Genomic DNA, 56135 nt, shown 5'->3' with positions numbered 1-56135 from the left:
TTGGCCTTTTCCGCCAGCTCCTTGATATCGAAACCACGGTACGTCAGGCCCGAGCCTGTCTTGCCCACGGTGCAAAGTGCGGTGGTGCCGGCGCTCTGGCCGCGCAGGCCTGCTCCATTGACGGGTTTATCTGCCATGTCGTGTCTCCTCGTGATACGGCGTCTTGAAACGCTTATTTGTCGTTTTAACGTGGCTGGTCGGGCAATGGCGTATTGCCGTCATATCCGTTATTGCATGCGCGAACGCAATCAGGACTCGCCCTTCTCGAACAGGGCGTCCAGCTTCTGCTCGAAGTCGTGATAGTTGAGGAAGTCGTAGAGTTCGTCACGGGTCTGCATCAGGTCGACGACTTCCTTCTGGTGGCCGTTGTCATGGATGCTCTGGTACACCTTCAACGCCGCCGCATTCATGGCGCGGAAGGCAGACAACGGGTAGAGCACCATGCGGCAACCGACCTCGCCCAGCTCCTGCTGGCTGAACAACGGCGTAGCGCCGAATTCAGTGATGTTGGCCAGGATCGGGGCGTCGACTCGCTCGCAGAAGGCGCGATAGTCGTCCAGGGTATGCACCGCTTCGGCGAAGATGGCATCCGCTCCCGCTTCGATACAGGCGTTGGCGCGGTCGATGGCGGCATCCAGGCCCTCTTTCTGGAAGGCGTCGGTGCGTGCGATCAGGTAGAAGTCGGGATCGATCTTGGCATCCGCCGCCGCCTTGATGCGGTCCACCATCTCCTGCTTGGTGACGATTTCCTTGTTGGGACGATGACCGCAACGTTTCTGCGCCACCTGGTCTTCCAGGTGAACCGCCGCCACGCCGGCACGCTGCATCTCCTTGACGGTACGGGCGATATTGAAGGCACCGCCCCAGCCGGTGTCGATATCCACAAGCAGTGGCAGGTCGGTGGCGCCGCAGATGCGATGAGCGTCTTGCACCACGTCGTTCATGGTGGTCATGCCCAGGTCCGGCAGGCCGAAGGAGGCATTGGCCACGCCGCCGCCGGAGAGGTAGATCGCTTGATGGCCCACTCGCTCGGCCATCATGGCAGTGTAGGCATTAATGGTCCCGACGATGGGAAGCGGCCGTTTTGCTTCTAGTGCGGCACGAAAGCGGGCACCTGGCGTCTGTTGGGTCATGGCAATCTCCTGGTAGTGGCTGGCGTCAAAGCGACGCAGGCTGTTGTTCGAGAATGGCGGCGTAGCGGTCGGCAACGTTGGCCCGCGAGGCGCTGACATGGCGACGCATGAGCAGTTCGGCGAGTTCGGCGTCTCCCGCCTCGATGGCGTCGACGATGCGGTGATGCTCGACGAAGGCGCGCTGCGGGCGTGAGCCACTGGCGCTGAACTGGGTCCGGTAAAGCCTGACGAGGTAGTACAGGTCGTCGCAGAGCAGGTTCATCAACATCTTGTTGTGGCTGCCCTGCACGATGCGGTAATGGAAATCGAGGTCCCCTTCGCGCTGAAAGTAGGCCTCGCCCCGGCGTAGATCCGACTGGCGTTCGTGTACCGCCAGGACTTCGCGCAGACCGGCGATCTCCTCGGGCTGCATGTGCTCCGCCGCCAGGCGGGCGGCCATGCTCTCGAGCGCTTCGCGCACATCGAAGAGTTCCAGCAACTCCTTCATCGAAAGCTGCACCACGCGCGCCCCCACATGCGGTACGCGCTCGATCAAGCGATGCGCTTCCAGACGTCGCATGGCTTCGCGCAACGGGCCGCGGGATATTCCGTAAGTCTTGGAAAGCCCGGGTTCGGTAATCTTGCTTCCCGGCGCCAGCTCACCGCGTACTATGGCGTCCTGCAACTGGTGGAAAACGCGCTCGGCCAGGGTGCGTACTTCAGGTGAAGCGGTCTCGGTGCTGAGAACGGAAGGCTCGGGAGACGAAGCAAGTGAAGTCATGGTAATTGTCGACAATTAAAATATGCATGGACTTTAGCCTTCCCGCCCCCCCCTCGTCAACAAGCGCAAAGCCGCCAGGTTATACATCTTTCGTTGCATTGCCGGAGATGCTCACTGCCTGGAGTGTCAACAATCCCGGCGAGCAATTTACCTTTCCGTGGAGCAACCGCCAACGTGAAAAAGGCGTTCTAAAGCTCGGCTGGTGTCGCGGTTAGCCTCCCTCTAGAATGTGTCGCCCATCCGGCCAGGCCTATGCAGCATGACGATGCCCTTGTTGATCACCGCCCTGCCCTACTCCCACTCACCCCTGAAGTGGTTCGCCAGCCTGCGCCGCCGTCCGGGTGCCGTCCTGCTGGATAGCGGCAGACCCCAGGCGAACGGGCATTACGACATCATGAGCAGCGACCCGCTTACTCTGATGGAAGTCAGTGTCGAGGGAGAGGTGTCCTGTACGCCCCCCGTGCCGGAAGTCGCGGCAATGACGCGACGGCCATTTCAGGCTCAGCAATACCTGCTGGAGCAACTACCTGTTCCAGAAGCGGAATCCGACTTGCCCTTTCTGGGAGGCTTGATCGGCTACTGGAGTTACGATCTAGGCCGCGAGGCGCAGCAGGTGCCAGCGCGATCCGCTCGCGCCACTTCGCTTCCCGCCAGCCGCTTAGGGCTATACGACTGGGCGCTGATCCAGGACCATCAGCGGCAACAGGCCTGGCTGGTGGCAAGCGAGCCTCGGCGGCGTGAGGTACTGCAGTGGCTGGACAACCCGGCTCCTGAAAGCTCGACGTTTTCACTTCAGGATGACTTTACCGCCGCCATGGATCGCCAGGGCTATCAGCAGCGCTTTGCCGCCGTGCAGCGCTACATCCGCGCCGGCGACTGCTACCAGATCAACCTGGCCCAGCGTTTCCACGCCCCCTATGAGGGCGACCTGTGGAGCGCTTACCTGCGGCTGCGCGAGGCCACGCCCACGCCGTTTTCGGGTTATATGGCCTGGGAGGACAAGGGCGTGCTGTCGCTCTCCCCCGAGCGCTTCATCCGTTGCCGGCAAAAGCACGTCGAGACGCGACCGATCAAGGGCACCCGGCCACGCGGGGCAACGTCGCAGGAGGATGCGCGGCTGGCGCAGGCCCTGCTGAACAGCACCAAGGACCGGGCGGAAAACGTCATGATCGTCGACCTGCTGCGCAATGACCTGGGGCGTGTATGCCAACCAGGCAGCATTCGCGTACCACAACTTTGCGCCCTGGAAAGCTATCCCAACGTTCATCACCTGGTCAGCGTGGTGCAGGGTATGTTGAAGGAGAACAGCAAGCCGCTTGAGCTACTGGCGGCCGCGTTTCCCGGCGGCTCCATCACCGGCGCCCCCAAGATCCGTGCCATGCAGATCATCGACGAGCTGGAACCCAGCCAGCGCGGTGTCTACTGCGGCAGCCTTGGCTACGTGGATGTGCGCGGCAACATGGATACCTCCATCGCCATACGCAGCGTGATCGCCGATGCAGGAACACTGCATGTCTGGGGCGGTGGCGGACTGGTCGCCGATTCCGTGGAGGAGGAAGAGTACACCGAGACACTGGACAAGATTCGCCATCTGATCGATGCATTGCGATAACGAATCCAGGAATTAAAAAGGCAGGACTTAAAACATAAAGGAATATAAAACCCTAACTAAACGGTATTGGGGCGAGGTAACGGGGGTTTGGTAGCCTAACAGCCCGAATTCGAGACTCACTATTACCGGAGGCCGCCATGTCGTTGGACCTTGATGCCATCAATCGTGACCTGGGCCACGATCCCCAAGCCCTCACCCAATGGGCATTGGGGCTGGGCAAGCACGCGATCTGCACCACCAACTTCCGCCCTTTCGAGGCGGTCATCCTGCACATGGTCACGCGAGTGCAACCGGATATCCCCGTGGTATGGATGGATAACGGCTATAACACCCCGGCGACCTACCAGTTCGCCGACGAGATCGCCAAACGCCTGAACCTCAACCTGATCACCTATCTTCCCCGCCGTTCACGCGCCCACCGCGAGGCACTCGAAGGGCAAGCACCGGGTATCGATGACCCGGGACACGATGCCTTTACCCAAGAGGTCAAACTCGAGCCTTTCGAACGCGCTCTGCGTGAGATGAATCCCGATGTCTGGATCACAGCACTGCGCGCCGAGGACACGCCGGAGCGCTCACGCATGCAGCCGGTGTCGCGCAACGCCGATGGCCTGTTGAAAGTCGCCCCGGTACTGCACTGGAACGCTCGCGACATGTACCAGTATCTGCAAGCCCATGATCTGCCCAATAACTTCGACTACTTCGACCCCACCAAGGTAGAAGACAAACGTGAGTGCGGCCTGCACCTTCAGCATTGAGCCGCTGCGCCCGCCGGCGAGGCTCTCCCGGTGGGCCGGTCAGTATTCCGGCAGCATCTTCTCGTCGAACAACGACTGCTCGTGGCGTGGCCCCGCCGTCAGCGCGGCATCGACCAGGTCGCGGTCGAGATGCGGCGCAAAGCGCTCGAGAAATTCATACATGTAGCCGCGCATGAATGTCCCGCGACGGATGCCTATCTTGGTCGTGGAGCTGGCAAACAGATGCCTGGCGTCGATTACCACGAGATCAGTATCCAGCTCGGGGTCCACCGCCATCTGGGCCACGATGCCGACGCCCATGCCTAGGCGCACGTAGGTCTTGATGACGTCGGCATCCGCGGCAGTCAACACCACGTTGGGCTCGAGATCCTTGGCTCTGAAAGCATCGTCCAGCTGCGAGCGCCCGGTAAAGCCGAAGACATAGGTCACCAGGGGATATTTCGCCAAGGCTTCCAGCGTCAACTGTCCCTCAAGCTTCGCCAACGGATGATCCTTGGGCACCAGTATGCACCGGTTCCAGCGGTAGCAGGGCAACAATACCAGATCGGTGAACAGCTCCAGCGACTCCGTGGCGATGGCGAAATCCGCCTGTCCTTCGCTTACCATCTGAGCGATCTGCTTGGGCGTGCCTTGCTGCATGTGCAGCGCCACGTCGGGGTACTTACGCGTGAACTCGGTTATGACGGGTGGCAACGCGTAACGTGCCTGTGTATGCGTGGTGGCGATAGCCAGGCTACCCCGCCGTTCGTCGCTGTGCTCCTGGGAGACTTGCTTGATATTCTCGGTCAGCCGCAGGACCTGGCCCGCCAACTCGATGATGGCGTTTCCCGCCGGAGTGACCCGCGTCAGATGCTTGCCGCTGCGAGCGAATATCTCCACGCCCAACTCATCTTCCAACAGGCGAATCTGCTTGGATATGCCGGGCTGAGAGGTATACAGGCTTTGCGCCGTCGCCGAAACATTCAAGTTATGGCGACTCACTTCCCAGATATAGCGCAACTGTTGTAATTTCATGCGTGTCTCCCCTCGCGATAGCGCAGTTGGACAGAGCTCGGCAAAGCGCTCCCCGCAGGTAATTTTGCCCTTGCTTTATCTCTAGTTAGAATAAACAGAATAACCATAATTACTTTATAGCATATACAAGACAAGATGACAGCCTTGTGCCATTGCCCGGGCTAGCGGCCCTCTAGAACACAGGAAATTTGCCAGTGACTCCCATGCCCGCTAACATTTGCCGACTTGGCGCAGTAAAAGCGTCAACGAACGCTGCGTGATGATAGTTGCTCGCTTTGAGTCAACGTAACCGCAAGAGCAACGCAAACGGGAGAAGCATATGGCCAATAATATCGATGTCACCAACGCCAATTTCGAGCAGGAAGTCCTCAATGCGGAGCAGCCTGTCCTGTTGAAGTTCTGGGCCCCCTGGTGCGGCCCGTGCAAGGTAATGGCTCCGGTGGTCGATGAAGTTGCACAAGAGCGTCAGGACGGCCTGAAAGTCGTCAGCATCAATGTCGATGATGCGCCGGAAATCGCCGCGGAACAGGGGGTGCGTGGAGTGCCGACCGTCATGCTGTTCAAGTCCGGCACCAAGGTCGCTTCACTGGTCGGGGCGCAATCGAAATCCCAGCTCGCGCAGTTCATCGACCAAAACGCCTGATCCAATTCAGGCGTGCCGGTTCGAGCCAATACGCGCTGACCACGCCGATGATAGCCGCCGGGTCGATCCGGCGGCGTCACGAGTCGCTCAAGGCAAGCGATTTCTTTCTCGCTTCCATGGCGGTTTGGCCGCCTCCCTCAATGCCCTCGGTTTCCCATCGCCCTTTGCCGCACCCAACAGGTGGGCTATCCAGCGCGTTTGCGGATGACTGTCCAGGGCAATCTTCAAGGTCATGGTCAGCAATACCGAAAGCAGCATCCCCACCGCACCGAACACCCATCCCCATACCACCAGGGAAAGAAACGCCACGAACGTGGACAGCCCCAACGCCTGCCCCATGACCCTTGGCTCGACGAGATTCCCCAGAATGAAATTGATCACGAGATAGGCCGAGGCCAGGACCAGCGCCTCGAACACCCCACCATCTTGCGAGACCAGCAGAAGCAGAACGGGAGGAATGGCGGCAATGGCCGAACCGATATTGGGAATGAAGTTCAAGGCGAAAGCGAGCACTCCCCACAGCAAGGGGAATTCGACCCCCACCAGGACACACGCCAGCCACACCAATACCCCCGTCACCAGGCTTATCATGGTCTTGACGGCAAGGTAGCGCTTCAGCGTCAGGCTGAACTCACCGAAACGCTTCAGACTCGGTGCAGGATTCACCAGGGCATGGGAGACCTTGGCACGAAAATTCAGGGTCTCGAAGAGCATGAATATCACCAGCAATGAGACCACGACGCTCTGCATGAAAAAGTTGCCGATTTCCCCCAGCAACTTGGGAACCCAGGAGTTCTCCTCATCATCCATGTTGAAGAGCGAGCTCAACTGCTCCGGGTTTATCGCCAGACCCTTGGCCGCCAGAGCGTTAAGCAGATTCCAGTAATGTTCATAAAGACGTGCTTCAATATCCGGCAGCGCCTCCACGAAGGTACCGAAGCTGTTGACCACGAGTATTCCGATCAGCGAAATGAAGGCCAGCAGCACGAGAAGTGTCAACCATACAGCTGCCCGCAGGCTCAGCCCCAGCTGGTGCAGCCACTGCACGGGCGCCGTACATACCACGGCAATGAAAATCGCCAGCAGCAGCGGAACCAGTAGATCGGCACCCAATTTCATTCCGGCAATGATCACCACCAGCGCGGCCAGCGCCAAGGTGGCATTCATCGGCATACTTCGGTAATCCTCGTCAGATAATCTTGGCATATCCGTTACCCTTACCTAAATCTGTTCCATCATGGCGGCATCGTATTGTTTGCACAAACTTTTAACTGCATTTACCCAGCGTTTGATAAACCGTACATCGCATAAACCACTACCGTGCAGCCCTCAGCCGCACAAAACTCAGGTCCGACGAAATGAACTTTACGACTTTCTAAACTTCCAAGCCAGACGACACGAGGCATCCGTTTCCTGCAGATAATATCTTTCGATCAATTACCCGTTTCAAGAGGCTTGCCATGATCTCTTTTACTACTCGCGCCTTGCGCTCCTCAATGTTGGCTTCGGCGGCCGCGTCGCTTCTCGCCACCGGACTGTTAGTATCGGCACCATCCGCCATGGCCTCAAACGCCCCGCCCCCATCCTTGAGCATTCAAGCCCAAGCGTCGGTGGAAGTCGAGCCGGACAAGGCCACGCTGAATGCCCGCTTGTGGGAGCGCACCCCCGCCATAGCGCAGCATGAAGATCAGCAACAGGACAGCAGCGCGCTCGCCGAAGCCCGGGAGCGGCTGGAAGAGCGGACCGGCAACCTGATTCGCCAGATGGAAGACGCTGGCCTGGCGCGTGATGCCATCAATGCGGGATCGCTCAACATCCAGCCCGAACACATATCCGGCCCGCGAAACGCAGATGAGGAGCGCAAGACCCTGGTGCGGACCCGCCTGGAACGCCCCGTCGAGGTCGAGTTGAATGATCTGGATCAGCTGGGAGAGATACTCGACGCCCTGGTCAGCGCCGGTGTGAACTCGCTGGACGGCGTCCAGTTCGACCTGCAGGACCGCGAAGCCGCCACCGACGAGGCCTTGGTCAAAGCGCTGGAAAAGGCACGCCACAAAGCCGAGTTGATGGCCAAGACACTGGATATCACCCTCGGCGAAATCACCCAGGTGCAAGAGACCCAGTCGCCCATCTTCTCCCCACGCATGATGTCGATGCGTGCCGACAGCGCGGAAAGCGCCGGCGGCCAGAGCGAATACCGCCCCGGCACCATCAGCATCGATGCCGGGGTCAACGTGCAGTGGTCGCTTACAGCTGAAGGCGCTCCGCGCCCTTCAGATAGGGACGCAACGGCTCAGGAACAGTAACCGAGCCATCCGCCTGCTGGTGGTTTTCCATTACCGCCAGCAGGCACCGCCCCACGGCCAGGCCAGAGCCGTTCAAGGTGTGCAGCAGCTGCGGCTTCTTCGATTCGGGGTGGCGGAAACGCGCCTGCATGCGCCGCGCCTGGAAATCCTCGCAGTTGGATACCGAGGAAATCTCCCGATAGGTATCTTGGCTGGGCAGCCACACTTCCAGATCGTAGGTCTTGGCCGCGCCGAAGCCCATGTCGCCGGTACACAGCGTGACCACGCGATACGGCAATTCCAGCGCCTGCAGGATCGCCTCGGCGTGGCCGCGCATCTCTTCCAGCGCGTCGTAGCTCGTTTCCGGCTCGACGATCTGCACCATTTCGACCTTGTCGAACTGGTGCTGGCGAATCATGCCGCGGGTATCGCGCCCGTGGGAACCCGCCTCACTGCGGAAGCACGGCGTGTGCGCCGTCAGCTTCATCGGCAGCGCCGCCTGCTCGACGATTTCATCGCGCACGAAGTTGGTCAACGGCACTTCCGACGTCGGAATCAAGTGATACTCGCGCTCGTCATCCAGTTTGAACAGGTCTTCGCCGAATTTCGGCAACTGGCCGGTCCCCATCAGCGAATCGCGGTTGACCATGTACGGCACGTAGCACTCTTCGTAGCCGTGCTGCTCGGTTTGCGTATCCAGCATGAATTGCGCCAGGGCCCGGTGCAGTTTCGCAATAGGACCACGCATGACCGCAAAGCGCGCCCCAGTCAGCTTCGAGGCGAGATCGAAATCGAGATAGCCCGATTTCTTACCCAGGTCGACATGATCCAGCACCTCGAAATCGAACTCGCGCGGCGTGCCCCAGCGGTGCAGCTCGACGTTGTCGTCTTCGCTCTTGCCTTCGGGAACGCTTTCGTGGGGCAGGTTGGGAATACCGCTAATGGCATCGTCCCACTCCTCCTGTACCTCGGCCAGCTCACGCTTGGCCCGGTCCAGGCGGTCGCCCAGGTCGCTGACTTCATCCAGCAGCGGTTGAATATCCTCGCCGTTGGCCTTCGCCTTGCCGATGGCTTTGGAGCGCGTATTACGCTCGTTCTGCAGCTGTTCGGTCTGGGTTTGCAGCTCACGACGCCGAGACTCCAACGCTTGCAGCTGCTCGGTATCGAGCACATAGCCCCGCCGGGCCAATTGTTGGGCGACATTATCGAGATCACCACGCAGCAGTTTCGGATCGAGCATAAGGTCCTGTCTCTTGGCCGGAAATCGGAAAGTCAATGCCCCGGAAGGCACGTCGAGAAAGCCATCTATTGTAGGCAAAAGCGCAGCGCGGAGCCATGGGGGCAAGGTTTCTTGCGGGCACGCATGGTCAGGGCGAGTAGACGGTCATGCTGGGGGAGCCATGCGCATTCTCATCCCTCGATCAGGATTTGCCCCATGACGCCCAGCAAGAACCCCGCCACGGCGCCCAAGGGAGGCGCCCAGTGTTTCTTCAATCTGGCCTGAGGCGCAATGTCCTGAAAAATCAAGTACAGGATGCCACCGGCGGCAAACAGCATGATAGCGGACACCACTTTCGGGTAGCCCGAAAGCACGAAATACCCGGACAAGCCAGCCGCCGGACCCAGCATGGCCATCAGGATAAAAGCGCCGATGATCTGTAGCCGACGATAATGGGTCGATGATTTGAGTTCCCGGTAGGCATTGAAGCCTTCAGGAAAATTCTGCAAGGCAATGACACCCGCCAGCAGCAGCCCGGCATCCCGCGACAAGGCAAAGGTCGCCCCAAGCGCCAGCGCCTCCGGTATGAAATCGGCCAGCATGGCGATCAGCTGGCTAACCGGCGCGTCGTTCGCTGCCAAACGCCTATCGAGGATCATGAACGTGACGCCGCCACCGGCAAAGCAAACGAAGATCGCCAACGGCGATAGCGTGCGTATGCCCTCGGGAACGAGCACCAGCGCCACCGCCGCGAGAAGCGCGCCGCCACCGAAGGCGATGACACTGTGGCGCAATTCGTTTTCCAGCCAGTTCGGACGAATTCGCTCGACCGCCGCAATCGACGCCCCGATGGGCATGGCAAGCCCCGCGATCAACGTCAAGACCGTAATTTGAAGCAGGTTACTCATGAGGTACTCGAAAGTTCCAGGAGTTAACGCCTAGTGTTGCGGCAATCTTGCTGCCGCGCGGGTGCGTTCGCCACAGCCACTGGTCATGCTTTACCGGTCGGTATTCACCGCTAACACTATTGCGTCACCTATCTCGGCAATCGCCTCGTTCCTCTCGGAGAAAGAAGCTTTCGTCTGCGTCAAATATAGAGCTACCACGATAGGCTTGCGCTCCGGTGGCCAAATCATGGCGGTTATAGATCGCGATCCAAAACCGCCAGCCCCAGTACGATCTGCCATAATCCAGCCTTCCGGTACAGCAGCGCGAAAAAGCTCATCCGCAACCTGGTTTCTCTCAAGCCAGTCCCGTAGTTGATCCCTGGAAGTTACGGATAACGCGTCGCCCAACAGCAAACGCTCGAGATTTTTTACCATCGCATTTGGAGTCGTCGTATCCCGTTGATCGTCTGGTGCAGCTTCATTGAGTTCCGTTTCCCAGCGATCAAGACGCGTAACCTCATCACCCAAGCTCCTCGCGAACGCTGTCACTTTTTCCGGCCCACCCAGCGCTTGCAAAATCGAGTTCGCGGCTGTGTTGTCGCTCATCGTCAGAGCCGCTTCACAAAGCTCCGAAAGGGTCATCGCTTGCCTGCCGGCGTATTCCTCCGTGACGGGGGAGTAGGTCACGATATCTGACTCTGAAAAACTCACCGTTCTGTCGAGGCTCTCCTCTTCCGTATCGACCCGGTGAAGCAGGGCGGCACAGGCGAGCGTCTTGAACGTACTGGACATCGCAAATCGCTGGTCAGCGTGATATTCCCACCGCTGGCCCGACTCCACATCATGAGCGGCAAAGCCCACACGAGCCTCTAATTCGCCAGCGATTCGCTCCACAGTGTCAATCAGGGAGTCATGGCCGTCAGCAGATGCAATTGATGCCGATACGGTAAGAAAAACAGCGACAGAAAACGTTAACAACGACTTCATCGGTTGAGTACTCATAAATTTCTCATCACGTGACTTAAAACTGCATGATTCCGCGCTTTGCTGCTGCTTTGTAGCGCCAGCGGGAAAGCAATCCGGCAACGGCGACCGTGGCAACTCGTCTCATTTGTAGCTCTTTGCTACAATCAAGAAAATTCAACAATGGAGCTACAAATGCCTACGAACAGCATTCGTTTAGATCAAAACCTGATTGAAAAAGCCACCATTATAGCTAAAGCGCTTAACCGGACCCCACCCAAGCAAATAGAACATTGGGCAAAAATCGGCGAGATGATGGAAGATAACCCCGATTTACCCTACGAGTTCGTGAGGCAGGCCATCATCGCGCAGGCAGAACGGGACGCCGGAAAGCTGGAGGCATACGATTTTGGTTAAGGCCACGAGTGTATTACAAACCCCTACATTCAAGAAAGCAGTGAAGAAGCTCCAGCCCAACCCGAAAAAGGACCTTGATTTGGCCATTAAGGATCTTATGGCCAACCCCGACACTGGAGAACAAAAGAAAGGGAATCTGGCCTTTCTGCGAGTCCATAAGTTCAACATGAACAAACAGCTGACTCTGCTGGGTTACAGTTTTGATGATGGCGCTCTGGTGCTTGAACTGATGGCCTTGGGCTCACACGAAAATTTCTACCGCGATCTCAAACGAAGAAAATGATGGTTTCACGCAGACAGCACGCGCAGCTGCGGAATGGAGGCAGAGCCGCAATAGAGTAGACGTCGCCGTGCCTGTGATTGTCAGGAACCGCCAATTCCCCTTGTAGCGAAATGATGTCCGCTACGCCACCGGCAATGACTCATTGCTCCCCCAGTCAGCCCAGGAACCGTCGTACAGCGACAGCTCAGTATACCCGGCCAGCTCGGCCGCCAGCAGAATGATGCAGGCGGTGATGCCGGAACCACAGGAAAACACCAGTTGGTGCCCGTTGTTGGGCTGAAGGGAGGGAGCGAGGTGGGCAAACGTTGACGCCAGCTGGCTGGCTGGCTTGAACCGATAACCCTCCAGCACCTCTGTAAACGGCAGGTTGAGGGAATTGGGGATGTGGCCACCGCGCACACTAGGCCTGGGTTCTGGCGCTTGCGCCAGGAAACGTTCCTGTGATCGCGCATCGATGACCGTTACTCGCTCGTCCTCCAGATGCTGGAAAACGTAGACAGAATCTCGAACCAGGGTGTGGTCGAGCTTACCAACCACGCTGCCATGCTTGGCCGCATATGCAACCGAAGCAGAATCGGTGTCCCGCCCTTCGGCCAACCACTGCGGCAGGCCACCATCCAGAACAAACACCTGTTTGAGGCCCATAGCCCGCAGAATCCACCAGGCTCGTGGTGCCGAGTAGATACCCTGATCGTCGTACAACACCACCAGGCTCTCGGGCTCGATGCCCAATCTACAGGCCTCCGCCGTGAACTGCTCTTCCGTCGGGAAGGCGTGAGCTTGGGAAGCTCCGGTATCGCAAAGCGCCCCTTCCAGGTCGATCCGAAAACTTCCCGGGATCAACATAGGACGGTCATAAACGATCGGCTCCTTGCCAACGACATTGGCCATGCTAGCGTCGATCAGTACCAAATGTTCGTTATCCAGATTGTCCTGCAGCCAGTCGGTGGTCACGAGGGGGGAAGGCATGGCGTTCTCCGGTCTAGGTCGACATGCAACAGTACATGATCGCGGATGGGCGCAACCAGCAAGTTGACGCGGATCGCGTAATCCGCAGCATGCTGATCGACGAGCTGCAGAGCGCCGGGCGTGCCGATTGGATCGGTACGGGAGCCGTGTTCATATTGCCTTTTTCTCTAGGGTCTGTTGACGTTTCATCGCGAACCGCGTTGCTGCATCAAAATGTGCCAGGCAAGGAGCGGAACGCAGGGAAGGGTTATTCCCTTTTCAAGTTTCGCAACGCAGGATGGCGCATTTTGATGCGCAACCCGAAGGGCTGGGTCAGTTTTTATCCGCTGCGGCGTTAGTCGTCGTTCATTTGGAATAACCAAACGTCTCTTCTCCTGCCTTGCCCAGAATAAAAACTGACTCCAGCGCGGCCGTGAATGAAACGTCAACAGACCCTAGTGTTGGCCGATGCAGGCGGGGATTTTAGCATCCACGCCAAACCTCGCAATCTTCACTTCGAGACTACTTACCTCGCAGCCGCAATCCTCCTCAACTGAGGATTTTGCAGCATCCTAACGCAGAGCATACCGGTGACTTTGACGCAGCGCAGCGGAGGCAAAGGCATCCGAGTGCCGCGTCTGGTTAGCTGCTTCCCAGCATGTACGCACGAAGCTGCCGCTCCTCTCGCATGACATAGAGGACGAGAACCCGCTGCTCATCCTCACGATAAAAAACGCGACATGGTGGAACCACTACTTCTCTGTATACCGAATTGGGGAGCTCAGGAGGCATCCGGCCGGATTGGGGAAAATTTTCCAAACGCTCGGTTTTATCGAAAACGTCCTGGACCAGACGGCTTGCGGCAGCAGGGTTATCCAGAGCAATGTAGTCAGCGATGGCATCCAGTTGTTGAAGGGCGGGCTCCGTCCAGATTATTTCAGCCATTGACTCATCTTCTCCCTGGCCTCACTTTGGCTGTACGTTCTGCCCTCAAGTACAGCGCGCTCTCCCCGAGAGAGCCCCTCAAGCAACTCAAGTCGGCGCTGCATGAACTCATAATCCTGCACATCAACAAGATAAGCGGATGGCTGGCCATGTTCAGTGATCAGTACCGGCTCTTTGGACAGATGCAGGTCTGCCAGAATTTTTGTGGCTTGACGCTTAAGGTTTGTAACAAGCTCTACTTTCATGGGGCTCCCCCTGATACAAATTTACAGTGACACTATAGTATCACTGCGCGGGAGAGGCAATCACAGCTAACGCCGCTCAGCACGCGCGGTTACGGAATGGAGGCGAATCCGCAATGTAGTAACCGTCGCCGTGACTGGCCTTGTTAGGGCTATTGCGATATAGTTGTACGGAGTTTCCGTACGTAATGGTGGAATTATGGATATCATCAGTGTAAACAAATTCAGAGACAACCTAAAAAGCCTTGTAGAACAGGTGATTAATAGACATGAGCCTCTCAAAGTGACACGCCGCGCCGGAGAGGCTTTCGTGATTATGAGCGCTGAAGACTGGGAAAGGGAACAAGAAACCCTGCATGTTCTTCAGAGTAGAGACCTGCTGCAGCAAATTGCGGCCTCCCTCGACACTCACAGCCGTGGCCAAGGATACACACCTAATGATGAGCAGATGAATGAGATCACTGGTATTTGAGGGTAGCACTTGGGAAGCCTATGAACAGATGCGAGAGAAAGACAAGAAGTTGCATAAAGCTCTCTGCAAATTGCTGAAAGAAATGCTCCGCTCTGACGACCCATCAATCGGCATCGGCAAACCTGAACCGCTTAAACACAACTTATCAGGCTTGTGGTCACGGCGCATCTCACAGAAAGACAGACTCATATACCGATTCGACGACAAATCCATTTACGTTTTCGCCATTGGAGGACACTACGACCAGCCCTAACGCCCGGCTCACCGAGCAAATTTTTGTGGCGCCTTTTTGGAACAAAAAAAGGTGACACCAAAATGAGGTGGTCCCCGAAATTCGGACCAGGCATTAAGCTCTGATCATGACGAATTTGACCCTCACCCCATATCAGGACCGGTCATTGTTAGAAGTTCCGGCCGTTGTTTCGCTGCAAATTGCTGTCGAACATCGACTTGCAGCGAATTCTTCAGGCGTTAGCCAGCCTAATGAAGAATGGGGTCTGAGCTGATTGTAGTCCTGTCGCCAGGCTTCGATCTTCTGCCGCGCATCGTCCAGTGACAGGAACCAATGGATGTTCAGGCATTCTGCCCGGAACTTACCATTGAAGGACTCAACGAAAGCATTGTCCGTCGGCTTGCCTGGGCGGCTGAAGTCCAATGTGACGCCCTGCTCGTAAGCCCAACGATCCAACACGCGTGAGACGAATTCAGGGCCGTTGTCGACCCGTACCTGTGAGGGATGGCGTCCCCTTTCGCTCAAGCGGGTCATGACCTCGGCCACGTTCGCCGCGACGATCGAACTGTCAACGTGGATGGCGAGACATTCGCGGCTGAACTCGTCGACCAGCATCAGGGCCCGCAGACGCTTGCCGTTGAACAGCGCATCGCTGACAAAATCCATGCTCCAGACCTGATCCAGCCCCGTGGCCAAAACACGTTCGCGCCGGGTGGCAGCCATCCGATGGCGCTTGGGGCGCTTGAGACGCAGGCTAAGCCCAGCCTCGCGGTATAACCGATAAACGCGTTTATGGTTGACTTCCCAGCCCTCGCGCTTGAGCAACTCATGGACACGCCGGTAGCCGTAGCGTACCCGGGTGGCGGTGATCTCGTGGATCCGCTGCAACAGCGGGCGCTGGTCCTGCGCCTGACTGCGGTAGTAAAACACCGAGCGCGCCAGGGCGAGGACGCCACAGGCCTGCCGTGTACTGGCGCCGAACTGATCAACCAAGTCCTGGGCCAGCTGTCGCTTGCGCGACGCGCTCAACGCTTTTTTCCGAGGACATCCTGCAACATCGCCTTGTCCAGGGAAAGGTCGGCCACGAGTTGCTTGAGCTTGCGATTCTCCTCCTCCAGCTGCTTCAAGCGACGCAGCTCCGAGGGCCCGAGGCCCCCGTATTTCTTGCGCCAGGCGTAGAACGTGGGCTCACTGATACCCAGCTTGCGACACACCTCCGCGACCGGCGTCCCCAGCTCCGCCTGCTTGAGGGCGAAGGCGATCTGCTCCTCAGTGAAACGGGATTTTTTCACGGCACATCCTCCTATGAGGGTTTTCTTAGTGTGTGCCGGAATCTCTTGTTATGCCTGTCCAGAATTCGGGGAGAGGGTCACGAAGGGCGGGAAACGGGCATAAAACACAAAGATAATAGGAAATTAGTGTCTGAGCTTACGGTTTTTGTCGGCTCAAGCGGGAGTTGAAGAAAATCGGCAGTTATTCAGACTTTCCTTCCTAGCCGTTGATCAGTCGGTATCGGGGTGTCCAAACAGGGCTTCTATTTTGCTAGAGAATGGCTACTGCTGGGTATAGTGATAAGAATTTGAATTTTCAATGGTTTTTCAGCCGTACCTTTCATGGCGGGTGGTAGGTAACGCTATTCTGGGCATCTCCTGCAGCGGTTGTGGTTTACGGGTTTTCTCGGCAATCTAGTGATTCGCGTCAATAAATCGCTTTTCTAGCCGAGCACCGTTGCCATGAATACCGCTTTTGACCAAACGCTAGCCGCCATCGATGCGCTGCACGCCGAGGACCCGCGTACCACGGTTACCGCCGATGGTACGCCCATGCCCCAAGAACTGGCCTATGCCCAGCGCATGAGCGGCTGGCTGGATAAGGTACACGATGCCCCGGATGACGTGCTGCGCCTGGCGGTGCGTGCCCAGCACTTGCAGCGCTGGAAGGTGCCGCGCGAGCAGTACCCCGAAGGGCGTGTGGGGTATTTGACCTGGCGGCGCGACCAGGGCGCGCAGGGGGGCGATACCACCGCCCGGCTGATGCGCGAGGCGGGCTATCGCGACGAAGACGCCGAGCGTGCCGCAACGATCATCCGCAAGAAGGGCCTGGGCCGGGATGCCGATGTACAGGCGCTGGAAGATTGCGCCTGCCTGGTGTTCCTAGAGAACTACTTTGCCGATTTTTCGCGCAAGATCGAGCACGACCACCTGGTGCGGATCGTGCAGATGACCTGGCGCAAGATGTCGCCCCGCGCCCACGAGCTGGCCCTGGGGCTGCCCATGTCCGAGTCCTCGGCGGCGCTGGTCAAGGAAGCGCTCGGCGCCGAGTGAGCCGCCACCTCGAGATGCAGCCGGCCGGTGCCTGCGGTAAAGTAGTGGCCTTCCTTATATTGCGCCCCCGGCACTGACGGCTTGCTCGACTATGATTGCATCCCTGGACACGCGTACCGCCCCGTTTGAACGCTTGGGCAACGATTACGTACGGTTTCTTGAAGCCCTGAAGACACGCGGCTTCGAAGGCGAAACCTCCCCGGATTACGCCCACCGCACGGTACTGGCGACGGACAACTCGATCTACCAGCGCCTGCCCCAGGCAGCGGTCTACCCCAAGCATGCCGAAGACCTGGAGCGCCTGGCCCGGCTCGCCGCGCAAACCTCCCACCGGGGCATCGTCCTGACCCCGCGTGGCGGCGGCACCGGCACCAACGGCCAGTCGCTCACCGACGGCATCGTGGTGGATGTGTCCCGCCACATGAACCGGATTCTGGAAATCGACGTCGAGAACCGCCGGGTGCGCGTGCAGGCAGGCGTCGTGAAGGACCAGCTCAACGCGGCCCTCAAACCCCATGGGCTGTTTTTCGCCCCGGATCTTTCGACCTCCAACCGCGCCACCATCGGCGGCATGATCTCCACCGACGCCAGCGGCCAGGGCAGCTGCGAATACGGCAAGACCCGCGACCACGTGCTGGAACTCGATACCGTGCTGCTCGGCGGCCGGCACCTGCACAGCCGCGCGCTGACGCCGGACGAGGAACAGGCCGAGCGCGAGCAGGAAGGTATCGTGGGCCGCGTGCACACCACCGCCGCCGAGATCATCGACCAGCAGCGCGACTTGATTGCGGCGAAATTCCCCCCGCTCAACCGCTGCCTGACCGGCTACGACCTGGCCCATCTGCGCGATGACCAGCGGCGGCTCAACCTCAACAGCCTGTTGTGCGGCTCGGAAGGCTCGCTCGGTTTTCTCAATGAAGCCGTCCTCAATGTGCTGCCGATTCCCAAGCATTCGACCCTGGTCAATGTCCGCTACACGAGCTTCATGGACGCCCTGCGGGATGCCAAGGCGCTGAAGGCCAGTGCGGCGCTGCCGACCTCGATCGAAACCGTCGATGACATCGTGCTCCGGCTGGCCATGGAGGATTTCGTCTGGGACAGCGTGGCGGAGTTCTTCCCCGCGACCGGTGCCGCGCCGATTCGCGGCATCAACCTGATCGAGTTCAACGATGACGATCCCGAGCGGCTGGCAAGCCGCGTCCAGGCGTTTACTGACCACCTGAGCCGGGACACCACCGTGGAGCGGCTCGGCTTTACCCTGGCCGAAGGGCGCGGGCAGATCCAGAAAGTCTACGGCATGCGCAAACGCTCGGTGGGGTTGCTGGGCAACGTCCAGGGCGAGAAGCGCCCGATTCCGTTCGTCGAGGATACCGCGGTGCCACCGGAGCACCTGGCCGACTTCATCGCCGAGTTCCGTGCCGCGCTGGATGCCCGAGGGCTCTCCTACGGCATGTTCGGCCATGTGGACGCGGGCGTGCTGCATGTGCGCCCCGCCATCGACATGAAGGACCCCGAGCAGGAAGCGCTGATTCGCGCGGTCTCCGATGAAGTCGCCGCCCTGACGCAGAAGTACGGCGGCCTGCTGTGGGGCGAGCACGGCAAGGGGGTGCGCTCGGAGTACGCGCCCAAGTTCTTCGGCGAGCTCTACCCCAGCCTGCAGCGGGTAAAGGCCGCGTTCGACCCGTACAACCAGCTCAACCCCGGCAAGATCGCCTCGCCCGCCGACGATGGCGAACTGATCGCCAAGGACAGCGACCCCGACCTGTTGACCATCGATGGCGTGACCACCCGTGGCCAGCTCGACCGCACCATCGATGAGCGCGCCTGGCAGGCGTACGATGCCGCGGTCTACTGCAACGGCAACGGCGCCTGCTACAACTACGATGTCGACGACCCCATGTGCCCGTCGTGGAAGGCCACGCGAGACCGCCGCCACTCGCCCAAGGGCCGCGCCAGCCTGATCCGCGAGTGGCTACGCCTGCAGTCCAATGCGGGAATCGACGTGGTCGAGGAGTCGCGCAAGAAGAAAGCCGAAGGGGGCTGGGGTTTCATCAAGCGTTTCCCGCTGCGCCTGGCCAACACCTTGAGCCGCAAGCAGCACCACGACTACTCCCATGAGGTGTACGACGCCATGGCGGGCTGCCTGGCGTGCAAGTCCTGCGCCGGGCAGTGCCCGATCAAGGTCAACGTGCCGCAGTTCCGCTCGCAGTTCCTGGAGGTCTACCACGGCCGCTACCTGCGCCCGCTGCGCGATTACATCATCGGCGGCACCGAATTCATGCTGCCGACAATGGCCAAGGCCGCACCGCTGTACAACGCCGTGATCGGCCAGCGCTGGGTGGAAAGGCTGATGCGCGACACCGTGGGCATCAGCGACTCCCCTGCCCTCTCCCGCGCCAGCGTGAAAAAGCAGCTCAAGGCCTGGGGCGTCGCCGAGGCCACGCCGCTGTCACTGGGATTTCTGACCGAACAGCAGCGCGCCAACAGCGTGATCATCGTCCAGGACGCCTTCACCACGCACTTTGAAGCCAAGCTGGTGATGGACGTGGTGGAACTTCTGGCGCGCCTCAACCTGCGCGTGTTCGTGATGCCCTTCTCCGCCAACGGCAAGCCGCTGCAGGTGCAGGGTTTTCTCGGCGCCTTCGAGCGTACCGCCGCCAAGCAGGCCGAACGGCTGCGTGCCTTAGCGCGGTTCGACGTCCCGATGGTGGGTATCGACCCCGCCATGACGCTCACCTACCGCCAGGAGTACGTGAAGGCATTGGGCAATGACGCGGTGCCGCAGGTATTCATGCTGCAGGAGTGGCTGGCGACCCGAGTCAACACCTTGGCGCCCAGCCAACGCAAGCTCGCCGACCCCGGCTTCAAGCTGCTCTCCCACTGCACCGAGAAGACCAACGCGCCGGGCAGCCCCAAGGCGTGGCAACAGGTATTCGCCGCGTTCGGCCTGGAACTGGAATTGATGAATACCGGCTGCTGCGGCATGTCCGGCACCTACGGCCACGAAACCCGCAACGCGGCAACGTCGAAAACCATCTACGCCCAGTCCTGGCAGCCGCAGGTGGAAGCGCAAGAGAACGCGGGTACGCTGCTGGCCACTGGGTACTCGTGCCGTAGCCAGGTGAAACGCTACTCGGACCAGGTACTGCCGCACCCGCTGCAGGCGCTGCTGGAGTGCTTGCGCAGCCGTTAGTCGTTGCCTAAAACCGACTTCGCCCGGCTAAGCGGATTGCCGGCCGGGCGCTGTCGAGATACGTAGGGCGAGGCCTTAAAAGAACAGCCTTTTCAGCGCCTGGCCCGGGTCCTCTTCGCGCATGAACGCTTCACCGACCAGGAAACCGTTGACGTTGTGATCGCGCATCAGTTCGATGTCGTCGCGAGTATGAATGCCGGATTCGGTGATAACGGTGACGCCTTCGGGAATGCGCGGCAGCAGATCCAGGGTGGTGTTCAGGCTGGTCTCGAAGGTGTGCAGATTGCGATTGTTGATACCGACAAGCTTCAGGTCCAGCGCCAGGGCGCGCTCCAGTTCGTCGGCATCGTGGACTTCCACCAACACATCCATGCCCATCTGGTTGGCCTGCTGGTGCAGGTCGCGCAGTTGGGAGTCGTCGAGTGCGGCGACGATCAACAGAATGCAGTCGGCACCTATCGCCCGCGCCTCGGTCACCTGATAGCCGTGGGTGATGAAGTCCTTGCGAATCACCGGCAGCGAGCATACGTCTCGAGCGGCAATCAGAAAGTCTTCGTGCCCCTGGAAGAAGTCGGCGTCGGTAAGCACCGAAAGACAGGCCGCACCGCCCTCGGCATAGCTCTTGGCGATCTCCGCGGGATGGAAGTCTTCGCGAATCACACCTTTCGAGGGCGAGGCTTTTTTCACTTCGGCGATGATCGCCGGATCTCCCGCCGCGATGCGTGTATCGAGTGCCTCGATAAAGCCACGCGGGGCGCTCTGCTTGTCCGCTAATGCCAGCAGGTCGGCTTCCGAAACCGCTTGGCGGCGCTCGGCCACTTCCTGGTCCTTGCGGGCCAGGATGCGCGTTAGAATAGTCGGCGTTGCCTGTTGAGTCATGAGAATCTCTTATTCCTTGAAGACGCTGGTGAAGTGGGAAAGCTCCTTGAGCTTTTCGAGCGGCAGCTTGGAAGCCTGAGCATCTTGAGCCAGTATCACGCCCTCCTTCAGGGTGTCGGCGATATCCGCGCAATAAAGCGCGGCACCCGCATTCAGCGCCACCATATCGGCGGCGGCGCCTTCCCCAGCGAGAGCCGCCTTGACCAGCCGCAGGCTGTCTTCGGCGCTGGTCGCTTTCAGTGTCGCCAGGCTCTGGCGCTCGATTCCCAAGTCTTCTGGGGTAACGGTATATTGAGTGATCTCGCCATCTTTCAGCTCGGCCACCATCGTGGGCGCCGCCAGCGAGATTTCATCCAGACCGTCTTCCGAATGCACCACCATCACGTGGCGACTGCCGAGCTTTTGCAGCACTTGGGCCATCAGCGGCACCAGCTCCGGCGCGTAAACGCCGAGTACCTGGTTGGGGGCGCCAGCCGGGTTGGTCAACGGCCCCAGGATATTGAACAGCGTACGTACGCCCATCTCACGGCGCGGGCCGATGGCGTAGCGCATGGCGGGATGGTGGTTGGGAGCGAACATGAAGCCTACGCCCACCTTCTCGATACAGCGCGCCACCTCCTTGGGCTTGAGATCAAGATAAATGCCCGCCACATCGAACAGATCGGCACTGCCGGATGACGACGATACGCTGCGATTGCCGTGCTTGGCGACATGGGCGCCCGCGGCGGACGCCACGAAGCTGGCTGCGGTGGAAACGTTGAACAGATTGGCGCCATCGCCGCCGGTACCGACGATATCGACGACGTTTTCGGCATTCAGTTCGACGCGCTTCATCAGTTCGCGCATGACCTGTGCAGCGGCGCTGATCTCGACGGCGCTTTCGCCCTTCATCGCCAGACCGACCAGTAGGCCGCCGATCTGCGCATCGGTGGCATCGCCGGTCATGATCCGGCGCATCAAGGTGTGCATGGCATCGAAAGAGAGGTCTTCGCGGCGCATCACCGCATTAATCGCGTCTCGCATTTGCATGAGCAGAGGGGCCCCTAAAGCGTATATAACCGGCAATCAGCCGCGTTTTAAAAAGTTGGCCAATAGCTCGTGGCCTTGGCGGGTGAGAATCGACTCGGGGTGAAACTGCACCCCTTCGATATCCAGCTCGCGGTGGCGCAGGCCCATGACCAGGCCGGGCGTCACATCGTCATCGCCGGTCCAGGCGGTAATTTCCAGGCAATCGGGCAAGCTCGCCTTCTCGACCACCAGGGAGTGATAGCGGGTCACTTCGACAGGGTTTTCCAGCCCTTCGAACACGCCCTGATTGTCGTGCAGTACGGCGGATGTCTTGCCATGCATCACCTGCGGAGCGCGAACCACCTTGCCACCGTAGACCTGGCCGATCGCCTGATGCCCCAGGCAGACCCCCAGTATGGGCAGCTTGCCGGCGAAGTGTTCGATGGCGGCCATGGAGATCCCCGCCTCGTTGGGCGTGCAGGGACCCGGCGACACCACCAGATGGGTGGGCGCCAGCGCTTCGATCTGCTCGAGGGTGATCTCGTCGTTGCGGTGAGTGATCACTTCCGCCCCCAGCTCACCCAGGTACTGCACGATATTGAAGGTGAAACTGTCGTAGTTGTCCAACATTAGAACTTTCTGAGACATGAACCATTAACCCCGTCGAATCCATTGAGCCGCTGGCAATCGATGATAGCCCAAACGGCAAGTGAGCCGGCACCCGCCTTCCCGTCTATTCGAGATTGTTCAGACCGCCTTCGGCCATGGCCACGGCGCGAAAGATCGCCCGGCCCTTGTTCAGTGTCTCCTGCCACTCCATCTCGGGTACCGAATCGGACACGATCCCCGCGCCGGCCTGGATGTGCAAGTGGCCGTCCTTGATCACGGCGGTGCGTATGGCGATGGCGGTATCCATGTTGCCATGCCAGGAGAGATACCCCACCGCGCCGGAATAGACGCCGCGCTTGACCGGCTCCAGCTCGTCGATGATTTCCAGGGCGCGAATCTTGGGCGCGCCGGATACGGTGCCGGCGGGGAATGTGGCCCGCAGCGCGTCCATGGCGGTCAAGCCCGGCTTCAGCTTGCCGGTGACGTTGGAGACGATATGCATGACGTGGGAGTAGCGCTCCACCACCATCTGGTCGGTGACTTCGACACTGCCGGTCTCGCTGATACGGCCCACGTCGTTGCGCCCCAGGTCGATCAGCATGAGGTGTTCGGCGATCTCCTTGGGGTCCGCCAGCAGGTCCGCTTCCAGGGCCCTGTCCTCCTCTTCATTGCGGCCGCGCTTGCGCGTACCGGCAATCGGACGGACCGTGACCTCGCCATCCTCCAGCCGCGTCAGAATCTCCGGGGAGGACCCCACCACCTGGTGGTCGTCGAGGTTGAAATAGAACATGTACGGCGAGGGATTCAAGCTGCGCAAGGCTCGATACAGGTCCAGCGGTGACGCCCGGTAGGGAATCGACATGCGCTGCGACGGCACGCATTGCATGATGTCGCCCGCCAGCACGTACTCCTTGATTTTCTCCACGGCACGCATGAAACCGGACTGGGTGAAACCGGAATTGAAATCGCTCTCTTCCACTGCCCCTCGCCCGGTGCTCGGGCTATGCAGGGTGGCGCTGGTTTCGCGCAAGCGGGCTTCCAGGCGGTCAAGACGCGCCACGGCATGCTCAAAAGCGTCGGGCTCGGCGGGGTCCGCATGGGTCCATACGGTCAAGCGCCCGGAAAGGTTATCGAACACCACCAGGTCGTTGCATACCATCAGCAGGATATCCGGCACTCCGAGCGGGTCGGGTTTTTCCACGCTCTTCAGCCGCGGCTCGATATAGCGGATGGTATCGTAGCCGAAATAGCCTACCAGGCCGCCGTCAAAACGCGGCTGATCGTCCAGCTTGGGCACCTTGAAACGCTGCTGGAAGGTTTCGATCCACTCCAGCGGGTCGCTCACCTCCGTCACCCCCAGGGTTTCCCCCTGCTTGATATGGTGAACCGTGAAACCGTGTACTTCGATACGCTCGTGGCTGGGCAGGCCGATGATCGAGTAGCGCCCCCACTTCTCGCCCCCCTGGACCGACTCCAGCAGAAAGGTCCACGGCACATTGGCCAGCTTCACGTAGGTGGATAGCGGCGTGTCCAGATCCGCCAATACCTCGCGGGTCACCGGGATGCGGTTGTAGCCCTCCCGGCTGAATTCTTGGAAGCGTTCCGGGGTCATCATCAAGCTGTCCTTGTCGAGGTGGAAGAGATCGTGGGGGAAGCGGGAGAAAGCAGCAGGTTCAGGGAATCGAGCAGGATATCGGGCTCGCTAAGGCTGATGGGTTCGCCATGGTTGTAGCCGTACGGGACCGCCACGGTGGCGAAACCGGCGGCCTTTCCCGCGCCAATGTCATGGCGCGAATCGCCGACCATCACGCACATTTCCGGCGCGAAGCCGAAATGCTCGGCGGCATGCAGCAAAGGCAGCGGGTCGGGTTTCTTGCGCGCCAGCGAGTCGCCGCCCAACCATAGGGCAAAATGGTCCGTCAGTTCAAAGTGATCCAGGATGGGTTCGATAAAGCGTTCGGGCTTGTTGGTTACCAGCACCAGGGTAAAGCCGGCACGCTTCAAGGCTTCCAGCGCGGGCACGACACCGGGATAAAGGTGGGTACGGACATTCGGTGCGGCGCTGTAATGATCCAGAAACACCTGATAGGCGCGTTCCTGCAGCTGTGCCGTGGGGGCGGACTGTTGCGCCCAGGTCAGTGCCCGTTCCACGAGCACCGGCGCGCCATTGCCGACCCAGTCACGTACATCCGCCTCGCTCGGCACGGGCAAGTCGAATTCGGCCAATGCCTTGGCGACCGCCACCGCCAGGTCCGGCACCGAGTCGATCAGGGTTCCGTCCAGATCAAACGCAATCAACCGTTTGTCCCGTAATATCGAATGCAACGTTTCACCCCCTAATGGATAATCATGACCGCACACGGCCGTGCCGTTGCTCTAGATACCATCTAGTTCCCAGCCAGGTATCTTACCTGCTTCGGGCCGGTATTCGCATTAAGCAGGGGGCGAAGAAAACTTCTATGCTGTGGCTGACTTAGCCAAGGAGCATTATATGGCCATACCCAGGATAGTGATTGTCGGTGGCGGTGCGGGTGGATTGGCACTGGCTACTCGTTTAGGGCACACGTTAGGCAAACGGCGGCAAGCCGAGATCACGCTGGTCGACCGCGATACCACTCATGTGTGGAAACCCCTTCTGCACGAGCTCGCCACGGGGATACTCAACTCCAGCATGGATGAAGTGGACTATCGTGGTCACTCAACGGCTCACTACTACCGTTATCAGCGCGGTTCGCTCTATGGTCTGGATCGCGAGCGCCAGGCGCTGCAACTCTCCCCCGTCACCGACGAAGACGGCGACGAAGTGCTGCCCGCTCGCGAAATCTCCTATGACTATCTGGTCATGGCGCTGGGCAGCGTTTCCAATGATTTCGGCACTACCGGTGTCGCCGAGCACTGCCACTTCATCGATTCGCCGCAGCAGGCCAGATCGTTTCAGCACGACATGATCAACACCTTTCTACGCTATACCGATCCAACGCTACGCCAGCATACCGAACTTACCATCGGCATTGTCGGCGGTGGCGCCACTGGTGTGGAACTCGCCGCCGAAATGTTCGATGCCTCGAGAATGCTGCATGCCTACGGCGTGACCTCTCTGGAGCACCAGCAGATAAACGTTCATTTGCTGGAAGCCGCCCCGCGCCTGCTGCCCGGCCTCTCCGAGCGAATCAGCCAGACGGTACAGAAGGAACTGGAAAAACTAGGCGTCAAGATACATACCGGCACTGCAGTCAAGGAAGCCAAGGCAAACCAGCTGATCACCGGTGACGACGAAGTGATCGAAACCGATCTCAACGTGTGGGCTGCAGGTATCAAGGCAGCCCCGTTTCTTGCGGAGCTGGGCCTGACCACCACGAAAAAGAATCAGATTCAGGTTGCCGCCACCCTGCAGAGCATCGATGACCCGCACATCTTTGCCTTGGGTGACTGCGCCAGCTGCCCCCAGGGCGAAGACAGCACGGTTCCGCCGCGTGCGCAGGCCGCCCACCAGCAGGCCAAGCACTTGGCGAAGAACCTGACGGCACTGCTGGCGGGCAAACCCATGGCCGACTTCCGCTATCGCGACCACGGTTCGCTGGTTTCCCTGGCGCGCTACGACGCGGTGGGCAACCTGATGCGCACCTCCGCCTCGCGGGGCCTGTTTCTCGAAGGCTGGCTGGCCAGGCAGTGCTATGCCTCGCTCTACCGCATGCATCAGCTCGCCATTCATGGTCCCCTCAAGACCGCGCTTGGCTGGCTGGTGGACAAGCTCAACCGCTACCTGAAGCCGCGCATGAAGTTGCACTAGGTGTATTCAAGCAGATTGGTCTATCCAAGCAGGTTAGCCTCTGCGGAAACTGGCCCGGCTCCTGTTAGCGCTGGGCCAGCGCCTCGCGCATCTGCTGGATGACCGTATCGTAGCCGTGGGCATCGTCGCTCGAGTGGGCCTTGAAGATTGCCGAGCCCGCGACGAAGGTATCCGCGCCGGCGGCGGCGATCTCGGCGATGTTATCGACCTTCACCCCACCATCCACTTCGAGGCGGATATCGCGGCCGCTGGCATCGATTCGCGCGCGCACTTCGCGCACCTTGTCCAGCGTTGCGGGAATGAAGCTCTGCCCGCCGAACCCCGGGTTGACGCTCATCAGCAGGATCATGTCGACCTTGTCCATGACGTAATCCAGGTAGGACAGCGGCGTGGCCGGATTGAAAACCAGTCCGGCGCGGCAACCGCCATCGCGAACCAGCTGCAGAGAGCGGTCGATGTGCTCCGACGCCTCGGGATGGAACGTGATATAGGTGGCGCCCGCTTCGATGAAGTCATCGATCAAGCGGTCCACCGGCTTGACCATCAAGTGCACGTCGATGGGCGCGGCGACGCCATGCTTGCGCAGCGCCTGGCAGACCATCGGGCCGATGGTCAGGTTGGGCACGTAATGATTGTCCATGACATCGAAATGGACGATATCGGCGCCGGAAGCCAGGACGTTATCCACTTCCTCGCCCAGGCGGGCGAAATCCGCGGAAAGTATCGAAGGTGCTATCAGAAAATCGCGAGGCGCTGCACTCATGGTTCATCCAGTAGGTAATAAGGAAGGGAAGCATCGCACGTCGTGTTACGACGTGACCGCCATGACCGGGCATTTTATCAGAGCGTTGGCTGCTCCGCAGGCGTACCGGCAGGCGGTGATGAGCACACTCATATTTCAAAAAAGAATATAAAACGCGATTGTAATTCCACAAATCAAGGTTTAACCTCTGCAGTCATCAGGCAATCGTGCCTTGTCGTCTTTTTGGAGGTTCCAATGACGTTTCCCCTGTACCTACGCCGCAGTGTTCTCGCCCTTGCTCTGGGTGCCGGTGTCAGCGGCACCGCCTTCGCCCAGGAGCGTGAGCTACTCAACTCCTCCTACGATATCGCTCGCGAGCTCTTCGCCGCGATCAACCCCGAATTCCAGGCGCACTGGAAGGAAGAACACGGAGAAGAGATCGAGATCAGCCAGTCCCACGGCGGCTCCTCGGCCCAGGCCCGCGCCATCCTGCAGGGCTTGCGCGCCGATGTCGTTACTTTCAATCAGGTAACCGACGTGCAGGTGCTGGCGGATGGCGGCCTGGTCGCCGAGGACTGGCAGGATCAGTTCGCCAACAACGCCTCGCCCTATTACTCCACCACGGCGTTCCTGGTGCGCAAGGACAATCCCAAGAATATCGAGAACTGGGATGACCTGGTACGCGAGGATGTGAAGATGGTCTTCCCCAACCCCAAGACCTCGGGTAACGGCCGCTACACTTACCTGGCCGCGTGGGGCTTCGCCGAGGAAGAGTTCGACGGCGACGAAGAGCAGATTCACGACTTCATGCGCACCTTCCTGCGTAACGTGTCGGTATTCGATACCGGCGGCCGTGGTGCTACCACGAGCTTCATCGAGCGCGGCATCGGCGACGTGCTGATCAGCTTCGAGTCCGAGGTCAACAACATTCGTGGCGAGTACGGTTCCGACGACTACGAAGTCATCGTGCCGCCCACCAGTATTCTGGCCGAGTTCCCGGTTGCCGTGGTGGGTCCCAATGCCGAGCGTAACGGTAACGAGGACCTGGCCCAGAGCTACCTGGAGTACCTCTACACCGAGGAAACCCAGCGCTTGCTCGCCGGCTTCAACTACCGCGTGCATAATGAAACCGTCGTCGAGGAATTCTCCGACCGCTTCCCCGAAACCAAGCTGCTGCGCGTGGAAGACGTCTTCGGTAGCTGGAATGAAGCGATGGAGACCCACTTCGAAGGCGGCGCCCTGCTCGATCAGCTCCAGCGTCGTTAAGAGCCACTCATGAGGACTTCGGCTTTCTCCCGCCTCGGCAGCACGCGCGTGCTGCCGGGGTTCGGCCTGTCTCTGGGTATCAGCCTGACGTTCATCTCGCTGGTGCTGCTGCTGCCTCTGACCGGCCTGTTCGGCCAGTTGGCCGATCTAAGCCTGGCGCAATACTTCACCATCATCACCGAAGGCCGGGTCGTGGCCAGCTATATGGTGACCATTGGCGCAGCGGCGGTGGCAGCACTCGTCAACGCCGTGTTCGGCTTGCTGCTGGCGTGGGTACTGGTGCGGTACACCTTTCCCGGCAAGCGCCTTCTCGATGCGTTGATGGATCTGCCCTTCGCCCTGCCCACGGCGGTGGCCGGCATCACCCTGGCCACGCTCTATTCCAGCAATGGCTGGATGGGGCGCCTGCTGGAACCCCTGGGGTTCCAGGTCGCCTACACTTGGGTGGGTATCGCGCTGGCCATGGCCTTCACCAGTATTCCGTTCGTGGTGCGTACGGTGCAGCCGGTCCTCGAAGACATGCCCCATGAAGTGGACGAGGCCGCCATGTCGCTGGGCGCAACCGACGGCGTCGCCTTTCGTCGGGTCATCCTGCCGCACCTGTGGCCGGCCCTGGTGACCGGCACGGGGCTGGCGTTTGTGCGCTCGCTGGGGGAGTTCGGGGCGATCATCTTCATTGCCGGCAACATGCCCTACGAAACGGAGATCACCGCGCTGATGATTTTCGTCAAGCTGCAGGAGTACGACTACGCCGGTGCGTCGGCAATCGCCTCGGTGGTGCTGTTCGTTTCCCTGGCCTTGCTGCTGGCCATCAATATCTGGCAGGGGCGTTTTATCCGTCGGCTGCACGGAGGCAAGGGCTGATGAGACGTATCGGAGACGCGCCGCATATCCGGCGTATTGCTATCATCGCCGCTGTCGCGCTATCGGCATTGTTTTTGCTGCTGCCGCTGGTGGCGATTTTCGCCCAGGCCTTCGCCCAGGGCGTCGCCATCTTCTGGCAGAACGTAAGCAACGAATACACATTGGCCGCCATCGGCTTGACGCTGATGATCGCGCTGATGACGATCCCCGTCTGCCTGGTGTTCGGGGTGGCCTTGGCCTGGCTGGTGACCCGCTTCAGTTTCCCGGGACGGCGCATCCTGCAGACCTTGATCGATATTCCCTTCGCCGTATCGCCGGTGGTGGCGGGGTTGATCTACTTGCTGCTGTACGGGCGCAACGGCTGGATCGGCACCTGGCTGGACAGTCATGACATCCAGCTGATGTTCGCCTGGCCCGGCATCTTGATGGTGACCATTTTCGTCACCTGTCCGTTCGTTGCCCGGGAGTTGATCCCGTTGATGCAGGCCCAGGGGTCGCGCGAGGAAGAGGCTGCCGTCACCCTGGGCGCCTCGGGCTGGACCACGTTTCGTCGGGTCACGCTGCCCAATATTCGCTGGGCGCTGCTGTACGGTGTCATTCTGACCAACGCCAGGGCGGTGGGTGAATTCGGTGCGGTATCGGTGGTTTCAGGGGCGATACGCGGGCATACCAATACCCTGCCCCTGCATCTGGAACAGCTCTATCAGGACTACAACACCGTTGGCGCCTTTGCCAGTGCAGCGCTACTCGCCTTGATTGCACTACTGACCCTGGTGGCCAAGGCCGGACTGGAATGGCGCGCTACGCGCCGGGAGGAATTTCCATGAGTATCCAGCTTCATAATGTTGCCAAGCACTTTGGCAAGACCCGGGCGCTGGAACCGATCAGCCTGGATATCCAGGAGGGCGAACTGGTCGGACTGCTCGGCCCGTCCGGGTCGGGAAAGACCACCCTGCTGCGCATCATGGCCGGACTGGAAACCGCTGACACCCAGCCTTCCCCGGGCAGAATCCTCTTCGGCGACCGCGACGTCACCCATGTCCACGTGCGCGACCGGCGAATCGGCTTCGTGTTCCAGCACTACGCCCTGTTTCGCCACATGAGCGTCTACGACAACGTGGCGTTCGGCTTGAGCGTAATGCCGCGCAAGCAGCGTCCGAGCAGCGGTGAAATTCGTGCCCGCGTCCACCGCCTGCTGGAAATGGTCAAGCTGGAGCAATTCGCCAAGCGTTACCCCGCACAGCTCTCCGGTGGCCAGCAGCAGCGCGTTTCGCTGGCCCGCGCCCTGGCGGTAAAGCCCGACGTATTGCTTCTCGACGAACCCTTCGGCGCCCTCGACGCCAAGGTTCGCCAGGACCTGCGCCGCTGGCTGCGGCATCTTCACGACGAGCTCGACTTCACCAGTGTCTTCGTCACCCACGACCAGGAAGAGGCCTTGGAGCTTTCAGATCGGGTCGTGGTCATGAGCAACGGCCGGATCGAACAGATCGACACTCCCGAGTTACTCTACCGCACGCCGAAAAATCGCTTTGTGTTCGAGTTTTTAGGCGATGTGAATCACCTGGAAGGGAAAGTGACGAACGGCGTCCTGACCTGCGGCGACGCGTACTGGCACGTCGATCTGCCCGATGGACATGTAGAGCTCTTGCTACGCCCCCATGAAGTGCGCCTGACCGAGCAGCCTACCTCCGAGAGCCATCTGCCGGTAATGATCACGGCAATTTCCCCGGTGGGGGCCGAGGTACGTGTGGAGCTGGAGGCTGACTGGCTAGCCCAACCCTGGCTTGCCACCGTACGCCACACCGACTTTGAGCATCTGTCGCTAAGTCGTGGCCAACGCTTGTTCGCCCATCCACGCCACTGGCGGCGCTTCCCCGAAGCGGAGTCGAACGCGGCGGAGCAGAGCCGCGTCGCATAAACCGGTTTCCCGGCACAGCAGCGTTAGCCGACCCAATCGGGGCGGCTAACTAACGATAGTGTTTGTTCGTGCCAACTCGGAAGCTCACCCGCCTGAACGCCAGCTCGTTGCCAATAGCGAATCGAGTCGTCAAACCCGTAGCAAAGCTCATCACCTGCGCGTACCGCCGGCGCAACACACGGGTTATACTGGTGTTTTGCCATAGCGGAGGAAGATCATGCTTCGGCGCCAGTTTTTAAAAATGTCAGGTATCCTGCTTGCCAGTGCGTGGCTCGCCGGTTGCGCCAGCCCCCATTACCTGCAGCTCAATCCTCAACGCAGCGCCGCGGTTCCCCAGGCGGGCCAGGGCCAGCAAGTCACCGTGATCGCTCAGGATGGACGTGCCACGGAAGTGATCGGCAGCCGCAGCGGACAATCCATGGCGACCTCGCAGATCATCGTCCATAGCCATGAGCTGATTCCACGGTTGCAAGAACAGGCGCAGCGCGCGGTACGCGACATGGGCTTCTCCCCTACTACCGAACCGGCCGCAGGCCGCCCCTCCTTGACGCTGGTACTGGAAAGCCTGGCCTATCGCAAGGGTGACAGCGGCCAGCCGCTGGTGGATGAGGCGCGTCTAGAAGCGGTGTTTCGTGCCGAGGCCAAGAACCAGGGCACTACCTACACCGGTACCTATACGTCCCGCCGTACCCAGGGCTATGCGTTGAAGCCCGATCGCGACGCCAATACCCGGATGCTGAACGACTTGCTCAGCGATGCGCTCAACCGAGCCTTCAGCGACCCCGAATTGGCCAACCTGCTGGCCCGCTGAATGTTCCAATCGGTTGTCGATTAGTCGCAAGTTCGTGCCACATTTCGCCCCTGGACCGGTTTCTGGATCAGGGGCGAAATGCTCATTGGGTTGGAGGAACTATCCGTGCGGGCCGCGCCGTTCGAGTTCCCAAACCGATTCACGCTTGGAATCCTCTTGCTCGGGATTGTCCTCCAGGTGAACCAGGCGAAAATTGGGTTCGAAAAGCGTTCGAATTTCCTCGGCGGGAACGCTGTACGGCGGTCCTTCCCATGATTCGTCGTGGGTGATGCTGACCAGCAGCCCCTTCGCTCCCGGCGGTATCAGCTGCGCCAGATGAAAGGCATAACGATGACGTGTGGCGGGAGGCAGGGCGATCAGTGAAGCGCGATCGTAGAACGCGCCGATTTCCGCTGCCTGGTCGATATGCAAGTGAAAGAAATCACCGCACCAGAGTTCGACGCTGCCCTGCCGGCTTATCTCGAATCCGGCCTTGTGGTAACGCGATACCTCCGCCGGGCTCTGCTCGAGAAACTGCTCGATGGCCTCCGCCGCCACCTCGATGCCCAGCACCGGATAGTCGTGCTGCGCCAGCCAGCGCATATCCACGCTTTTTCCGCAAAGCGGAACCAACACCTTGGTGCCCGCCGGAACCCCGAGGCGAGGCCAGTGATGCGTCAATGCTGGATGCGGCTCGCTGCGATGAAAGCCGATTCGCCCTTCCCTCCAGCGTGCCAACCAATCTTCGCTCATGCCTCTCTCGCTTGCTTTGACAATCGATTTACATCGGAAAACGTCATCTCAGAACCAGCGGTCGCGTTTTTTGCGCCGCCGCGGCAAGTGAGGAATGATCAATCCCACCAGCAAGCCGGCGCCGGCAACCCCGCCGCCATACATGAAATAACGCAACAGCAGGTCTTCTTCCTGGGTTTCCAGGCGCGCCTGCAGCTCACGAATGCGCTGTCGCGACTGCTCGGCCTCACTGGCGAGTTCTTGGTTGCTGCTCTCCAGAGCATCGATACGCTGCTGGCGAGTGTCCAACGACTGGGACATGTCCTCGACTCGCTGCTCCCACTCATCGTTGATCCCTTCCAGCTCCGTCGACAGGGATTCGACCTGCTCTTCAAGCTCGGGAAGCTGCTCCCGGGCGCTGGGCGTCTGCTGGAGTTCACTGCTCAATACCCAGACGACTTCACCGTCGTTATTACGCACCCGACTGTAATCGCCGCTGTTTTCCAGTATCTGGACCTGCTCGCCGGCGGAAAGCGTTCCGATGATGCGATAGCCATCGGTCGGTCCGCTACGGACATAGGTAGTCAACTCATCGCTTACCCAGGCATCGCCGGTTTGGGCTTGACTAGCGCCACTGGCGGCACTCAGCAACAGAGCGGCCAACAACGCATTGAAACGGGGATTGGTAACTTTTACTCGCATTACATCTTGTCCTGGTTAAAGGCGCTTTGGCCGTTCGCCGACGCCGGGATGAGCCATGCAGCCGGCGCCGGGCTCCACTCAGCCATCGCCGCGTGGAGGAAGCGTGAACGGACGGGGGAACTCCGTCACTCGGGCATCGCTCTTGACCGCTCGCAGCGGCCCTTCGCGCTCGACTTCGTCGATACGCACGATCGCGTTCAGGGGAAGATAACTGCGCTTGACCCCCTCGAACGTTCGCTGGAGTTTTTCCGTTGCAGGATCCACTACCATGCGCGAGGTATCGCCAAAGACAAACTCCTCGACTTCAATAAACCCCCAGAGTTCGCTTTGAAATATCTCTTTGACATATAAATCCCAGATTTCACCCTGTTGGTGAACCACTACACGATAGATCGGCTTGGCCGCCATCTTGGCCCGTTCCTCTTGCCGCCATGAAAAAATTGAATCCGGCTAGATTATCACATTCGCCTATTCTGCTCTGCTGCCGGCAGCGACATTGGCATGTTTCCATCTTTCAACATGGCCCTAGAGCGCTACTGTCGTCTAAGGTGAAGGGGACCGCTTGATGCTTTTACCAAGAGGCACCCCCATCGACCTGGAGTCAACACCATGCAAAAGGATCCCAACAAAGGTTATATCGCTTTGCTTGGCTGGAGCCTGAACGCCATTGAGGCGGCGGAGAATTTCGATCGCCGCTATATCGTTGTGGCTCCGGACTGGGCCGAGGAATATTGCCAAAAACACGACATTCCCTACGTACCCTGGAATTTCGAGCGTCTCAATGATCGTTCGATGGAAATCGCCGAAACATTGAAGGAGAAAGGCGTCAATGTCGCCATTCCCCTGTTCGAGGAGACTGTGGAGTGGGCCGGCGCCATCAATTCCGTCCTGCTGGATAACCCGCGTCTCTATGGTCAGTCGCTGTTGCTGCGGGACAAGGCACTGATGAAGCGGCGCGCCCAGCTCGGAGGCATTCGCGTAGGCATATTCGAGGAAGCTCACGACAAGGAAGACGTGGTCCGCTTTCTCAAACGCGTCAACCAGACGCTGCTCAAGCTGGACGGCGATCCCAACGACCCTATCCATCTCAAGGCCTTCGACAAGGCCGGCTGTCTCGGCCACCGGGTCATTCGTACTCCGGATGAAGTAGATACCATTCCGGACGAGGAGTTCCCGGTATTGATGGAATCCCACCTCGACGGCTGGGAATTCGCCGTGGAAGCGTGGATCCATAACGGCAAGATCGCCTTCTTGAATATCTCCGAGTACGTGACCTTGGGCTACTCGGTGTTCGTGCCGGCCTCGCCTGAGCTGGAGAAATACCGTCCCCAGATCACCGCACAGATCGAAAAGCTGATCAAGACATTCGATATCGACTTCGGCTTGATTCACCCAGAGTACTTCGTCACCAGTGACGGCGAGATGTACTTCGGCGAAGTGGCCTACCGTCCGCCGGGCTTCAAGGTCTTCGAACTGCTCGAACGGGTCTACGGTTTCAACGCCTACCAGGCCAGCATGCTGGTGTTCGACCCGCACAGCACCCCCGAGGAAGTCGCCGACTTCTTCCCCAAGGAAGTGGTCGATGCCGACGGCTTCGCCGGCTGCTTCGGCGTTTATCCCCGCCGCCGCGTCGTCAGCCGCCTGGAAATTCCCGAGGAGACCGAAGATCACCCCTATTTCGAGTCGCACGAATTGACCGCCCCCATGGAAGAGACCGTTACCAAGCGTACCGCTTTCGGCACCCACTGGGGCCTGATCTACTTCAAGGGAGAGGACGCCCATACCATTCGAGATCTACTTAAACGCCAGGAAGACCTCGACTTCTATGTATAATCCCGTCTGCATGCAGGGATAAGGAGTCTTTGTGACGACCCATACTTCATCGCAGCCGTCGGATAATCCCAAGCTGAACGAGCTGTTGATCAAACTGGACGACGCTGTGCGCCTGCTTACGCAGGCGCCGGAGTTTTCCAAGCCGGGCAAACTTCCACGCGTCCTGGATACCGCACGACGCGTACTGTTGCAGGAAGGTGGCTGTACCGCAGTGGAAGCGCGTGCCCAGGTCCTCGAGGAAGCGGGCCTGTTTGCCGGCTCGGACTGGGAAACGCCACAATACCTGGTACCTTCACTCACTTCCCACTCCTTGAAGAGCGGCGACGCCAATGTCGTAGTGATCGAGGCAATTAGCGAGCTGCGCCTGCTCGCCGTGGCCAAGGGAGACTACCTCCACTCCCAGATATCCGCAGAGCAAGCGCACCATTACCTGACCCAGGTGATGGCCATCAATCTGGGGCTTTTATTCAATGCGCCAAGCGAAGCCGAACGGGAAACCCAGGGGCGCCTGGCCGACCTTCCGCGCCAGTTGTTCCAGCACTTGGCGCAACGCATCGGCTACGAGCACATCATCGATCAATTGATCGATGAGATCTGGCGAATCCTCAAGCAACGCCCGATCCAGGTGGACTCGATCAAGCAGATGATTACCCAGATCGCCTTGTGCCAGATCAATCCCAACATCGACCTGGGCGCCAGCGGTCAGGGCGCCGATCGCCTGGTCAGTTCGCTATTCGGGCCCACCCAGGCCTGTCGCGAAGATCCTGGTGTGGACGTCTATCGCGACCGTCTGGAGCGCATGGACCAGACGGCACTCCAGGCCGAAGCGACGGGCTTCGCCCGGGCCATGCACGATACCGGGCTGGTCTCGCCCTACCATACCGTGCTGCTGCGCTACCTGCTGGAAGAGGGCGACCATCTACTCGCCGAAGCGATGGGCCTCTCCTCCACCGGTCGCGACTGCCTAATGTGCTACCACGACCTGGTTCACGCCTTGATTCGCGGAGCGGTCTACCCTGCTACGCCCCAGGCCGTGTACGGCCTGGCCTTGATGCTGGAACGCGGCATTCTCTACCAGCCGCCCGTCGCGCCGGCCATGTGGCGTCAGCTGGGTCTGCAACTTAGCGAGTGGTCCGAAGCACGGCTGACCCTCGCTTACGGCGAATACGCGTCTCCCCGCGCTCGACTGCTCGAAGGCGTGCTGTGCATGCTAGGCCTCCCCTTGGGCGTCGGCCAGGGCAACAACCCGACATGCCAATCGGCGCGGGCGCTCTCGATGTGGGCCTACAACGATCCAGACTATCTGTTGCAGATGGTGGCCTGGGCGGCGCGTGACGATGAAATCATCATGCATTTCGAAGGCCGGCCGATCTCATCCATGGAGAGCCTGTCGGGTGTCGCCACGGAACTGCCCATGGATCTCGATCCTGTCTCGTTGCTGGTCGTGCCGCACCTGGACCGTATCTACGCGGAAATGGGCAGGCAGTGCATCGACCGTGAGGGCGACCCCCACCGCTGGGTGAATCCCGAGTTCCATGGCTGGTGGTCCGGTCGCGGTTTTCGTATCAATGTCGATGTCGCCACCGGGCAGTTGTGCGATGTGGACGACTTCCTGCGTCACTTCTACGCCAGCTATCATCCGTTCTACAACGGCAACCAGCCCTTGATCCATCCGCAACCGGCGGGTATCGCCATTACCGATAGCGCGGCACGCTTCATCGGCTGGCATGCGATTACCATCCTTCGCATCACCCTCGATCCCGACGAAGACATGCGGGTCTATTTCTACAACCCGAACAACGACAGTGGCCAGGATTGGGGGGATAACGTCAAGGTCAGTACCGCCGGCTATGGCGAGCGCTTCGGCGAGGCGTCCCTGCCTTTCGAGCAGTTCGCTTCACGCCTGTACATCTATCACTACGATCCTCTCGAGCGGGGCGAGCTGGCCAAGGTCAGCCAGGACGAGCTGGAAAGTGTGAAAGGATATTTGATGCGCAGCTGGGGGGCCGCTCGCATTCCCCCTACCGAACTTCAGGCCGACGATGGGTCCCATACCCAGGCATGACCCACAAGGCCGGGCTGATAGCCCGGCCTTTTCCTATCTCATCGACATAGCTGCCTCGTCCCCGGTGCTGGCAGCCGTTATAATCGCGCTCCCCTTCCGATTGCTTGCGAACGTCTTCATGCCTCGACTCGACCAACTGCTGGTAACCCTGGGCCTAGCCCGCTCGCGCACCCGCGCCCAACGCCTGATTCGCAATGGCAAGGTGGCGCTAGCGGAGAGTGGTCGCCTGTTGACCAAGCCGGGCGAAAAGCTTGCCGAGACCACTGTTCTAGCGGTCGGCGAAGACCCGGAAGAGCGCTACGTCTCACGCGGCGGCTTGAAGCTCGAAGCCGTGCTCGAAACGCTGGGATTATCGCTTGAGAACGTCACGGTGCTGGATGTGGGCCAATCGACGGGCGGGTTTACCGACTGCGCCCTCGCTTATGGCGCCCGGCATGTGGTGGGTGTCGAGGTCGGCCATGGCCAGTTGGACGCGTCCCTGCGCCAAGATCCGCGCGTGAACTGTCTCGAAGGGATCAATGCGCGCCACATGAGTCAATCCGAGGAGGTCCTTGCCGCACTCGCCGCCTACCCCGCCACCACTGCGGTAATGGATGTCTCGTTCATATCGCAAACGCTGATCGTACCCGAAATCGCGGCGCTGTTGCCTGCGGGTGGGCAGTTGATCTCCCTGGTCAAGCCCCAGTTCGAGCTGGGACCCGACGCGGTGGATGCCCGTGGAGTGGTTCGCGACCCCGGCCGCTACACAGACGTGGAAGCCCGGATTCGCCAGTGCTGCGACACCCACGGTTTCAGCGTCGAACACTGGCAGGAGAGCCCGATCACCGGAGGCGACGGCAACCGCGAATTCCTGCTTCTGGGACGACGCCGCTGACTCACGCCTCCCGTCTTGCAGCTTGCGGCTTGCGGCTCAGCACCTTGACCGCGTCGCTGCCCTCGCCATGCAGCCACACATCCAGCTGTTCGAACGCCACCTTGATGCCATGCTCCCGGAACAGTGCGTCCACCCGGCAGTTGATCTCGTCGGCGGCATAGAGGCGATCCAGCAGATCGTCGACGAAAATACGCAACTCGAAATTGAGGCTGTGCGGGCCATAACTCATGCAGAACACCTGTGGCTCCGGATCGACGAGTACCCGGAGATTGTCGTCCGCCGCACGCCGTAGCAACTGGTGTATCAGCGGCAAGTCGGAGCCGTGCGCCACGCCGTAGGTCAGCACCACCCGAGTGACGTTGTCCGACAACGACCAGTTGATCAACTGATCGGTCACGAACGTCTTGTTGGGGATGATGATCTCCTTGCGATCGAAATCGGTCACCGTGGTGGCGCGGATGCGAATACGGCTAACCGTGCCATGCAGGTTGCCCAGGGTAATGGTGTCGCCGATCCGAATCGGACGTTCGAAGAGGATGATAAGCCCGGAAATGAAGTTGGCGAAAATCTCCTGCAAGCCAAAGCCCAGCCCCACGCTGAGCGCCGCCACCAGCCATTGCAGCTTGTCCCACGATACGCCCAGCGTCGCCAGGGCAATCACGATGCCGCTTCCCACGATGGTGTAGGAAAGCAGCGATGTCATGGCATAGGCGCTGCCCTGCTTGAGCGTCAGCCGCGACAATACCATCACTTCCAGCAAGCCCGGCAAGTTGCGCGCCATGAAGAAGGTCAGGCTGACTACCAGCAAGGCGGTAAAGAAATCCGAAAGCGACAGCGTGTCTCCCAGCTCCTCGTCACCGCTGTCCCACAGGGCCACCCGGTCGAGATAGCCGAGCACATTGAGCAGGTCCGCCCAGACCAGGTACAACAGCGCCGCAAAGCCGATCAGAAGAATCAACTTGGACAACCGCAGCGATTGCAGGTTGATCTTTTCCATGTCCAGCGGCGGCTCTTCCACCACTTCGAGCCCTCCCTCGGCACCCTCCTGAACCTGGGCATGACGCCGGGCCAGGGCCCGACGATAAGCCAGGCGACGCGCCGCTACCGCCAGGCTACGCACCACCGTGGCCTCCACCACCACCCACATGCCCAGCAGGTAAAGCGTGATGGCGAAACGTCCTACCAGCTGCAGCGCCGTGTACTCGTAACCCACCACCACCAGCAGCAACAGAAACAGGGGCACCAGAGCCAGGCCCAGCCCCAGGCACAAGCGGAAAAGATGTACGCCGAAAAAGGGCATGTGTGCCAGGATCAAGCGGGTGATGATCACGCTCATCGCCACCAGTCCCAACGCGAACAGGCCCAGGGCGATGGGGCGCTGCGCGAGTGCGATGCTAAGATCGCCGCTGAGCGCTGCAATCGACAGTACCGGCACCAGGGCCAGGCCCAAGCCGCCCAACAACCGGCGCAGTTGCAGGTTATAACGGACAGGCCAGTTGAAATGCCTTTCCGCTACCCCATCGGGAACCAGCAAACGGCGTGCCCAGGCGATCACCGCCCAGCTCAACGCCAATTGCAGCAATGCCGGGGCGAGAACCAGGCTCAGCGCCTGATTGTCCATGTGCAAGCCGACCCCCACACCCGCCAGGGCCAGGGGTCCCGACAGCGCCAGCATTGCATTGAAAAATACCGCTTTGGGGGTATGCAGCTGCGTATCGCTCTTCAGGCGACCTATCTGCGAATGGATGACGGCCAGTACCGACTTGATACGCCGGCGCAAAAGCATCAGCAGAGCGCTGGCAAGCCACAGTGGCAACCCCGCCAGAAACCCCAGTCCCGGCATTTGCCAGGCGTTGGGCAGAGCTTCCCGCCATTCGCCATCGCGCCATTCGTCACGAATGAAAGTCGGGAGCTGGCGCAGCCAGGCGATATCCAGCGGCCGGCTATTGGCCGCCCAGAACAGCTGCTCGTCCAGCGTGGCGCGCAAGTCGCGCGTCGTTTCCACCAACTGCTGGTGGTTCAGCTGCAGTTCGATCGCGGAACTGAGCAGTTCACTGTAGATCTGCTCGAGCTGTTCGACCAGTTCGCGACGCGACTGGTACAGCCGTTCGAGCGAATTGACCAGCCCCGGCGTGACATCGACACCGGCTTCCTGCAGCCGCTGGGTGGCAAGCTTCTCTCCCTGGCGCAGCTGGTCACGCTGACGACCCAGATCGAACTGCTTCAAGCGCAGGTCGGCGATCTCCTCCTGCAGATCCTGGCGGGATGAGACGTTGGGCAGGGCCTGGCGCTGTTCGCGCAGGATACGCGCCAGCAGCTGACTGCCGCGTATCGACTCTATCTGTACATTCAAGCTGCGCTGGAGATGTCTCACCAGGTCGAGCTGGCGGCGCACATCGATACTTTCCCGCGCCAGGCTATTGGAACGGTCGGTAACACGCAGCAGTTCCAGCCCCAGGTTCTGATTGATCTGCTGGGCGCGCGCCACCACCGGATGCCCTTGAGCGATCAATGGATCGTCGCGTGCCGCGTCGGCAATCGCCTGCTCCGAAAGTAGCCGTCTTTGTCGGTCGATCACGCTCTCGAGCAAGGTAAGCTGGCGCTCCTGCTGGTCTATCTGCAGAGACAGCAGCTCCTGCCGCTGCTGGGCCAGCTCGCGTAAGCGGCTATGGGCGCTCAGTTCACGCTGGTGATAACGAATTTCCAGTTCGGCCACCGCCCGTTCCAGGCGCAGCCGGATTACCTGCGGATCGTCGCTGAACGCAAGCTGGCGGTTGCTTAGCAGGGTTTCGCGCTCCTCCAGGGCTCGCCTTAATCGGTCGGCACGCTGCAAGGCATCGCCGATCGCCTGCTGGGCTCTTTCGGGCAAGGTCTGGGCTTCGAGTAGCTGGGCATTGATCTCCGCTACCCGATCCTGCAACTGCTCCAGTTCGCGTAGCGCCTCTTTCTGCCGGCCCTCCAGCTCATCCAGCGCCAATTCACCCAGGCTCGCTACCGAAAGGGATTCGGTCGACTCCTCTTCGGCACGAAGCTCGCGTTCGAGCCGCAGCAGCTCGTCGGGGGCTTGCTGTACTCGCTGCTCCAGTGTGCGTAGCCGCGACGTGACCGCCTCCAGGCGCTCATATGCGTCCAGGGCGGCCTGTAGCGCTTCCGCTTCCTCCGTGGGAGCCGCCTCGCCTTCCGTCGCCTCGTACTGGGCTAGCCGTTGCTGGATTTCCTCCTGCTCGGGTACGCCTTCGACAGCATGCACCGCCGTCGTGAAACCCAGCATCAGAAATAGCAGCAGGAATAGAGATAGAACCAGATATTGAACCGGCCTGTGCCACCGATGGCAGAAGACCAGGCTCGACGGGAGGGGAGAGGATTTCACGACGCTCAAGCTTTCGACTCACAGCAATAGCCCCGCAGGGCGAAAAGGGCCATTGTCGGCTCGAGACACACGATTGGCAATCGCCAACGTTGACTTGTGTCCCCAACGTGATAGAAACGCTCTTTGTGCCTAAACCGTTCTCCAGGGGTAGCTGATCTCATGCGTGCCGCAAAACCGGTGGTTCTTCTTGGCTGTGGACTATTCGTCCTGGCGTCTCCCCTGGCTTCAGCCGAGACCCGTGAGGAAATCGAAGCGCGCGTAAGGGCGCTTAATACTGAGCTCTTTCGACTGGAACAGCAGTTACTGAGACTTGACGACTCCACTACCGATTCCCAGGCGGTGGAAACCGTGATACCGCCCGAAACCATGGCACTCCGGGATATCAGTGACCGACGCCAGCTCGAACACGAGTCCAGCCGCAACCCGTTCTCGATTACCACGCATCGTACCAACTACCTCTTTCCCTTGAGCTACAACACCAACCCCAATCGTGATGCCTTTGCCGAACTGGCACCGGACGGCGAGTCAAGCAACCTGGAATTGCAGTTCCAGTTCAGTACCAAGGTCAACCTCCTGGAGGATATGTTCGGCAACTATGGCGATCTCTTCTTTGCCTATACTCAGCGCAGCTGGTGGCAAGCTTTCAATACCGATTCATCATCGCCGTTTCGCGAGACCAACTACGAACCCGAAGTCTTCATCAGTTTCGATAACGCCACGAACATCCTGGGCTGGGTCAATACACGCAACCGTCTTGCCTTCAATCACCAGTCCAATGGCCGCTCACAGCCGCTATCGCGCAGCTGGAACCGCGTCTATCTGGAAAGCAACTTTCAGCGGGGCGAATGGGCCGTCTCGATCAGCCCGCACTGGCGCGTTCCCGAGTCGGATAATGATGACGACAATCCCGATATCGACCGCTACATGGGCTATGGCGACATCACCGTCGCCAAGCAGCTCAACGGTAATCATGAAGCCAGCCTGACGTGGCGCGGCAATCCCAGCGCCGGTAACATGGGCGCCCAGATAGACTACAGTTGGCCGTCCTTCAATGGCTTGCGCGCCCATATGCAATACTATTACGGCTACGGCGAGAGCCTGGTCGATTACGACCATCGGGTTCACCGTTTGAGCCTGGGTTTCAGCTTGAATCCCATGTTCAGTTCGAGCGATTAAGTCACATTAGCCGGCTTGTACCAGATTTCACGCCTGCTATGCTGAGTATGTTATTCATTCGTCAGAGGAAAACCGCATGGCAAAACGTCAGCCCGATCCCGTCAGTACCGACCAGCTCAAGGAAGACCTGCGACACCTGAGCGAAACCGTCGAAGAACTGGTCAGCGCCACCGCCAAGGACGCCAGCGGCGAGATGAGCGACCTGCGTGCGCGGGCTGAAAAACGCCTGAAGGACACTCGTACGCGTCTCGAAGCTCGCAGCGAACGTCTATACGGCGACGCCCGCGATAGCCTGACCCAGCAGGCGGATGTCTGTGATCGCTACGTCCATGAGAATCCCTGGACAAGTGTCGGCATCGGCACCGCTGCCGGCGTTGTCATCGGTATGTTGCTCGGTCGCCGCTAATGGGTTCAGGCCCGACCCATCGCGTCTTCGGTGCGGCCAAGCGCTTGTTGAAAACGCTGCTCTCCAGCGGCGAAATTCGCTTGCGCTTGGCCGTAATCGAACTGGAGGAAGAGCGAGCGAGGCTGGTGTCTCTGCTGCTGCTTGCCGGATCCAGTCTGGTGCTGCTGTTACTGGGCATAGGGACGATCGTGGCATTTATCGTCGTCCTGTTCTGGGACAGCTACCGTCTGGCCGCCATCGCCATCAGCGCCATTCTGCTGCTTCTTGCCAGTGGTGCCTTGGGGGCGATCGCCTTGAAACAGGCTCGCACCCATACCCTGCTCAAGGAAACCTTGAACCAGTTGGCGACCGACCGGGCGCTACTGGAAGCCAATGACCGCGAACGACATGAAATACGATAACCCCCCCTTTCGCCAGAAACGGCAGACTCGGCAGGCGCGCAAGGAAGCGTTGATCGCCAGGCTCGAGCAGCAGCGCATCGATGTACTGGTGGAAAGCGAGCGATTCACGAGTTCAGGCCAGTCGATGGATGCCGCCTGGCACCGCCTACAACGCTTCAAGATGCCGTTGATGGCGGTGGGTGGTGTGGTGTTCTGGCGCGCCTTCCGCCGGCCGGGCAAGCTCGTGGTACTGGCCAATCGCGCCCTGGCGGGATATATGCTGCTGCGCAAGGTGCGCCGTCTATCGTGAGTGATTACACGGCCTGACCGCAGGCCGCTCCGCTGGCCCACGCCCATTGAAAGTTGAATCCGCCCAGCTCGCCTGTCACGTCCAGCACTTCGCCGATAAAATGCAACTGGGGCAGCGCCTTGACGGCAAAAGTTCTGGAGGAAATGGCATCGGTATCCACCCCGCCTAGGGTGACTTCGGCGGTACGCCACCCCTCGGTGCCAGCGGGGCGCAATTGCCAGTGATTCAACCTTTCGGCCCACTTTTCCAGCATCGCGTTGGAAAAATGCGCCAGTAGCCGTTCCCCTTCCTCCCGCCCTTCATACCAGGCCAGAAGCGACTGCGCGAAACGCTTGGGAAAGCGCTCCCCCAGCCAGGTGGAAAATTGCCGCTTGGGCGTGTCACGTCGCGCCTGGCATAGCGCATCGAAGACGGCCGTCTCGGGCAGGAGATTTATCGTCAGGCTATCGCCGGGCTGCCATACGCTGGAAATCTGCAGCATGGCCGGACCGGAAAGTCCCCGATGGGTAAACAGCATCGGCTCGCTGAAGGATTTTCCACCACAAGCCACCGCTACCGGCAGGCTCAACCCCGACAACTCGGCGGCGCGCGCCTTCCATTGATCGCTCAGGGTGAACGGTACCAGGCCGGGGCGAGTCGCGCTGACCGCCACGCCGAATTGGCGAGCGATATCATAGCCCCAGCCCGTAGCGCCCATGGTGGGAATCGACAGCCCGCCCGTTGCCACCACGACGGAACCGCAATCGACACACCCGCTCGTGGTAGCCACGCGCATGCTCTCGCCGACACGCTCCACGCGCTCGATGGCAGTGCCCAGGCGAATTTCCACGCCCGCCCATTCACATTCGGTGAGCAGCACCCCCAGGATATCCTTGGCCGAGGTGGCGCAAAAAAGCTGCCCGGGGGCCTTCTCCACGTAGTCCACCCCGTGGCGCTCCACCAACTCGACGAAGTTATCGGGACGATAACGTTGCAACGCCGAGATACAGAAATGCGGGTTCGCGGAAGAAAAGTGCTTGGGAGTGGTGGCGAGATTGGTGAAATTGCAGCGACCGCCACCCGACATCAGGATTTTCTTCCCCGCCTTGTTGGCATGGTCCACGACAAGTACGCGACGCCCCGCGTAGCCGGCATGGATGGCGCACATCAGACCGGCGGCACCGGCACCCACCACAACCACATCATAGGTCATTTCAACCCTGCCTCCGCGAGCAAAAGCTGGCATTCTATCAGCTGGTTCGCCGTACCGAGAGACTCATGCGCCCTATCAGAAGTACTGTTGTCGGATTATTGATATTGCTGGCCGCCCCGCTGGCAACGGCCCAGGACGCCGCTCCCAGCGTCATCGGCAGCCATGCCGTCGCCACCCAGTGGTCGGCCCCGCTGGAAGCCCTGGGAACGTTACGTGCCGATGAAAGCGTTACCCTTTCCACTACCGTGACCGATATCGTCGACAAGATTCATTTCGATGACGGCGAGCTGGTCGAAGCCGGACAGCTGTTGATCACGCTGGAAGATAACGAGGAACGCGCCCAACTACGCGCTTCCCAGGCGCTGCGCGATGAACGCCGCAATACCTTCGACCGCGCCAGTCAGTTGCAGGCGCGCAATCTGGCGCCACGAGCGGACGTGGAAGACAACCAGGCCCAATTGCGCCGGGCCGAAGCCGATATTCAGGCACTCGAGGCCCGCCTGGCCAACTATCGCCTGAGCGCTCCCTTCCGCGGCAGGATGGGGTTTCGCAATATCAGTGTCGGCACCTTGGTGACGCCAGGCATGGAGCTTGCCACGCTGGACAAGCTTGATGTCATGAAGCTGGATTTCAGCGTACCCGAGGTGTTTCTCGCTTCACTGGAACCGGGCCTGGCCCTAAGCGCCACCAGCGCCGCCTACCCGGATGAGACATTCAGCGGCACCATCGCTACCGTCGGCAGCCGCGTGGACCCGGTATCGCGAAGTGTCAGCGTGCGAGCACTGCTGGACAATCCCGACATGCGCTTGCGGCCCGGGATGCTCATGGAGGTGATCGTGCAACAGCGCCCGCGGGATACGGTCGCGGTGCCCGAGAGCGTCTTGATTCCCCAGGGCGAGCGTCAGTTCGTCCTGGTGATCGACGAAGCCGATGACAACCGCATCAGCCGCCAAGCAGTCAGCGTCGGCGAACGCCGCAGCGGTGAGGCCGAAATCACCGCCGGCCTGCAAGGCGGCGAACTGCTGGTAAGCCACGGCGTGCAACGGGTTCGTGACGGTGACCAGGTACGGCTGCTCGGCATTGCCGACGAAGCGAACAGCGTGCGCGACATCCTCGAACGCAACCGCGAGGATGCCGACTGATGCGGTTATCCGATATTTCCGTCCAGCGCCCAGTGCTGGCCACGGTACTGGCACTGTTGATCGTGGCCTTCGGCATACTCGCCCTGCAGCGCCTGGCCCTGCAGGAATACCCCTCCATCGATCCGCCGATCGTCAGCATCGACACCCGCTACCCCGGCGCCTCGGCAAGCGTGGTCGAGACCCGCATCACCCAATTGCTCGAGGACCGCATCGCCGGGATTTCGGGTATCGAGTTGATTACCTCTTCCAGCCAGGATGGCCGCTCAAGCATCGATGTCGAATTCGGTCTCGACACGGATATCGATGCAGCCGCCAACGATATTCGCGACCGGATATCGGGTAGTGCAGACAATCTGCCCGACGAGGCCAACCCGCCCGAGGTACAGAAGGCGGAATCCGGAGCCGATGTCGTGCTCTGGCTGAGCCTCTCGGGTGAGCGTTACGGCATGGACGAGCTCACCGATTACGCTGAACGCTACCTGGTCGATCGCTTCTCGGTTCAACCCGGGGTCTCCCAGGTCCGTGTCGGCGGTGGGCGCGACTACGCCATGCGCATCTGGCTCGACCGCAACGCCCTCGCCGCCCGTGGTCTCACCGTGGGCGATGTCGAGAACGCTTTGCAGGCCGAGAATGTGGAGCTGCCCGGCGGCGCCATCGAGTCCGAGCAGCGCCAGTTCATCGTCCGTCTGCCGCGCAACTTCGCCGAACCCGAAGACTTTCGAGAACTGGCGTTGAGCGAAGGCGCCAACGGCTACGTGGTGCGACTGGGCGATGTCGCCCGTGTCGAAGTCGGGTCGGTCGAGGAGCGTACCGTATTTCGTGGTAACGGCGTGCCCATGGTGGGGCTCGGCATGATCAGGCAGTCCGATGCCAACGTGCTGGAGCTTTCGCAAGCCGTGATCGCCGAGATGGAACGGGTCCAGCCCTCCCTGCCCGAGGGCATGGAGCTGCGTCTCAACTTCGACTCGTCGGTCTTCGTCTCCGGTGCCATCGAGCAGGTGGTGACCACCCTGTTCATTGCCATGGGCCTGGTGGTCGTGGTGATTTTCCTGTTCCTGGGCAATGTGCGAACCACCCTGGTGCCGGCGGTCACGGTGCCGATCGCGATAATCGGTACCTTTATCGCCCTGGCGCTGTTCGGTTTCAGCCTCAACCTGCTGACCCTGCTGGCCCTGGTCCTGGCCATCGGCTTGATCGTCGACGATGCCATCGTCGTGCTCGAGAACATCAACCGGCGCATGCACGAATACGGCGAAACGCCCCTGGTGGCGGCCTACCGCGGCACTCGTCAGATCGCTTTCGCGGTCATCGCCACTACCCTGGTTCTCATCGCCGTCTTCGTGCCCTTGAGCCTGCTGCAAGGGAACATCGGTCGGCTTTTCTCGGAGTTCGCCCTGACACTGGCCGCCGCCGTGGCCATTTCCAGCTTGCTGGCGCTGACCCTGACGCCGATGATGGCCTCCAAGATTCTCAAGCCGGCCATGCACGAAAGCCGCGTCGCCCACGCCGTACAGTGGCTGCTGGAACTCACCCAGCGGGTATATCGCTATCTCCTGTTGAAGGTGTTGCGACTGCGGCTGCTGATCCTGTTGGTGTTTGTCGCGTTCATCGGCGGCGCCGTCTGGCTGGCCGAGCAATTGCCCAACGAATATACCCCACAGGAAGACCGCGGCAATTTCTTCGTGCTGGTCAACGGCCCCGAAGGCGCGACTTTCGATTACATGCTCGACTACATGGATGAGATCGAGGCTCGCCTGCAACCGATGATGGATGAGGGCGAGATCGAGCGCGTGGTAATACGCGCACCACGCGGCTATGGCAATATCGAGAACTTCAACAGCGGCTTCGCCATCGTCAACCTGGCCGACTGGGGTAGCCGGCGCAGTGCCTGGGAGATCATGGACGACGTCCGCGCCAAGCTCGCCGGGTTGCCCGGCGTGCAGGCCAGCCCCGTGATGCGCCAGGGCTTCGGTCAACGGGTGGAAAAACCGGTGCAGTTCGTCATCGGTGGCGGCACCTACGAGGAACTGGCCCGGTGGCGCGACGCCTTGCTCAATCACATTCGCGATGACAATCCCCGCCTGACCGGGCTCGACAGCGACTACGAGGAGAACCAGCCCCAGTTGCGGGTCGAGATCGACTACCGCCGCGCTTCGGACCTTGGCGTTACCGTCACCGAAATCGGCCGCACCCTCGAGACCTTGCTGGGAGGGCGCAACGTTACTCGCTATGTCGACAATGGGGAGGAGTACGACGTGATTGTCGAAGGCGAGCGAAACAGCCAGCGCAGTGCCCGCTCGCTCGATAACGTCCAGGTTCGCTCGGCGCGCTCGGGCGAGCTGATTCCGTTGGCCAGCCTGGTCAAGCTCAGCGACTTTGCCGGGCCCAGCACGCTCAACCGCTTCGATCGCGTACGCGCCATCACCATCGAAGCCGACCTCGCCGATGGCTACCCCCTGGGTGCGGCGCTCGAGTATCTTCAGCAGAGTGTCGACGACCTGTTGCCGGAAGAAGCGCAGACCGATGTCGACGGCCCCTCCCGGGACTACCAGGAAGCCAGCGGCGCCACCACTTTCCTGCTGATTCTCGGGGTCGTGGTGGTATTTCTGGTGCTGGCGGCCCAGTTCGAGAGTTTCATCCACCCTTTCGTCATCATGCTTACCGTGCCCTTGGCCATCACCGGTGCGCTGCTGGCGCTGTTCGTCACCGGGCAATCGCTGAATATCTACAGCCAGGTGGGGCTGGTAATGCTGGTGGGGCTGGCCGCCAAGAACGGCATCTTGATCGTCGAATTCGCCAACCAGCTACGCGATGAGGGACATGCCTTCCATGACGCCCTGGTCGAAGCGTCGGTCACGCGGCTGCGCCCCATCCTGATGACCGCCGTGACCACCATGGCCGGCGCCATCCCGTTGATCGTTTCCAGCGGGGCCGGGGCGGAAACGCGTCTGGTCATCGGTACCGTGATCCTGGCGGGTGTTGGCGCCGCCACGCTCTTCACGCTGTTTCTGGTACCTGTCGCCTACGACCTGCTGGCCCGGCACACGGGATCTCCCGGCGATGTGAGCCGGCGTCTGGACCGGGAACTTCTCGAAACGCCCCACCGGCACTAGCCTGGAAACGCCGAGGGACGCGACAAAGCGGCCCTCGGCAAAACGGTATCGATACGAATCGACGCGCTACCTCAACATTCGCCGATGCGCTCACCTTCAATGCTGGTCGTCATGTTCAGTTCGCCCATCGGTGATTGGGTACGAATATCGACGTTGCCTTCGACACGCTCCCCCAGGAAGCTCATGGTACCGTCAATAGTGGCTTCTCCACCCTCGGCGCGGCATACCATGCTATAGGCGACACCATCCGCGCTGAACTCCTGATCGAGCAGCTCGCAGCCCTCTTCTTCCTCGATGAACTGGAAAGTCTCGTCATCCACCTCTTCGGCGGTGATGCACTGGCGCTCGGTCTCGGTCTGATCGGGAATCGGGGTATCGCCGCTCACCCGGGTCACGCTGATGAACTCCCACTGCCCCGGCTCGATATTGGGTTTTTCAGCCACGGCGGACAGGGGAAACGCCAGGGCGGCGGCAATGATTACTGAACGTATTTTCATGGAATTCTCTCTTTATCGTGGGCTTGTCTTCTATCCTGGAACGTTATCCAGGCATCCTACCTGATTCAATTGTAGGTTGTTGACCACACGATTACCCATCGGCCATTGCCCGGCGTTTAATCTCGTTGCGCCGCATCAGGAGCCAGGCCAGCAGGGTAGCCAGTGAAACCACCAGTATGATCAGGGTAGCCAAGGCATTGATCTTGGGCGAGACGCCCATGCGAACCGAGGAGAAGACCACCATCGGCAGAGTATTGGCACCGGGACCCGACACGAAGCTGGCGATCACCAGGTCATCGAGCGACAAGGTGAAGGCCAGCAACCAGCCCGCCACCAACGCCGGCGCGATGACCGGCAAGGTGATGGAGAAGAAGGTCTTTAGCGGTGGCGAGCCCAGGTCCATCGCAGCCTCCTCGACGGAGCGGTCGATCTCACGCAGGCGAGCCGCCACGACCACCGCGACGTAAGCGCTGCAGAACGTGGTGTGGGCTATCCAGATCGTGGCCATGCCGCGATCCGCCGGCCAGCCGATAAGCTCGGCCATCTGCACGAACAGCAGTAATAGTGATAGACCGGTAATCACCTCAGGCATCACCAGCGGCGCCGTCACCATGCTGGAGAGCGCCGTCTTGCCGCGAAAGTGGCCAAAGCGAGTCATCACGAATGCCGCCACCGTGCCCAGGCAAACCGCCATGCTGGCGGCAAAAAAAGCAATCCGCAGGCTCATCCAGACAGCCGAGAGAATCTGCTGGTCGCGAAACAGCTCAACGTACCAGTGGGTGGAAAACCCCGCCCACACCGTTACCAACCGCGAGGAATTGAATGAATAGACCACCAGCACGGCCATCGGCAGGTACAGAAACAGCAGGCCCAACCCCAGCATCCAGGTCGTGAACGACGACCGTCTCGGCATGTGTCGGCTCATTTCGCAAGCTCCCGGGATTGGTAGCGGTGGAACCACACGATGGGCACCAGCAGTAGCAGCAGCATCACCATGGCCAGGGCGGCGGCAACCGGCCAATCACGATTGAGGAAGAACTCCTCCCACAGGATCTTGCCGATCATCAGCGTATCGGGGCCACCCAGCAACTCGGGTATCACGAACTCCCCCACTGCCGGGATGAACACCAGCATGCACCCCGCCACGATGCCCCCCATCGACAACGGCAGCGTTACCTTGAGAAAGGCAACCACCTTGCGCGCACCCAGGTCCTGTGCGGCTTCCAGCAGGGAGTTATCCAGCCGCGTGAGATGAGCGTAAAGCGGCAGAACCATGAACGGCAGGTAGGCGTAGACGATCCCCACGATCACCGCAAAACGGGTATTCATCATGCGCAGCGGAGAATCGATCATTCCGAGGCCCAGCATTAGGTTATTGAGCAAGCCGCTGTTGCTCAGGATGCCCATCCAGGCATAGACCCGGATCAGGAATGACGTCCAGGAGGGCAGCATGACCAGTAGCAACAGCAGCAGTTGCCAGCGCGCCGGAGCGCGCGCCATGGCGTAGGCCATGGGATAACCGAGCAGTAGACAGCAAAGGGTGGCGACGAAGGCGATCTTGATCGAGCCCCAGTAGGCCGCCACATACAGCGAATCCGACAGCAGAAACAGATAGTTGCCCAGGTTCAAGGCGACATGCAGGCTGGAATCGGCCCACTCCACCAGCGGGCCGTAAGGAGGAACCGCGATGGTGGCCTCCGCCAGGCTGATCTTCAACACGATGGCGAAAGGCAGCAAAAAGAACAGCGTCAACCACACCAGCGGCAGCGCCACCGTGGCACGTCGTCCCAGTCGCCACCGCCGTACCAGCGCTTTCCATCGAGACTGCAATATCATGCCCGTGGCTCCCCGCTTCATTGATTCAGCACGATGGCGCTATGATTCGGCCAATGCACGAAAACTGGCTCTTCCCAGGTGGGGCGGTCACCCCGACGCTCGGTGTTGGCCATGGCGACCTTGATCAGCTGACCGCTCGGGGTGCGTATGTAGTACAGCGAAAATCCACCCAGATAGGCGATATCCTCCACCACACCGGACTCCCAATTGACCTCGCCGGGAGGCTGCACTCGGGTTAACTGAATCTTTTCCGGTCGTATTGCCGCCCACACTCGCCGCTCATCGGCCTGGGTGGTCACCCCGCGGTCGATGTAGATCGGTCGCTGAAGCATGGGCGATACGATCCGGCAATGATCCGAGGCATCCTCGACGAGCTCACCCTCGAAGAGGTTCACCGTGCCCACGAACTCTGCCACCATGCGGTTGGCCGGGCTTTCGTAGATATCGCTGGGCGACCCCACCTGCTCGATCCAGCCATCCGCCATGATCGCCACCCGGTCGGCCATGGTCATGGCCTCTTCCTGGTCATGGGTCACCATGATGCACGTCACGCCGACCTGCTCGATGATCTCCACCACTTCCAGCTGCATTTCGGTGCGCAGTTTCTTGTCCAGCGCGGCCATGGGCTCGTCGAGCAATAACAACTTGGGCCGTTTGGCCAGGGAGCGTGCCAGGGCGACGCGCTGTCGCTGGCCGCCGGACAGCTGATGCGGCTTGCGCTTGGCGAAACGTTCCATGTGCACCAGCTTGAGCATCTGCTCCACCCGCGCCTCGATATCCCCCTTGGCCAGCTTGTCCTGCTTCAGGCCGAAGGCGATATTCTGCGCCACGCTCATGTGCGGAAACAGCGCGTAGGATTGAAACATCATGTTGATCGGACGCTTGTGCGGGGGCATGGCGGTAATATTCTTGCCATCCAGCATGATCCGCCCTCCACTCGGCGTCTCGAAACCCGCCAACATGCGCAGCAAGGTGGACTTGCCCGAACCGGAGCCCCCCAGCAAAGCGAATATCTCACCGCGACGTACCTGCAGGCTGACATTGTCCACCGCCAAGGTTTCTTCATAGCGCTTGGTCAGGCGCTTGACCTCGAGTACCACATCGTCGGCAAAGCGAGGAGTCTTGCCATTGGTATTCGGCGGGCGTTTCTGGGGTGATGAGGTAGCCTCAGACAGGGATTGTATTTCCATCCGCCACTCCTTTGTTTACCGGTTACGGTTCACCAGCGAATCGTTCACCGGCCAGCGCTCGACCAGGAACGGTTCATCAGGAACAGCCCATCGGCAGTAGCGTGGTTATGCCAGATACCGCGAGCCGACCGTCAGCCCGCTCACGGTACGAGTGGTGGAATCAACGACCGGACTTGACCCGGTTCCAGATACGGGTGCGCGCACGCGCCACGTCCTGGGGCTTTTCCAACGCGATATACAGATTCTGCATGACGTTTTCAGTGGGGTAGATCGCCCTATCGTCGACAATATCCTGGGGCAGGTAGTCATCGGCGGCGGCATTGGGATTGGCGTACATCACGTATTCGGTGATTTCTGCGGCAATTTCCGGCTCGAGAATGAAATTGATGAACGCATGAGCATTGTCGGGGTTGGGCGCATCGGCGGGAATCGCCATCATGTCGACCCACAGCTCGGCACCCTCTTCGGGAATGCTGTAACCGATGGTAAAATCACGCCCGGCTTCCTCGGCACGTTCGGCCGCCTGGAAGACATCACCCGAATAGCCCGCCGCCACACAGATATCACCATTGGCCAGGTCCGACACATAACGCGACGAGTGGAAATAGGTGACATCGTCACGTACCGCGGCAATCAACTCTCCCGCGGCCTCGAGATCTTCGATGCTGTCGCTGAGCGGGCTCAGCCCCAGGTAGGCCATGGCCGGCGTGAGCATCTCGCTACCGGAATCGAGCATCGCGATACCGCACCCGGCATCGTTGAGCGCACCGGTGATTTCGGGATCGAAGAGCATCGCCCAGCTGTTCACAGGGGCGTCATCACCGAGTATCTCCGCGACGCGTTCCTCATTATAACCGATCCCGTTGGTGCCCCACATGTACGGCACCGAATAGCGGCTGCCGGGGTCCACCTTTTCCAGGCCCTCCAGCAGCTGGCGGTCAAGATTTTTCAGATTGGGAAGCTGGTCGTGATCGAGAGGCTGATAGACTTCCGCCTTGAGCTGGCGGCTGAGATAATAGTTGGAAGGAACCACGACATCGTAGCCGGAGCGACCGGCCAACAAGGCGGCATCCAGCACTTCGTTACTGTCGAAAACGTCGTAGACGACTTCGATGCCGGTACGATCGGTAAACTTTTCCAGAGTCTCGGGGGCGATATAATCCGACCAGTTATAGACTCGCACTTCATCGGCGTAGGACGCCGTTGCCGCTGCGGCGATGGTAGTGGCCGCAACGGCCAAGGAAAGTTTGCGCAGTTGTCTCATCGATTGTCTCCTGTTGACGAGGCTCTGGATTAGAGTCTTCATTGGGAGCTGGCGCCCCGGCGTGCATCACATGGTATGGTCGACATAAGCGAGCCCCCCCATCGCGAAGTGCGAATTTTGCGGCGCCACTGCCCGTGTCGCAACCCGAGCACGAAAATTTCTTGTAATTCTTCGCTCAGTCCCCACATTCTTTGCGCCGCTAAAAAGTGATGGGTAAAAGGCCATGAAATACGAAATAGCAAAAAGCTATTCACTTTATGGCTTCTCCCAATTTTACCTATGGCAATGCAAACCCTAGAATGGCGCCAGTTTCAAAGCCGTTTTGACCAATTTATTCGACCAAACCCACCAAGGAGACATCGTTCATGTCCTTGATCAACACCGAAGTCAAGCCGTTCAAAGCGACCGCTTACCTCAATGGCGAATTCATCGACGTCACCGAAGAGAGCCTGAAAAACCAGTGGTCCATCTTCTTTTTCTATCCGGCTGATTTCACCTTCGTCTGCCCGACGGAGCTGGGCGACTTGGCAGATAACTACGAAGAGTTCAAGAAGCTGGGTGTGGAAATCTACGGTGTATCCACCGATACACACTTCACCCATAAAGCATGGCACGACAGCTCCGAAACCATCGGCAAGCTGCAATACCCGATGCTGGCCGACCCGACTCACGTCGTTTCGCGCAACTTTGAAGTACTGATCGAAGAAGATGGTGTAGCCGAGCGCGGTACCTTCGTGGTCGACCCCGACGGCAAGATCCAGATCGTCGAGATCAACGCCGGCAACATCGGCCGTAACGCCGAAGAACTGCTGCGCAAGGTCAAGGCCGCCCAGTACGTGCGTGCCAACCCCAACGAAGTTTGCCCAGCCAAGTGGAAGGAAGGCGAAGAGACCCTCGCGCCTTCACTGGATCTGGTCGGCAAGATCTAAACTGGAAGACTGGATCGTCGGATCCAGGCGGGCAAGGTTCCCTCAGGGGGAAACCGTCAGGTCGGTATGAGTTCGATGACTTGACGGAACGTCAGCCCAACGCCCGGGCAATTGCTCGGGCGTTTCTTTTCCCGCCCATTATCGTTTCGTTATTTGTCACGCTTTCCATGGAGCCGATCCCGACGATGCTACCTGGGGCTTTCCCCCGGTCAGGCTCATCTCCCTGGAAGGACATGTTGTTTATCTTGTTTACGAGGAAACTGTCGTCATGCTGGACGCTAACCTGAAGAATCAGCTAAAGACTTATCTGGAAAAGGTGACTCAGCCATTCGAGATCGTTGCGTCCCTCGATGATGGCGACAAGTCACGTGAACTGCATGGTTTGCTGGAAGACATCGCTAGTCTGAGCGACAAGATCACATTCAAGAGCGATGGGCAGAATGAGCGCACCCCATCGTTTGCCCTGAACCGTCCGGGTGAGGAAACCGGCCTGGTATTCGCCGGGATTCCGATGGGGCATGAGTTCACTTCGCTGGTACTGGCTCTGCTGCAGGTCGGCGGACATCCGCCCAAGGTCTCGGATGAGGTAATCGAGCAGATCCGCTCCCTCGAGGGCGAGCTGCAGTTCGAGACCTATTATTCCCTGTCGTGCCAGAACTGCCCGGACGTGGTCCAGGCGCTAAACCTGATGACGGTACTCAACCCCAGCATTCGCCATACCGCCATCGATGGCGCGCTGTTTCAGGATGAAGTGGAAGCACGTGAAATCATGTCGGTGCCGAGCATCTACCTCAATGGTAAGCCGTTCGATCAGGGCCGTATGACCCTCGAGCAGATCCTGGCCAAGGTCGACACCGGTGCCGCCGACCGCGACGCCAAGAAGCTCAACGACAAGGCCGCTTTCGATACTCTAGTGATCGGCGGTGGT

At 60.0% G+C, this 56135-nt stretch carries 56 protein-coding genes (2 of these 56 only partly in view); 28 read left to right on the top strand and 28 right to left on the bottom strand.

The genetic code is table 11. The features are described 5' to 3' along the window. The 3 genes from prpC to R5M92_RS02550 form a co-directional block, all read right to left on the bottom strand. Window positions 1–137: the start of a bifunctional 2-methylcitrate synthase/citrate synthase gene (gene prpC / locus R5M92_RS02560; RefSeq protein ID WP_346797621.1), read on the bottom strand. 991 nt of this gene lie to the left of the window's left edge; only the first 137 of its 1128 coding nucleotides appear in the window; its start codon is at window positions 135–137; the stop codon falls past the left edge of the window. A 111-nt stretch (window positions 138–248) separates the two neighbouring features. After that, on the bottom strand, window positions 249–1133 hold the full coding sequence (gene prpB, locus R5M92_RS02555; RefSeq protein WP_346797618.1) for a methylisocitrate lyase: 885 nt from the start codon (window positions 1131–1133) through the stop codon (window positions 249–251). Window positions 1134–1158: 25 nt separating this feature from the next. Further along, window positions 1159–1893: a GntR family transcriptional regulator gene (locus R5M92_RS02550; protein ID WP_346797617.1), complete on the bottom strand. Its 735-nt coding sequence runs from the start codon at window positions 1891–1893 to the stop codon at window positions 1159–1161. A gap of 259 nt (window positions 1894–2152) precedes the next feature. Here R5M92_RS02550 and pabB point away from each other — a divergent pair, with 259 nt between their 5' ends. Further along, window positions 2153–3505, top strand: coding sequence for an aminodeoxychorismate synthase component I (pabB, locus tag R5M92_RS02545; protein WP_346797615.1), 1353 nt, complete (start codon window positions 2153–2155; stop codon window positions 3503–3505). 137 nt (window positions 3506–3642) lie between these two features. Continuing rightward, window positions 3643–4263, top strand: a complete 621-nt coding sequence (locus R5M92_RS02540; protein WP_346797613.1) for a phosphoadenosine phosphosulfate reductase family protein — start codon at window positions 3643–3645, stop codon at window positions 4261–4263. Between the two features lie 39 nt (window positions 4264–4302). On the opposite strand, the gene cysB is transcribed toward R5M92_RS02540, so the two are convergent. Then, on the bottom strand, window positions 4303–5277 hold the full coding sequence (gene cysB, locus R5M92_RS02535) for an HTH-type transcriptional regulator CysB (protein ID WP_346797611.1): 975 nt from the start codon (window positions 5275–5277) through the stop codon (window positions 4303–4305). A gap of 319 nt (window positions 5278–5596) precedes the next feature. On the opposite strand from cysB, the gene trxA reads away from it, so the two are divergent. After that, complete coding sequence (gene trxA / locus R5M92_RS02530) at window positions 5597–5920, top strand: thioredoxin (RefSeq protein ID WP_346797609.1); 324 nt, start codon at window positions 5597–5599, stop codon at window positions 5918–5920. 87 nt (window positions 5921–6007) lie between these two features. Here trxA and R5M92_RS02525 read toward each other — a convergent pair whose 3' ends face one another. Next, the gene (locus R5M92_RS02525; protein WP_346797607.1) at window positions 6008–7126 is read right to left on the bottom strand and encodes an AI-2E family transporter; all 1119 of its coding nucleotides are present in this window, start codon (window positions 7124–7126) and stop codon (window positions 6008–6010) included. A 254-nt stretch (window positions 7127–7380) separates the two neighbouring features. Here R5M92_RS02525 and R5M92_RS02520 point away from each other — a divergent pair, with 254 nt between their 5' ends. Further along, complete coding sequence (locus R5M92_RS02520; protein ID WP_346797606.1) at window positions 7381–8226, top strand: SIMPL domain-containing protein; 846 nt, start codon at window positions 7381–7383, stop codon at window positions 8224–8226. Here R5M92_RS02520 and serS read toward each other — a convergent pair. From serS to bla, 3 genes are all read right to left on the bottom strand, one after another. Next, window positions 8168–9445, bottom strand: a complete 1278-nt coding sequence (gene serS / locus R5M92_RS02515; RefSeq protein WP_346797604.1) for a serine--tRNA ligase — start codon at window positions 9443–9445, stop codon at window positions 8168–8170. The two genes, R5M92_RS02520 and serS, sit on opposite strands and share 59 nt — an antisense overlap. A gap of 170 nt (window positions 9446–9615) precedes the next feature. Next, window positions 9616–10332 (bottom strand): ZIP family metal transporter, encoded by a 717-nt coding sequence (locus tag R5M92_RS02510; RefSeq protein WP_346797603.1) that lies wholly within the window; start codon window positions 10330–10332, stop codon window positions 9616–9618. A 90-nt stretch (window positions 10333–10422) separates the two neighbouring features. Continuing rightward, complete coding sequence (gene bla, locus R5M92_RS02505; protein ID WP_417339110.1) at window positions 10423–11298, bottom strand: class A beta-lactamase; 876 nt, start codon at window positions 11296–11298, stop codon at window positions 10423–10425. A gap of 171 nt (window positions 11299–11469) precedes the next feature. Between bla and R5M92_RS02500 the strand changes: the two genes are divergently transcribed. After that, window positions 11470–11691 carry a TA system antitoxin ParD family protein gene (locus R5M92_RS02500; protein WP_346797599.1) on the top strand — a complete coding sequence of 74 codons (222 nt, stop codon included), beginning with the start codon at window positions 11470–11472 and terminating at the stop codon, window positions 11689–11691. After that, on the top strand, window positions 11684–11974 hold the full coding sequence (locus R5M92_RS02495; RefSeq protein WP_346797598.1) for a type II toxin-antitoxin system RelE/ParE family toxin: 291 nt from the start codon (window positions 11684–11686) through the stop codon (window positions 11972–11974). Before R5M92_RS02500 ends, R5M92_RS02495 begins: the two co-directional genes overlap by 8 nt. Before the next feature lie 120 nt (window positions 11975–12094). Here the strand turns inward: R5M92_RS02495 and R5M92_RS02490 are convergent, their stop codons facing one another. Next, on the bottom strand, window positions 12095–12943 hold the full coding sequence (locus tag R5M92_RS02490) for a sulfurtransferase (protein ID WP_346797597.1): 849 nt from the start codon (window positions 12941–12943) through the stop codon (window positions 12095–12097). Between the two features lie 23 nt (window positions 12944–12966). Between R5M92_RS02490 and R5M92_RS02485 the strand changes: the two genes are divergently transcribed. Continuing rightward, on the top strand, window positions 12967–13281 hold the full coding sequence (locus R5M92_RS02485; protein ID WP_346797596.1) for a hypothetical protein: 315 nt from the start codon (window positions 12967–12969) through the stop codon (window positions 13279–13281). Between the two features lie 283 nt (window positions 13282–13564). On the opposite strand, the gene R5M92_RS02480 is transcribed toward R5M92_RS02485, so the two are convergent. Together R5M92_RS02480 and R5M92_RS02475 are read right to left on the bottom strand one after the other, a co-directional pair. Further along, a complete protein-coding gene (locus R5M92_RS02480) occupies window positions 13565–13867 on the bottom strand; it encodes a type II toxin-antitoxin system RelE/ParE family toxin (protein ID WP_346797595.1) in 303 nt (100 codons plus the stop codon). Next, window positions 13855–14112 (bottom strand): type II toxin-antitoxin system Phd/YefM family antitoxin, encoded by a 258-nt coding sequence (locus R5M92_RS02475; RefSeq protein WP_346797593.1) that lies wholly within the window; start codon window positions 14110–14112, stop codon window positions 13855–13857. Before R5M92_RS02475 ends, R5M92_RS02480 begins: the two co-directional genes overlap by 13 nt. 196 nt (window positions 14113–14308) lie before the next feature. Here R5M92_RS02475 and R5M92_RS02470 point away from each other — a divergent pair, with 196 nt between their 5' ends. Both R5M92_RS02470 and R5M92_RS02465 read left to right on the top strand, forming a co-directional pair. Continuing rightward, the gene (locus tag R5M92_RS02470) at window positions 14309–14581 is read left to right on the top strand and encodes a type II toxin-antitoxin system Phd/YefM family antitoxin (protein WP_346797592.1); all 273 of its coding nucleotides are present in this window, start codon (window positions 14309–14311) and stop codon (window positions 14579–14581) included. Next, the gene (locus R5M92_RS02465; protein ID WP_346797591.1) at window positions 14562–14834 is read left to right on the top strand and encodes a Txe/YoeB family addiction module toxin; all 273 of its coding nucleotides are present in this window, start codon (window positions 14562–14564) and stop codon (window positions 14832–14834) included. Before R5M92_RS02470 ends, R5M92_RS02465 begins: the two co-directional genes overlap by 20 nt. 132 nt (window positions 14835–14966) lie before the next feature. Here the strand turns inward: R5M92_RS02465 and R5M92_RS02460 are convergent. Further along, window positions 14967–16105 (bottom strand): IS3 family transposase gene (locus R5M92_RS02460; protein WP_417339047.1). Its coding sequence is split into 2 segments (ribosomal slippage): window positions 14967–15856 and window positions 15856–16105, totalling 1140 coding nucleotides; the frame shifts between segments, so codons are not numbered across the junction. A gap of 441 nt (window positions 16106–16546) precedes the next feature. Between R5M92_RS02460 and R5M92_RS02455 the strand changes: the two genes are divergently transcribed. Together R5M92_RS02455 and R5M92_RS02450 are read left to right on the top strand one after the other, a co-directional pair. Further along, window positions 16547–17137 (top strand): DUF4202 domain-containing protein, encoded by a 591-nt coding sequence (locus tag R5M92_RS02455; RefSeq protein WP_346797588.1) that lies wholly within the window; start codon window positions 16547–16549, stop codon window positions 17135–17137. A gap of 91 nt (window positions 17138–17228) precedes the next feature. Further along, window positions 17229–20330, top strand: coding sequence for an FAD-binding and (Fe-S)-binding domain-containing protein (locus R5M92_RS02450; RefSeq protein WP_346797586.1), 3102 nt, complete (start codon window positions 17229–17231; stop codon window positions 20328–20330). Window positions 20331–20405: 75 nt separating this feature from the next. On the opposite strand, the gene trpC is transcribed toward R5M92_RS02450, so the two are convergent. The 5 genes from trpC to R5M92_RS02425 all read right to left on the bottom strand — a co-directional run bounded on the left by trpC (window position 20406) and on the right by R5M92_RS02425 (window position 25121). After that, entirely contained in the window at window positions 20406–21209 is an 804-nt protein-coding gene (gene trpC / locus R5M92_RS02445; protein WP_346797585.1) for an indole-3-glycerol phosphate synthase TrpC, read from the bottom strand. 9 nt (window positions 21210–21218) lie between these two features. Then, window positions 21219–22238 carry an anthranilate phosphoribosyltransferase gene (gene trpD, locus R5M92_RS02440; protein WP_346797583.1) on the bottom strand — a complete coding sequence of 340 codons (1020 nt, stop codon included), beginning with the start codon at window positions 22236–22238 and terminating at the stop codon, window positions 21219–21221. A gap of 36 nt (window positions 22239–22274) precedes the next feature. Further along, entirely contained in the window at window positions 22275–22865 is a 591-nt protein-coding gene (locus R5M92_RS02435) for an aminodeoxychorismate/anthranilate synthase component II (protein ID WP_346797581.1), read from the bottom strand. Between the two features lie 85 nt (window positions 22866–22950). Beyond that, window positions 22951–24438 (bottom strand): anthranilate synthase component I, encoded by a 1488-nt coding sequence (gene trpE, locus R5M92_RS02430; RefSeq protein WP_346799216.1) that lies wholly within the window; start codon window positions 24436–24438, stop codon window positions 22951–22953. A gap of 2 nt (window positions 24439–24440) precedes the next feature. Continuing rightward, the gene (locus R5M92_RS02425) at window positions 24441–25121 is read right to left on the bottom strand and encodes a phosphoglycolate phosphatase (RefSeq protein ID WP_417339108.1); all 681 of its coding nucleotides are present in this window, start codon (window positions 25119–25121) and stop codon (window positions 24441–24443) included. 196 nt (window positions 25122–25317) lie between these two features. Here R5M92_RS02425 and R5M92_RS02420 point away from each other — a divergent pair, with 196 nt between their 5' ends. Next, complete coding sequence (locus tag R5M92_RS02420) at window positions 25318–26616, top strand: NAD(P)/FAD-dependent oxidoreductase (protein ID WP_346797578.1); 1299 nt, start codon at window positions 25318–25320, stop codon at window positions 26614–26616. A gap of 64 nt (window positions 26617–26680) precedes the next feature. Here R5M92_RS02420 and rpe read toward each other — a convergent pair whose 3' ends face one another. Beyond that, window positions 26681–27379, bottom strand: coding sequence for a ribulose-phosphate 3-epimerase (gene rpe, locus R5M92_RS02415; protein WP_346797577.1), 699 nt, complete (start codon window positions 27377–27379; stop codon window positions 26681–26683). 234 nt (window positions 27380–27613) lie between these two features. Here rpe and cysP point away from each other — a divergent pair, with 234 nt between their 5' ends. The 5 genes from cysP to R5M92_RS02390 all read left to right on the top strand — a co-directional run bounded on the left by cysP (window position 27614) and on the right by R5M92_RS02390 (window position 32217). Further along, on the top strand, window positions 27614–28624 hold the full coding sequence (cysP, locus tag R5M92_RS02410; protein ID WP_346797575.1) for a thiosulfate ABC transporter substrate-binding protein CysP: 1011 nt from the start codon (window positions 27614–27616) through the stop codon (window positions 28622–28624). Window positions 28625–28633: 9 nt separating this feature from the next. Further along, the gene (gene cysT, locus R5M92_RS02405; RefSeq protein ID WP_346797574.1) at window positions 28634–29488 is read left to right on the top strand and encodes a sulfate ABC transporter permease subunit CysT; all 855 of its coding nucleotides are present in this window, start codon (window positions 28634–28636) and stop codon (window positions 29486–29488) included. Further along, window positions 29488–30315, top strand: coding sequence for a sulfate ABC transporter permease subunit CysW (cysW, locus tag R5M92_RS02400; RefSeq protein WP_346797572.1), 828 nt, complete (start codon window positions 29488–29490; stop codon window positions 30313–30315). The genes cysT and cysW overlap by 1 nt, the downstream gene beginning before the upstream one ends. Next, a complete protein-coding gene (locus R5M92_RS02395) occupies window positions 30312–31406 on the top strand; it encodes a sulfate/molybdate ABC transporter ATP-binding protein (RefSeq protein ID WP_346797571.1) in 1095 nt (364 codons plus the stop codon). Before cysW ends, R5M92_RS02395 begins: the two co-directional genes overlap by 4 nt. A gap of 217 nt (window positions 31407–31623) precedes the next feature. Beyond that, window positions 31624–32217, top strand: a complete 594-nt coding sequence (locus R5M92_RS02390; RefSeq protein ID WP_346797569.1) for a YajG family lipoprotein — start codon at window positions 31624–31626, stop codon at window positions 32215–32217. Window positions 32218–32316: 99 nt separating this feature from the next. Here the strand turns inward: R5M92_RS02390 and R5M92_RS02385 are convergent, their stop codons facing one another. The 3 genes from R5M92_RS02385 to R5M92_RS02375 all read right to left on the bottom strand — a co-directional run bounded on the left by R5M92_RS02385 (window position 32317) and on the right by R5M92_RS02375 (window position 34038). Continuing rightward, on the bottom strand, window positions 32317–32949 hold the full coding sequence (locus R5M92_RS02385) for a thiopurine S-methyltransferase (protein WP_346797568.1): 633 nt from the start codon (window positions 32947–32949) through the stop codon (window positions 32317–32319). Between the two features lie 48 nt (window positions 32950–32997). Then, a complete protein-coding gene (locus R5M92_RS02380) occupies window positions 32998–33630 on the bottom strand; it encodes a TIGR04211 family SH3 domain-containing protein (protein ID WP_346797566.1) in 633 nt (210 codons plus the stop codon). Window positions 33631–33708: 78 nt separating this feature from the next. Further along, window positions 33709–34038 (bottom strand): DUF1820 family protein, encoded by a 330-nt coding sequence (locus R5M92_RS02375; RefSeq protein ID WP_346797564.1) that lies wholly within the window; start codon window positions 34036–34038, stop codon window positions 33709–33711. Window positions 34039–34239: 201 nt separating this feature from the next. Between R5M92_RS02375 and R5M92_RS02370 the strand changes: the two genes are divergently transcribed. From R5M92_RS02370 to R5M92_RS02360, 3 genes are all read left to right on the top strand, one after another. Beyond that, a complete protein-coding gene (locus R5M92_RS02370; protein ID WP_346797562.1) occupies window positions 34240–35463 on the top strand; it encodes a carboxylate--amine ligase in 1224 nt (407 codons plus the stop codon). A 31-nt stretch (window positions 35464–35494) separates the two neighbouring features. Further along, window positions 35495–37528, top strand: coding sequence for a hypothetical protein (locus R5M92_RS02365; protein WP_346797560.1), 2034 nt, complete (start codon window positions 35495–35497; stop codon window positions 37526–37528). 118 nt (window positions 37529–37646) lie between these two features. Then, on the top strand, window positions 37647–38402 hold the full coding sequence (locus tag R5M92_RS02360) for a TlyA family RNA methyltransferase (RefSeq protein WP_346797558.1): 756 nt from the start codon (window positions 37647–37649) through the stop codon (window positions 38400–38402). A gap of 1 nt (window position 38403) precedes the next feature. Here R5M92_RS02360 and mscK read toward each other — a convergent pair whose 3' ends face one another. Next, window positions 38404–41673: a mechanosensitive channel MscK gene (gene mscK / locus R5M92_RS02355; RefSeq protein ID WP_417339046.1), complete on the bottom strand. Its 3270-nt coding sequence runs from the start codon at window positions 41671–41673 to the stop codon at window positions 38404–38406. Between the two features lie 258 nt (window positions 41674–41931). Between mscK and R5M92_RS02350 the strand changes: the two genes are divergently transcribed. From R5M92_RS02350 to R5M92_RS02335, 4 genes are all read left to right on the top strand, one after another. Further along, window positions 41932–42948 carry a phospholipase A gene (locus R5M92_RS02350; protein ID WP_346797556.1) on the top strand — a complete coding sequence of 339 codons (1017 nt, stop codon included), beginning with the start codon at window positions 41932–41934 and terminating at the stop codon, window positions 42946–42948. Window positions 42949–43024: 76 nt separating this feature from the next. Beyond that, window positions 43025–43354 (top strand): DUF883 family protein, encoded by a 330-nt coding sequence (locus R5M92_RS02345; RefSeq protein WP_346797554.1) that lies wholly within the window; start codon window positions 43025–43027, stop codon window positions 43352–43354. After that, window positions 43354–43755: a phage holin family protein gene (locus R5M92_RS02340; RefSeq protein WP_346797552.1), complete on the top strand. Its 402-nt coding sequence runs from the start codon at window positions 43354–43356 to the stop codon at window positions 43753–43755. The genes R5M92_RS02345 and R5M92_RS02340 overlap by 1 nt, the downstream gene beginning before the upstream one ends. Next, window positions 43727–44044, top strand: a complete 318-nt coding sequence (locus tag R5M92_RS02335; RefSeq protein ID WP_346797550.1) for a YqjK family protein — start codon at window positions 43727–43729, stop codon at window positions 44042–44044. Before R5M92_RS02340 ends, R5M92_RS02335 begins: the two co-directional genes overlap by 29 nt. Before the next feature lie 4 nt (window positions 44045–44048). On the opposite strand, the gene R5M92_RS02330 is transcribed toward R5M92_RS02335, so the two are convergent. After that, window positions 44049–45236 (bottom strand): NAD(P)/FAD-dependent oxidoreductase, encoded by a 1188-nt coding sequence (locus R5M92_RS02330; RefSeq protein WP_346797548.1) that lies wholly within the window; start codon window positions 45234–45236, stop codon window positions 44049–44051. 65 nt (window positions 45237–45301) lie between these two features. Between R5M92_RS02330 and R5M92_RS02325 the strand changes: the two genes are divergently transcribed. Continuing rightward, window positions 45302–46378: an efflux RND transporter periplasmic adaptor subunit gene (locus R5M92_RS02325; RefSeq protein WP_346797546.1), complete on the top strand. Its 1077-nt coding sequence runs from the start codon at window positions 45302–45304 to the stop codon at window positions 46376–46378. Further along, entirely contained in the window at window positions 46378–49491 is a 3114-nt protein-coding gene (locus R5M92_RS02320) for an efflux RND transporter permease subunit (protein ID WP_346797544.1), read from the top strand. The genes R5M92_RS02325 and R5M92_RS02320 overlap by 1 nt, the downstream gene beginning before the upstream one ends. 71 nt (window positions 49492–49562) lie before the next feature. On the opposite strand, the gene R5M92_RS02315 is transcribed toward R5M92_RS02320, so the two are convergent. From R5M92_RS02315 to R5M92_RS02295, 5 genes are all read right to left on the bottom strand, one after another. Continuing rightward, a complete protein-coding gene (locus R5M92_RS02315) occupies window positions 49563–49988 on the bottom strand; it encodes a DUF3617 domain-containing protein (protein ID WP_346797542.1) in 426 nt (141 codons plus the stop codon). 91 nt (window positions 49989–50079) lie between these two features. After that, the gene (locus tag R5M92_RS02310; RefSeq protein WP_346797540.1) at window positions 50080–50901 is read right to left on the bottom strand and encodes an ABC transporter permease subunit; all 822 of its coding nucleotides are present in this window, start codon (window positions 50899–50901) and stop codon (window positions 50080–50082) included. Between the two features lie 8 nt (window positions 50902–50909). Beyond that, window positions 50910–51824, bottom strand: a complete 915-nt coding sequence (locus tag R5M92_RS02305; protein ID WP_346797538.1) for an ABC transporter permease subunit — start codon at window positions 51822–51824, stop codon at window positions 50910–50912. Window positions 51825–51841: 17 nt separating this feature from the next. After that, window positions 51842–53014: an ABC transporter ATP-binding protein gene (locus R5M92_RS02300; RefSeq protein WP_346797536.1), complete on the bottom strand. Its 1173-nt coding sequence runs from the start codon at window positions 53012–53014 to the stop codon at window positions 51842–51844. 160 nt (window positions 53015–53174) lie between these two features. Further along, window positions 53175–54278: a polyamine ABC transporter substrate-binding protein gene (locus R5M92_RS02295; protein WP_346797534.1), complete on the bottom strand. Its 1104-nt coding sequence runs from the start codon at window positions 54276–54278 to the stop codon at window positions 53175–53177. A 365-nt stretch (window positions 54279–54643) separates the two neighbouring features. On the opposite strand from R5M92_RS02295, the gene ahpC reads away from it, so the two are divergent. After that, window positions 54644–55207 carry an alkyl hydroperoxide reductase subunit C gene (gene ahpC, locus R5M92_RS02290; RefSeq protein WP_346797532.1) on the top strand — a complete coding sequence of 188 codons (564 nt, stop codon included), beginning with the start codon at window positions 54644–54646 and terminating at the stop codon, window positions 55205–55207. 268 nt (window positions 55208–55475) lie between these two features. After that, a protein-coding gene (gene ahpF / locus R5M92_RS02285; RefSeq protein WP_346797530.1) for an alkyl hydroperoxide reductase subunit F crosses the window boundary here: on the top strand, window positions 55476–56135 show its 5' end (the start). The gene runs 897 nt beyond the window's last position; the window shows 660 of its 1557 coding nt (coding positions 1–660); the start codon lies at window positions 55476–55478; the stop codon falls past the right edge of the window.

The organism is Halomonas sp. Bachu 37, assembly GCF_039691755.1.
Lineage (GTDB): Bacteria > Pseudomonadota > Gammaproteobacteria > Pseudomonadales > Halomonadaceae > Vreelandella > Vreelandella kashgarensis.
This window is presented reverse-complemented; position numbering and strand designations above follow the sequence as displayed.

Bases quoted from the DNA above. Each gene is read 5' to 3' on its own strand.
- R5M92_RS02345 (WP_346797554.1), top strand. From the start codon at position 43,025: ATGGCAAAACGTCAGCCCGATCCCGTCAGTACCGACCAGCTCAAGGAA.
- R5M92_RS02500 (WP_346797599.1), top strand. From the start codon at position 11,470: ATGCCTACGAACAGCATTCGTTTAGATCAAAACCTGATTGAAAAAGCC.
- R5M92_RS02310 (WP_346797540.1), bottom strand. From the start codon at position 50,901: ATGCCGAGACGGTCGTCGTTCACGACCTGGATGCTGGGGTTGGGCCTG.
- R5M92_RS02470 (WP_346797592.1), top strand. From the start codon at position 14,309: ATGGATATCATCAGTGTAAACAAATTCAGAGACAACCTAAAAAGCCTT.
- R5M92_RS02550 (WP_346797617.1), bottom strand. From the start codon at position 1,893: ATGACTTCACTTGCTTCGTCTCCCGAGCCTTCCGTTCTCAGCACCGAG.
- R5M92_RS02475 (WP_346797593.1), bottom strand. From the start codon at position 14,112: ATGAAAGTAGAGCTTGTTACAAACCTTAAGCGTCAAGCCACAAAAATT.
- trpC (WP_346797585.1), bottom strand. From the start codon at position 21,209: ATGACTCAACAGGCAACGCCGACTATTCTAACGCGCATCCTGGCCCGC.
- mscK (WP_417339046.1), bottom strand. From the start codon at position 41,673: ATGCTGGGTTTCACGACGGCGGTGCATGCTGTCGAAGGCGTACCCGAG.
- R5M92_RS02320 (WP_346797544.1), top strand. From the start codon at position 46,378: ATGCGGTTATCCGATATTTCCGTCCAGCGCCCAGTGCTGGCCACGGTA.
- R5M92_RS02450 (WP_346797586.1), top strand. From the start codon at position 17,229: ATGATTGCATCCCTGGACACGCGTACCGCCCCGTTTGAACGCTTGGGC.
- prpB (WP_346797618.1), bottom strand. From the start codon at position 1,133: ATGACCCAACAGACGCCAGGTGCCCGCTTTCGTGCCGCACTAGAAGCA.
- R5M92_RS02485 (WP_346797596.1), top strand. From the start codon at position 12,967: ATGCAACAGTACATGATCGCGGATGGGCGCAACCAGCAAGTTGACGCG.
- R5M92_RS02480 (WP_346797595.1), bottom strand. From the start codon at position 13,867: ATGGCTGAAATAATCTGGACGGAGCCCGCCCTTCAACAACTGGATGCC.
- R5M92_RS02465 (WP_346797591.1), top strand. From the start codon at position 14,562: ATGAGATCACTGGTATTTGAGGGTAGCACTTGGGAAGCCTATGAACAG.
- rpe (WP_346797577.1), bottom strand. From the start codon at position 27,379: ATGAGTGCAGCGCCTCGCGATTTTCTGATAGCACCTTCGATACTTTCC.
- R5M92_RS02385 (WP_346797568.1), bottom strand. From the start codon at position 32,949: ATGAGCGAAGATTGGTTGGCACGCTGGAGGGAAGGGCGAATCGGCTTT.
- cysT (WP_346797574.1), top strand. From the start codon at position 28,634: ATGAGGACTTCGGCTTTCTCCCGCCTCGGCAGCACGCGCGTGCTGCCG.
- bla (WP_417339110.1), bottom strand. From the start codon at position 11,298: ATGAAGTCGTTGTTAACGTTTTCTGTCGCTGTTTTTCTTACCGTATCG.
- R5M92_RS02540 (WP_346797613.1), top strand. From the start codon at position 3,643: ATGTCGTTGGACCTTGATGCCATCAATCGTGACCTGGGCCACGATCCC.
- trxA (WP_346797609.1), top strand. From the start codon at position 5,597: ATGGCCAATAATATCGATGTCACCAACGCCAATTTCGAGCAGGAAGTC.
- cysB (WP_346797611.1), bottom strand. From the start codon at position 5,277: ATGAAATTACAACAGTTGCGCTATATCTGGGAAGTGAGTCGCCATAAC.
- R5M92_RS02350 (WP_346797556.1), top strand. From the start codon at position 41,932: ATGCGTGCCGCAAAACCGGTGGTTCTTCTTGGCTGTGGACTATTCGTC.
- R5M92_RS02490 (WP_346797597.1), bottom strand. From the start codon at position 12,943: ATGCCTTCCCCCCTCGTGACCACCGACTGGCTGCAGGACAATCTGGAT.
- pabB (WP_346797615.1), top strand. From the start codon at position 2,153: ATGACGATGCCCTTGTTGATCACCGCCCTGCCCTACTCCCACTCACCC.
- R5M92_RS02360 (WP_346797558.1), top strand. From the start codon at position 37,647: ATGCCTCGACTCGACCAACTGCTGGTAACCCTGGGCCTAGCCCGCTCG.
- R5M92_RS02510 (WP_346797603.1), bottom strand. From the start codon at position 10,332: ATGAGTAACCTGCTTCAAATTACGGTCTTGACGTTGATCGCGGGGCTT.
- trpD (WP_346797583.1), bottom strand. From the start codon at position 22,238: ATGCAAATGCGAGACGCGATTAATGCGGTGATGCGCCGCGAAGACCTC.
- R5M92_RS02335 (WP_346797550.1), top strand. From the start codon at position 43,727: ATGACCGCGAACGACATGAAATACGATAACCCCCCCTTTCGCCAGAAA.
- R5M92_RS02435 (WP_346797581.1), bottom strand. From the start codon at position 22,865: ATGTCTCAGAAAGTTCTAATGTTGGACAACTACGACAGTTTCACCTTC.
- R5M92_RS02370 (WP_346797562.1), top strand. From the start codon at position 34,240: ATGCAAAAGGATCCCAACAAAGGTTATATCGCTTTGCTTGGCTGGAGC.
- R5M92_RS02455 (WP_346797588.1), top strand. From the start codon at position 16,547: ATGAATACCGCTTTTGACCAAACGCTAGCCGCCATCGATGCGCTGCAC.
- R5M92_RS02420 (WP_346797578.1), top strand. From the start codon at position 25,318: ATGGCCATACCCAGGATAGTGATTGTCGGTGGCGGTGCGGGTGGATTG.
- R5M92_RS02380 (WP_346797566.1), bottom strand. From the start codon at position 33,630: ATGCGAGTAAAAGTTACCAATCCCCGTTTCAATGCGTTGTTGGCCGCT.
- R5M92_RS02395 (WP_346797571.1), top strand. From the start codon at position 30,312: ATGAGTATCCAGCTTCATAATGTTGCCAAGCACTTTGGCAAGACCCGG.
- R5M92_RS02295 (WP_346797534.1), bottom strand. From the start codon at position 54,278: ATGAGACAACTGCGCAAACTTTCCTTGGCCGTTGCGGCCACTACCATC.
- R5M92_RS02305 (WP_346797538.1), bottom strand. From the start codon at position 51,824: ATGATATTGCAGTCTCGATGGAAAGCGCTGGTACGGCGGTGGCGACTG.
- R5M92_RS02375 (WP_346797564.1), bottom strand. From the start codon at position 34,038: ATGGCGGCCAAGCCGATCTATCGTGTAGTGGTTCACCAACAGGGTGAA.
- serS (WP_346797604.1), bottom strand. From the start codon at position 9,445: ATGCTCGATCCGAAACTGCTGCGTGGTGATCTCGATAATGTCGCCCAA.
- R5M92_RS02325 (WP_346797546.1), top strand. From the start codon at position 45,302: ATGCGCCCTATCAGAAGTACTGTTGTCGGATTATTGATATTGCTGGCC.
- trpE (WP_346799216.1), bottom strand. From the start codon at position 24,438: ATGACCCCGGAACGCTTCCAAGAATTCAGCCGGGAGGGCTACAACCGC.
- R5M92_RS02330 (WP_346797548.1), bottom strand. From the start codon at position 45,236: ATGACCTATGATGTGGTTGTGGTGGGTGCCGGTGCCGCCGGTCTGATG.
- R5M92_RS02315 (WP_346797542.1), bottom strand. From the start codon at position 49,988: ATGAAAATACGTTCAGTAATCATTGCCGCCGCCCTGGCGTTTCCCCTG.
- ahpC (WP_346797532.1), top strand. From the start codon at position 54,644: ATGTCCTTGATCAACACCGAAGTCAAGCCGTTCAAAGCGACCGCTTAC.
- cysP (WP_346797575.1), top strand. From the start codon at position 27,614: ATGACGTTTCCCCTGTACCTACGCCGCAGTGTTCTCGCCCTTGCTCTG.
- cysW (WP_346797572.1), top strand. From the start codon at position 29,488: ATGAGACGTATCGGAGACGCGCCGCATATCCGGCGTATTGCTATCATC.
- R5M92_RS02300 (WP_346797536.1), bottom strand. From the start codon at position 53,014: ATGGAAATACAATCCCTGTCTGAGGCTACCTCATCACCCCAGAAACGC.
- R5M92_RS02525 (WP_346797607.1), bottom strand. From the start codon at position 7,126: ATGCCAAGATTATCTGACGAGGATTACCGAAGTATGCCGATGAATGCC.
- R5M92_RS02520 (WP_346797606.1), top strand. From the start codon at position 7,381: ATGATCTCTTTTACTACTCGCGCCTTGCGCTCCTCAATGTTGGCTTCG.
- R5M92_RS02390 (WP_346797569.1), top strand. From the start codon at position 31,624: ATGCTTCGGCGCCAGTTTTTAAAAATGTCAGGTATCCTGCTTGCCAGT.
- R5M92_RS02340 (WP_346797552.1), top strand. From the start codon at position 43,354: ATGGGTTCAGGCCCGACCCATCGCGTCTTCGGTGCGGCCAAGCGCTTG.